This is a genomic window from Actinomadura sp. NBRC 104412 (assembly GCF_030269515.1).
Taxonomy (GTDB): domain Bacteria; phylum Actinomycetota; class Actinomycetes; order Streptosporangiales; family Streptosporangiaceae; genus Spirillospora.
Genome location: NZ_BSTM01000014.1, coordinates 31007 through 73639, shown reverse-complemented (window position 1 = coordinate 73639; position 42633 = coordinate 31007). Strand labels below are relative to the sequence as shown.

36 protein-coding genes, 1 pseudogene and 1 riboswitch are annotated in these 42633 nt (G+C 71.4%); of the genes and pseudogenes, 9 read left to right on the top strand and 28 right to left on the bottom strand.

The window, feature by feature from the left end; genetic code table 11:
• Positions 1-104: 104 nt before the first annotated feature.
• The 7 genes from proC to QSK21_RS19075 all read right to left on the bottom strand — a co-directional run bounded on the left by proC (position 105) and on the right by QSK21_RS19075 (position 6457).
• Positions 105-899 (bottom strand): pyrroline-5-carboxylate reductase, encoded by a 795-nt coding sequence (gene proC, locus QSK21_RS19105; RefSeq protein WP_285697520.1) that lies wholly within the window; start codon positions 897-899, stop codon positions 105-107.
• A gap of 90 nt (positions 900-989) precedes the next feature.
• The gene (locus QSK21_RS19100; protein WP_285697519.1) at positions 990-1910 is read right to left on the bottom strand and encodes a proline dehydrogenase family protein; all 921 of its coding nucleotides are present in this window, start codon (positions 1908-1910) and stop codon (positions 990-992) included.
• An 87-nt stretch (positions 1911-1997) separates the two neighbouring features.
• Entirely contained in the window at positions 1998-3194 is a 1197-nt protein-coding gene (locus QSK21_RS19095; protein WP_285697518.1) for an LCP family protein, read from the bottom strand.
• An 87-nt stretch (positions 3195-3281) separates the two neighbouring features.
• On the bottom strand, positions 3282-4016 hold the full coding sequence (locus tag QSK21_RS19090) for an ABC transporter permease (RefSeq protein ID WP_285697517.1): 735 nt from the start codon (positions 4014-4016) through the stop codon (positions 3282-3284).
• Complete coding sequence (locus QSK21_RS19085; protein WP_285697515.1) at positions 4013-4762, bottom strand: ABC transporter ATP-binding protein; 750 nt, start codon at positions 4760-4762, stop codon at positions 4013-4015. Before QSK21_RS19085 ends, QSK21_RS19090 begins: the two co-directional genes overlap by 4 nt.
• Positions 4763-4867: 105 nt before the next feature.
• Complete coding sequence (locus tag QSK21_RS19080; RefSeq protein WP_285697514.1) at positions 4868-5554, bottom strand: TetR/AcrR family transcriptional regulator; 687 nt, start codon at positions 5552-5554, stop codon at positions 4868-4870.
• 18 nt (positions 5555-5572) lie between these two features.
• The gene (locus QSK21_RS19075) at positions 5573-6457 is read right to left on the bottom strand and encodes a sugar phosphate isomerase/epimerase family protein (protein WP_285697687.1); all 885 of its coding nucleotides are present in this window, start codon (positions 6455-6457) and stop codon (positions 5573-5575) included.
• 180 nt (positions 6458-6637) lie between these two features.
• Here QSK21_RS19075 and QSK21_RS19070 point away from each other — a divergent pair, with 180 nt between their 5' ends.
• The 4 genes from QSK21_RS19070 to QSK21_RS19055 all read left to right on the top strand — a co-directional run bounded on the left by QSK21_RS19070 (position 6638) and on the right by QSK21_RS19055 (position 11143).
• Entirely contained in the window at positions 6638-7336 is a 699-nt protein-coding gene (locus QSK21_RS19070; RefSeq protein ID WP_285697513.1) for a class I SAM-dependent methyltransferase, read from the top strand.
• A gap of 85 nt (positions 7337-7421) precedes the next feature.
• On the top strand, positions 7422-8852 hold the full coding sequence (gene radA, locus QSK21_RS19065) for a DNA repair protein RadA (protein WP_285697510.1): 1431 nt from the start codon (positions 7422-7424) through the stop codon (positions 8850-8852).
• Between the two features lie 115 nt (positions 8853-8967).
• Positions 8968-10050 (top strand): DNA integrity scanning diadenylate cyclase DisA, encoded by a 1083-nt coding sequence (gene disA, locus QSK21_RS19060; protein ID WP_285697508.1) that lies wholly within the window; start codon positions 8968-8970, stop codon positions 10048-10050.
• Between the two features lie 199 nt (positions 10051-10249).
• Complete coding sequence (locus QSK21_RS19055) at positions 10250-11143, top strand: HhH-GPD family protein (RefSeq protein ID WP_285697505.1); 894 nt, start codon at positions 10250-10252, stop codon at positions 11141-11143.
• A 111-nt stretch (positions 11144-11254) separates the two neighbouring features.
• On the opposite strand, the gene QSK21_RS19050 is transcribed toward QSK21_RS19055, so the two are convergent.
• The 5 genes from QSK21_RS19050 to QSK21_RS19030 all read right to left on the bottom strand — a co-directional run bounded on the left by QSK21_RS19050 (position 11255) and on the right by QSK21_RS19030 (position 17162).
• Positions 11255-13771: an ATP-dependent Clp protease ATP-binding subunit gene (locus QSK21_RS19050; protein WP_285697503.1), complete on the bottom strand. Its 2517-nt coding sequence runs from the start codon at positions 13769-13771 to the stop codon at positions 11255-11257.
• 413 nt (positions 13772-14184) lie between these two features.
• Positions 14185-14508, bottom strand: coding sequence for a histone-like nucleoid-structuring protein Lsr2 (locus tag QSK21_RS19045; protein WP_285697502.1), 324 nt, complete (start codon positions 14506-14508; stop codon positions 14185-14187).
• 731 nt (positions 14509-15239) lie between these two features.
• On the bottom strand, positions 15240-15791 hold the full coding sequence (locus QSK21_RS19040) for an RDD family protein (RefSeq protein WP_285697500.1): 552 nt from the start codon (positions 15789-15791) through the stop codon (positions 15240-15242).
• Between the two features lie 9 nt (positions 15792-15800).
• Positions 15801-16604: an RDD family protein gene (locus QSK21_RS19035; RefSeq protein ID WP_285697499.1), complete on the bottom strand. Its 804-nt coding sequence runs from the start codon at positions 16602-16604 to the stop codon at positions 15801-15803.
• 3 nt (positions 16605-16607) lie between these two features.
• Positions 16608-17162 carry an amino-acid N-acetyltransferase gene (locus tag QSK21_RS19030; RefSeq protein ID WP_285697498.1) on the bottom strand — a complete coding sequence of 185 codons (555 nt, stop codon included), beginning with the start codon at positions 17160-17162 and terminating at the stop codon, positions 16608-16610.
• A 272-nt stretch (positions 17163-17434) separates the two neighbouring features.
• Positions 17435-17562: riboswitch (cyclic di-AMP (ydaO/yuaA leader) on the top strand.
• A 3-nt stretch (positions 17563-17565) separates the two neighbouring features.
• Between QSK21_RS19030 and QSK21_RS19025 the strand changes: the two genes are divergently transcribed.
• Positions 17566-18591: an NlpC/P60 family protein gene (locus QSK21_RS19025; RefSeq protein WP_285697496.1), complete on the top strand. Its 1026-nt coding sequence runs from the start codon at positions 17566-17568 to the stop codon at positions 18589-18591.
• A 329-nt stretch (positions 18592-18920) separates the two neighbouring features.
• On the opposite strand, the gene QSK21_RS19020 is transcribed toward QSK21_RS19025, so the two are convergent.
• Entirely contained in the window at positions 18921-19148 is a 228-nt protein-coding gene (locus QSK21_RS19020) for a LuxR family transcriptional regulator (RefSeq protein ID WP_285697494.1), read from the bottom strand.
• A 568-nt stretch (positions 19149-19716) separates the two neighbouring features.
• Here QSK21_RS19020 and QSK21_RS19015 point away from each other — a divergent pair.
• Together QSK21_RS19015 and QSK21_RS19010 are read left to right on the top strand one after the other, a co-directional pair.
• Positions 19717-20742, top strand: coding sequence for a LacI family DNA-binding transcriptional regulator (locus tag QSK21_RS19015; RefSeq protein ID WP_285697492.1), 1026 nt, complete (start codon positions 19717-19719; stop codon positions 20740-20742).
• Between the two features lie 73 nt (positions 20743-20815).
• Entirely contained in the window at positions 20816-22057 is a 1242-nt protein-coding gene (locus QSK21_RS19010; protein WP_285697491.1) for a cytochrome P450, read from the top strand.
• A 30-nt stretch (positions 22058-22087) separates the two neighbouring features.
• On the opposite strand, the gene lysX is transcribed toward QSK21_RS19010, so the two are convergent.
• The 11 genes and pseudogenes from lysX to QSK21_RS18950 form a co-directional block, all read right to left on the bottom strand.
• A complete protein-coding gene (lysX, locus tag QSK21_RS19005; RefSeq protein ID WP_285697490.1) occupies positions 22088-23608 on the bottom strand; it encodes a bifunctional lysylphosphatidylglycerol synthetase/lysine--tRNA ligase LysX in 1521 nt (506 codons plus the stop codon).
• Between the two features lie 68 nt (positions 23609-23676).
• Entirely contained in the window at positions 23677-24459 is a 783-nt protein-coding gene (locus tag QSK21_RS19000; protein ID WP_285697489.1) for a type III pantothenate kinase, read from the bottom strand.
• Between the two features lie 14 nt (positions 24460-24473).
• Positions 24474-26941: pseudogene (locus QSK21_RS18990) on the bottom strand (L-aspartate oxidase).
• A 73-nt stretch (positions 26942-27014) separates the two neighbouring features.
• Complete coding sequence (panD, locus tag QSK21_RS18985) at positions 27015-27431, bottom strand: aspartate 1-decarboxylase (RefSeq protein ID WP_285697483.1); 417 nt, start codon at positions 27429-27431, stop codon at positions 27015-27017.
• Between the two features lie 10 nt (positions 27432-27441).
• Positions 27442-28335, bottom strand: coding sequence for a pantoate--beta-alanine ligase (panC, locus tag QSK21_RS18980; protein WP_285697482.1), 894 nt, complete (start codon positions 28333-28335; stop codon positions 27442-27444).
• 60 nt (positions 28336-28395) lie between these two features.
• Positions 28396-29322, bottom strand: a complete 927-nt coding sequence (locus QSK21_RS18975) for a Rossmann-like and DUF2520 domain-containing protein (RefSeq protein ID WP_285697479.1) — start codon at positions 29320-29322, stop codon at positions 28396-28398.
• Between the two features lie 465 nt (positions 29323-29787).
• On the bottom strand, positions 29788-32295 hold the full coding sequence (locus QSK21_RS18970) for an ABC transporter permease (RefSeq protein ID WP_285697477.1): 2508 nt from the start codon (positions 32293-32295) through the stop codon (positions 29788-29790).
• Between the two features lie 3 nt (positions 32296-32298).
• The gene (locus tag QSK21_RS18965) at positions 32299-33075 is read right to left on the bottom strand and encodes an ABC transporter ATP-binding protein (RefSeq protein ID WP_285697474.1); all 777 of its coding nucleotides are present in this window, start codon (positions 33073-33075) and stop codon (positions 32299-32301) included.
• A gap of 267 nt (positions 33076-33342) precedes the next feature.
• Positions 33343-33588 carry a chaplin family protein gene (locus QSK21_RS18960; RefSeq protein WP_285697473.1) on the bottom strand — a complete coding sequence of 82 codons (246 nt, stop codon included), beginning with the start codon at positions 33586-33588 and terminating at the stop codon, positions 33343-33345.
• 168 nt (positions 33589-33756) lie between these two features.
• On the bottom strand, positions 33757-34452 hold the full coding sequence (locus QSK21_RS18955) for a response regulator transcription factor (RefSeq protein WP_285697470.1): 696 nt from the start codon (positions 34450-34452) through the stop codon (positions 33757-33759).
• Positions 34449-35648 (bottom strand): sensor histidine kinase, encoded by a 1200-nt coding sequence (locus QSK21_RS18950; RefSeq protein ID WP_285697468.1) that lies wholly within the window; start codon positions 35646-35648, stop codon positions 34449-34451. The genes QSK21_RS18955 and QSK21_RS18950 overlap by 4 nt, the downstream gene beginning before the upstream one ends.
• Before the next feature lie 165 nt (positions 35649-35813).
• Here QSK21_RS18950 and QSK21_RS18945 point away from each other — a divergent pair, with 165 nt between their 5' ends.
• Positions 35814-36842, top strand: a complete 1029-nt coding sequence (locus QSK21_RS18945; protein ID WP_285697467.1) for an SAM-dependent methyltransferase — start codon at positions 35814-35816, stop codon at positions 36840-36842.
• Here QSK21_RS18945 and QSK21_RS18940 read toward each other — a convergent pair whose 3' ends face one another.
• From QSK21_RS18940 to QSK21_RS18930, 3 genes are all read right to left on the bottom strand, one after another.
• Positions 36843-38054, bottom strand: a complete 1212-nt coding sequence (locus QSK21_RS18940; RefSeq protein WP_285697466.1) for a cytochrome P450 — start codon at positions 38052-38054, stop codon at positions 36843-36845.
• A 60-nt stretch (positions 38055-38114) separates the two neighbouring features.
• A complete protein-coding gene (locus tag QSK21_RS18935) occupies positions 38115-39401 on the bottom strand; it encodes a PH domain-containing protein (protein ID WP_285697463.1) in 1287 nt (428 codons plus the stop codon).
• A 367-nt stretch (positions 39402-39768) separates the two neighbouring features.
• Positions 39769-40422, bottom strand: a complete 654-nt coding sequence (locus QSK21_RS18930) for a PH domain-containing protein (protein WP_285697461.1) — start codon at positions 40420-40422, stop codon at positions 39769-39771.
• A gap of 218 nt (positions 40423-40640) precedes the next feature.
• Between QSK21_RS18930 and QSK21_RS18925 the strand changes: the two genes are divergently transcribed.
• On the top strand, positions 40641-41789 hold the full coding sequence (locus QSK21_RS18925; protein ID WP_285697459.1) for an NADH-quinone oxidoreductase subunit D: 1149 nt from the start codon (positions 40641-40643) through the stop codon (positions 41787-41789).
• Between the two features lie 13 nt (positions 41790-41802).
• Here QSK21_RS18925 and QSK21_RS18920 read toward each other — a convergent pair whose 3' ends face one another.
• The gene (locus tag QSK21_RS18920) at positions 41803-42276 is read right to left on the bottom strand and encodes a DUF3180 domain-containing protein (protein ID WP_285697457.1); all 474 of its coding nucleotides are present in this window, start codon (positions 42274-42276) and stop codon (positions 41803-41805) included.
• Positions 42277-42633: the final 357 nt, after the last annotated feature.

Sequence of the window (42633 nt, the reverse complement as noted above, 5' to 3'; positions counted from 1 at the left end):
GCCCGTAGCCAGCCGTGGACCGGTGCCCTGGCCGGCCGTGGACCGGTGCCGTGGCCGGCCGTGACCGGTGCCGTGGCGGGGCGTGAGGGCGTGATCAGACGCGATCAGCCGCCGGCCAGTTCTCGGCCGCGGTTGCGGGCGGCCTCGATCGCCTCCAGGACGGCCGCGCGGACGCCGTGCCGCTCCAGCTCGCGGATCGCCGCGATCGTCGTGCCGCCCGGCGAGGTCACCGCCTCCCGCAGCATCACCGGGTGCTCACCGGAGTCGCGCAGCATCACCGCCGCGCCCACCGCCGACTGGATCACCATCTCCAGCGCCGCCGCCCGCGGCATCCCCAGCAGGATGCCCGCGTCCACCATCGCCTCGACCAGGTAGTAGAAGTACGCGGGTCCGCTGCCCGACAGGGCGGTCGCGCCGTCCTGAAGGCTTTCCGGCAGCCGCATCACCTTGCCGACCGGCGACAGCAGCTCCTCGGCCAGCTTGAGGTGCTCCTCGCCCGCGTGCGAACCGGCCGAGATCACGCTCATCGCCTCGTCCACGTGCACCGGCGTGTTGGACATCACCCGCACCACCGGCACGCCCTCCGGCAGCCGCTCCTCGATGAACCCGGTCGTGATGCCCGCCGCCATCGAGATCACCAGCCGGCCCGGCCGCACGATGGGGCCGACCTCGTCCAGGAGCACCCCCATGTCCTGCGGCTTGACCGCCAGCACCAGCACGTCGGCGGCGGACGCGGCCTCCACGTTACGGACGATCTCGATGCCGTACCGCTCGCGCAGCAGCGCGCCGCGCTCCTCCCTGCGGACCGTGGCCATCAGCTCCGACGGCCGGCGGCCCGCCCGGAGCACCCCGGACAGCAGCGCCTCGCCCATCTTGCCGGCACCCAGAATCGCGATCATCGACGCACCTTGACACGGGAATTCCATTGACCGTTCCCAGCCTAGCGACCCTACGGAGCGCCACCGGCCCGCAGCGTCCGGACCGCCCGGTCAGGACCGCGACATCAGGGAGCGGAGGAAGAAGCGCAGGTTCGCCGGGCGCTCGGCCAGGCGGCGCATGAAGTAGCCGTACCACTGGTCCCCGTACGCGACGTACACCCGCACCCGCGCGCCCTGGGACGCCAGCCGCCGCTGCTCCTGCGGGCGGATCCCGTAGAGCATCTGGTACTCGAAGGAGCTGGGGTCACGATCGAACAGGACGGCCAGCGCCCCCGCGATGTCCACCAGCCTCGGGTCGTGCGTGGCCAGCATCGGGTAGCCCTTGCCGCCCATCAGCACTTTCATGCACCGCACGTACGACTTGTCGACCTCGGCCCTGTCGGTGAACGCGACATCGTCAGGCGCCCCGTAGGCCCCCTTGCACAGCCGCACCCGCGAGCCCTCGTAGGCCAGCTCGGCGCAGTGCTCCTCCGCGCGCCGCAGGTACGCCTGGACGACCCCGCCCGTGTCCGGGAAGTCGCGCCGCAGCTCCATCAGGATCCGCAGGGTCGAGTCGACGTGCTCGTGGTCCTCCATGTCGAGCGTGACCGTGGTCCCCGCGGACCGGGCGGCGGTGCAGACGCGGCGGGCGTTCTCCAGCGTGAAGTCCTCGTCGAACGCCTGCCCGATCGCGGTCAGCTTGAGCGACACCTCGGCCTGCTGTGCCAGGCCCGTCGAGGCCAGCCGTTCCAGCAGCTCCACGTAGTGCTCGACCATCGCCTGGGCCTGCCCGGCGTCGGGGGTCAGCTCGCCCAGCACGTCCAGCGTGACCAGCAGGCCCTCGCGGGTCAGGTCTCCGGTGACGTCCAGGGCCTGGTCCATGGTCTCGCCCGGGATGAAACGGCGCACCGCGTCACGGGTCACCGGCGAGGTCTCCACGAGCTTGCGCACGCGGTCGCTGTGCGACGCGGCCAGCAGGACCTGACGAAGCACTGTCCATCCCTTCTCCGGACGGAACGGCGGCCGTCCCGCCATCTTCAGGTTAATAGCCCGGAGAAGGGGCCCGAATCGCGGAGAACCTCACGAGACGGTGCCGACGCGGTTCGCGCCGCCGTACCGCTGGACGTACTTGTCGACCTCCGCTTGGCGCACCGCCTGGAACAGTAGCTGCGACTTGGCCTTGTCCAGCAGCACCACGCTCTGGCTGCCGCGCCGGCCGGTGCCGGTGTAGGGCGCGGTGAGGAACGTGACATCGCCGGGACCCACGCCGCGCAGGCTGAGCGCCAGGGAGCGCAGCTTGCCCGCCGACACCGAGTCGTCCACGCTGATCGACTTGGTCATCGCGGACAGGAACCGGTCCAGCTTCAGCGGGTTGGTGATCGTGCCGCCCTCCGCGGCCTTGGACGCCAGCGCCCGCAGGAACGCCTGTTGCCGCTTGATCCGGTCGAAGTCGCCGTTGGGCAGGCCGTACCGCTGCCGGACGAACAGCAGCGCCTGCTCCCCGTCCAGCCGCTGCCTGCCCGCCTCCCAGCGCACCTTGTTGGCCGAGTCGTAGCTGCCGCGGTCGATGGTCACCTCGACGCCGCCGAGCGCGTCGGTCATCGCCTTGAACCCGCTGAAGTCGATCGCGCCGAAGTGGTCGATGCGGACCCCGGTCAGGTTCTCCACCGTCTCGATCAGCAGCGGCGGGCCGCCGAACGAGAACGCCGCGTTGATCTTCTGCGGGCCGTACCCGGGGATCTGCACCCAGGAGTCGCGCGGGAACGAGATCACGTACGCCTTTTTGCGGTCGGCCGGCAGGTGCAGCAGCATCAGCGTGTCCGACCGCTGGGCGCCCGGCCTCCAGAGCCGGCCGCCCTCGCCGGTGGTGCCCACCTCGGCGCGGGTGTCGGAGCCGACCAGCAGCCAGTTCTCGGTGCCGGTGACGTTCGGGCCCGGACGCTTCTTCCCGGTCGGCATCACGCCGGGGAGCCGGTCGATGTTGCCGTTGTAGGACGACTGGCGCTGCCAGATGAGGCCGCCGGTGCCAAGGGCGATCAGCAGGATGAACACCCCGACCGCGGCCAGCACCCGCGGCCAGCGGCGCTTGCGTGGCGTCCCTGGTAGACCGCCCTGCCCGGGACCACCTGGCCCGCCCGGCCCGCCCGGCCCGCCGGGGCGGTCGGGGCCGTCGGGCAGGATGGCACCGAGCCCCGACGGGGCCGGGCCACCGGGGCCGGGAACGGCGGGGCCCCCGGACGAACGCGGCCGGGAACCCGGGTGCTCAACGGGATTCATGAAGCGCGAGATTAGCAGCAGTTCCCAGGGTCATTTAGATCGTGAGGCGGCTGTGGAAAACTCCGCTCCGCTTCGGGGAAACTCCAGTCAATCCGTCCTTCTTCGCAGCGTCGCCGCACCCAAAAGCAGGGCCAGGAGCATGCAGGCGGTGATGATCAGCACGTCGCGGGTCAGTTCGGGCGAGATGTCGGGCTCCCGCGTCACCCGCTGCATCGCGTCCACCGCGTACGACAGGGGCAGCACGTTCGAGATCGCCTCAAGCCAGCCCGCCATCCGTTCGCGCGGGACGAGCAACCCGCACAGCAGCGCCTGTGGCAGCACGAACGCGGGCATGAACTGCACCGCCTGGAACTCGGTACGGGCGAACGCGCTGGCGAACAGGCCCAGCGCCATCCCCAGCAGGGCGCTCAGCACCGCCACCAGCACCAGCGACCACACCGCGCCGACCAGGTCGAGGCCCAGCCAGGTCAGCGAGATGCCCAGCACCACCCCGACCTGCACGAGCGTGATCAGGCCGAACGCCAGGGCGTAGCCGAGCAGCAGGTCGAGCTTGCCGGTCGGCATCGTCATCAGCCGTTCCAGCGTGCCGCCGGTGCGTTCGCGCAGCGTTCCCACGCTGGTCACGATGAACATGACCACGAACGGGAACAGCCCCAGCAGCATTGGCCCGATCCGGTCAAAGGCTCCGGGAGTGTCGAAGACATAGCGCAGCAGGATCATCAGCAGCGACGGGACGCCGATCATGAGGCCGATCGTCCGGTGGTCGTGGCGGAGCTGGCCCAGGATCCGGCGCATCGTGGCCAGGGTGATCGTGATGCTCATCGGTGGCTCCCCGCGTGCTCGGCGATCAGTTGCAGGAACGCGGCCTCCAGGTCGGCGGTGGAGGTGCGGGTGCGCAGCCCGTCGGGGGTGCCGTCGGCGAGGATGTGCCCCTCGCGCATGAGCAGCAGCCGGTCGGTGCGTCCCGCCTCGTCCATGACGTGGCTGGAGACGACCAGGGTCACGCCGCGGTCGGCCAGGCCGCGGAACAGCGTCCACAGCTCCTGGCGCAGCACCGGGTCGAGGCCCACGGTCGGCTCGTCGAGGACGAGCAGCTCGGGGCTGCCGAGCAGGGCGACCGCCAGGTTGGCGCGGCTGAGCTGGCCGCCCGACAGCGTCCCCGCGACCTGGTCGCGCTGGCCGCCGAGCCCGACCTCGTCGATGACGCGGTCGACGTCGGAGCGGGGGGCGCCCAGGACGGCGGCGAAGTAGCGCAGGTTCTCGCGTACGGACAGGTCCAGGTAGACGGCGGGGGTCTGGGTCGAGTACCCGACGCGGCGGCGCAGGCCCTTGGACCCGGCGGGCTCGCCGAGCACGGTCACCTCGCCGCCCTTGACGATCTGCACGCCCACGAGCGCCCGCATCAGCGTGGTCTTGCCGCAGCCGCTCGGGCCGAGCAGCCCCACGACCGAGCCGCGCGGCACGTCGAACGTGAGCCCGTGCAGGACTTCCTTGCCGCCCCGTGTCACCCGCAGATCGCGCACGATCACCGCGGGCCCGGCGGCGGCCTTCGGACTAAAACTCATCATGTGTTGAATTTATGCCCGCACCAAGGCCCGGTCAAGGGGCCACAGAACGCGAAAAGGCAGGCGACCGGCGGCAGGCCCGCGACCTGCCGCTCAAGGGGAAAGACGTCAGGGAGCCAGGTGGAGCTGGACCGCCGGGGCCAGCAGCTCGACCAGTTCGTCCTCGGTGGCCGAGGCGATCGGCTCCACCTTGATCACGTACCGCAGCAGCGCCACGCCGATCATCTGGCCCACCGCCGCGTTGATCCGCAGCAGCGGGATGCCGTGGATCTCGGCCGCCTTGGCGAACAGCGCCGAGCTGATGAACTGGCGCATCATCACCGCGATCTGATCGTTGGTCATCGCCGAACGCAGCATCGCGACGAGCGAGGCGCGCTTCTCCTCATCGCGCCACACCTCCAGGAACACCCTGACCATGGTCTCGCCAAGCCTGTCCCTGGTCGTCCCCAGAATCCTCGGCACAAGTCGGGACGGGTCGATCGGGAACCGCATGGCCGCCACGAACACGCCCTCCTTGTTGCCGTAGAAGTGGTGCACCAGCGCCGGATCCACACCGGCGGCACGGGCGATGGCGCGCAGCGACGCGCCGTCGTACCCCTTCTCGGCGAACAGGTCGCGGGCGGCCGCGATGATCGCATCGCGGGTCTCGGTCGGCCCCGGGCGGCGTCCCGGGCCGCGTCCTGAGCGGCGCCCCGCTTCAGGCCCCTGCCGTTCGGGTGCCCGCCGTTCGGGTGCCTGCCGTTCGGGCCCCTGCGGTCGCTCGCGCCGCCGCGGCGGCCGTGCCGGCTCAGGCACCGTGGCTGCCCCCGGTGGTCACCGCAGGCTCCGCTGGGTGATCTCACCGGCGGGCGTGACCTCCCAGGTGCGGTGGGCGGCGGCCAGGTGGAGCCGGGCGAACGCCAGCGCCTCGGCCAGGTCCTCCATACGCTGGGCGCGGCTTGCGGCGCGGCGCGTGTTGACCTCCAGGCAGATGTGGCCCCGGTAGCCGTCCTCGGCCAGCCGCTCCAGCATCGGGCCGCACGGCTGGTTGCCCCGTCCCGGCACCAGGTGCTCGTCCTTGTTGGTGATACCGACGCCGTCGGCGAGGTGGACGTGACGCAGGCGCCGCCCCAGCCCGTCCGCCATGGCGAGCGCGTCGGACCCCGACACCGCGGTGTGCGACAGGTCCAGCGTGACGTAGGGGTAGTCCTGGTCGACCGGGTTCCAGTCGGGCAGGTACATGCCGGCCTCGGCGCCGCGCGCCTTCAGCGGGAACATGTTCTCCACGGCGAACAGGACGTCGGTCTCCTCCTGCATGCGGGCGAGCCCGTCGACGAACTCGCGGGCGTACTCGCGCTGCCAGCGGAACGGCGGATGCACCACGACGACCTCGGCCCCCAGCGCCTCCGCGACCTCCTTGGAGCGCACTAACTTCCCCCAGGGCTCCCGTCCCCACACCCGCTGGGTCAGCAGCAGGCAGGGCGAGTGGATCGACTTGATCGGCACCTGGTGGTAGTCCGACAGCCGGCGCAGCACGTTGAGGTCCTGCGAGGAGGCGTCCGTCGAGACCATGACCTCGACGCCGTCGTAGCCCAGCAGCGCGGCGATCTCGAAGGCGCTCGGCACCTTCTCCGGATAGACCGACGCGGTCGAGAGCGTGATCGGCGCGTCCGGTACCCGGATCGCCGGCGTGGCGGCTCCATTGTGCTGCGGGGTCAAGGCTCCCTCGCCTGGCTGGTCGCTGAGCAGTTCCCTGATGCTGTGCCCGCCGGGCCCGTCGGCCCCCTGCCTCCCGGCGGTGCGCACGCACCGAAAGCCTATGCGCCCGCGTGGCCCTTCGGGCACCCGGCGGGCGGTGATCCTGATTTCTTAACGTCCGGAGTGACTACGGTGGTTTCCATGGCCGAGATCGCGCCGGGGGCCGTGCCGAGCCCGAACATCTGGAACTCGCCCCGAGTGTACGAAATCGGGAACCGCGCCGTGGACCCCGACGGGACGCTCGACTCGGCGATGCGCGCGATCCGCCCCTGGACCGGCGCCACGGTGCTGGACGTCGGCTGCGGAACCGGCTTCCACCTGCCCGTCTTCGCCCGCGAGGCGGCCAAGGTGATCGGGGTGGAGCCGCACGGCGGGCTTGCGGCGGCGGCCCGCCGCCGGGTGCGCGATGTGCCGAACGTCACCGTCCGGGTGGGGGCCGCGCAGGCGCTGCCGCTCCCGGACGCCTCCGTGGACGTCGTCCACGCCCGCTGGGCGTACTTCTTCGGTCCCGGCTGCGAGCCCGGCCTGGCCGAGCTCGACCGGGTGACACGGCGCGGCGGCGCGATCTTCATCATCGACACCGACGCCACCCGCTCGACCTACGGCCGCTGGTTCCTGCGCTGGCTGCCGTCCTACGACCCCCGCGCCGTCGAGCGCTTCTGGACGCGGCGCGGCTACCAGCGCTCGCCCCTGACCTTCCGCTGGGCCTTCGAGAGCCGTGCCGACCTTGAGGCCGTCCTGCGCATCGACTTCCCGCCGGAGGTCGCCGAGGCCGCCCTGCGCGAGCACGACGGCCACGAGGTGGACTACGCGGTCAACCTGTGGTGGCGCTACACCTGACCCCGACACGACGACCCCGACATGACGGCCCCGAAATGACGGAGCCGCGCTCTACGCTTCCGCGCATGGGGACGGAGCGAGCCGAATGAGCCGGGCGAAGACCGCGAAGGCGTCCTACCGCTGTACGGAGTGCGGATGGCAGACGTCCAAGTGGGTCGGGCGTTGCGGGGAGTGCCAGACGTGGGGGACGGTCGCCGAGGCCGGGACGGCGACGCCCGCGCGGGTCGTCACGGCGGGGCCGGTCAGCGCTCCGGCGCGGCCGATCGGCCAGGTGGACGTGCGGTCGGCGACCATGCGGGCCACCGGCCTGGACGAGCTGGACCGGGTCCTCGGCGGCGGCATGGTGCCCGGTGCCGTGCTGCTGCTGGCCGGGGAGCCGGGCATCGGGAAGTCCACCCTGCTCCTTGAGGTCGCGGCGCTGGCGTCCACCCCCGACGGGCGGGACGCCGCCGAGCGTTCACCCGTCCTGTACGTGACGGGCGAGGAGTCGGCGGAACAGGTCCGCCTGCGGGCCGACCGGGTAGGGGCGATCACCGACGACCTGTACCTGGCCGCGGAGACCGAGCTGTCGGCGGTCCTGGGGCACATCGACGCGGTGGAGCCCTCGCTGGTGGTCGTGGACTCGATCCAGACGATCGGCACGTCCGAGGTGGACGGCGCGCCGGGCGGGGTGACGCAGATCCGCGAGGTCGCCGCCAACCTCATCCGGGTGGCCAAGGAGCGCTGCGTCACGGTGGTGCTGGTCGGCCATGTGACCAAGGAGGGCGCGATCGCCGGGCCGCGCCTGCTGGAGCATCTGGTGGACGTCGTCCTGTACTTCGAGGGCGACCGGCACAGCAGGCTGCGGATGATCCGCGCGGTGAAGAACCGGTACGGCCCCACCGACGAGCTGGGCTGCTTCGACCTGTCGGAGGTGGGCATCGTCGGCCTGCCCGACCCCAGCGGGCTGTTCCTGACCCGTCGTGAGGAGCCCGTGCCGGGGACGTGCGTGACCGTGACCCTGGAGGGGCGGCGGCCGCTGGTCGCCGAGGTGCAGGCCCTCGTCGCCAAGTCGCACCTGCCCGCGCCGCGCCGCGCCTCGTCCGGCCTCGACACCTCGCGCGTGGCGATGGTGCTGGCCGTGCTGGCGCAGCGATGCAAGATCTCCATGCACGAGAAGGACGTGTACGTCTCGACGGTCGGCGGCGTGCGGCTCTCGGAGACCTCCGTCGACCTGGCGCTGGCGCTGGCGGTCGCCGGGTCGACGGTGGAGCAGTCGCTGTCGGGCAGCCTGATCGCGGTGGGCGAGGTCGGCCTGGCCGGGGAGGTCCGGGTCGTCCCCGGCGTGCAGCGGCGGCTGGGCGAGGCGGCACGGCTGGGGTTCAAGCACGCGGTCGTCCCGCGCGGATCGCTCGAACTGGGGGACGGGTCCCCCCTCAAGCGCGCGGACCCGCAACTGATGAGCTATGAAGGGATGAAAGTGATGGAAGTGGACAGCCTCACGCAGGCACTACAGGTCGCCTTTACAGCGCCCTAACAGGCGTCACGGCAGGCTACAGGCGCCACACCCTTCACGCTTAGGGCCAGGTGAGGACTCCCTGACGAGGTGTCCTCGATAAACTGACGCCGTCCAGCGACCTCCCGGGGGCCAGGTGCCAGTACCAGACAAGGGTCATGACGAACGACGCCGCGCCACACTCGCCGCGGTGGCGCCGGGCACGCCCATCCGCGACGGGCTGGAACGAATCCTGCGGGGCCACACCGGCGGGCTGATCGTGCTGGGGTACGACAAGCTCGTCGAGGATCTGTGCACCGGCGGCTTCGAGCTCGACGTGGAGTTCTCCGCGACACGGCTGCGCGAGCTGGCCAAGATGGACGGCGCGATCGTGCTCGACGACTCGCACTCGCGGATCGTGCGGGCCGCGGTGCACCTGGTGCCCGACTCGACGATTCCCACCGAGGAGTCCGGCACCCGGCACCGCACCGCCGAGCGGGTGGCCAGGCAGACCGGCTACCCGGTCATCTCGGTCAGCCAGTCGATGCACATCATCGCGCTCTACCTGGACGGCATCCGCTACGTCCTGGAGGACTCGGCGGCGATCCTGTCCAAGGCCAACCAGGCCCTGGCCACCCTCGAACGCTACAAGCTGCGGCTCGACGAGGTGTCCGGGACGCTCTCCGCCCTGGAGATCGAGGACCTGGTCACCGTGCGGGACGTCAGCGCCGTCGTGCAGCGCCTGGAGATGGTGCGCCGGATCGCCGACGAGATCGAGGGCTATGTGGTCGAGCTGGGCACCGACGGCCGGCTGCTGTCCCTGCAACTGGACGAGCTGGTGTCGGGCGTGGACGTGGACCGCGAGCTGATCGTCCGCGACTACCCGTCCCGGGAGGCCCGTGACCGCGGCTTCGACGCCATCCTGGACGACCTGGACGGGCTGTCGGCCAACGAGCTGCTGGACCTGTCCACGGTCGCCGAGGTGATGGGCTTCACCGGCCCGGACGCGCTCGACCTGCCGGTCAGCCCCAAGGGCTACCGGCTGCTGGCCAAGGTCCCGCGGCTGCCGGGCCTGGTGGTGGAACGGCTGGTGGAGCACTTCGGCGGGCTGCAGAAGCTGCTGGCCGCCAGCATCGACGACCTCCAGGCCGTCGGCGGGGTCGGCGAGGCGCGGGCCCGCAGCGTCCGCGAGGGACTGTCCCGGCTCGCGGAATCCTCCATCCTGGAGCGTTACGTCTAGGCGGTTCCCGCGCGATCGCCCGACGGGCGGGCCTTTAGTCGCGCGCCCAAATCACCGGTCCGGTACGGACCACCGCACCCCTCCGTCCCGCATCTCTCACGGTCAGGTCGTGACCTGTGTCACCTGACACAACTCCTTCGACGGGTGTGAACGGTGTGGCGCGGCTTCCCTCCGGGCCGTGCCAGAATGGCCGCGGATCATGAGCACTTCGTACACCGAGCCGGTCATCGAGCCGATCATCGACTGGTACGAGACGCACGCCCGGGACCTTCCCTGGCGGGCGGCGTCGGCCACCCCGTGGGGCGTCCTGGTCAGCGAGATCATGCTCCAGCAGACCCCCGTCGCCCGCGTACTGCCGGTCTGGGGCGAGTGGATGCGACGCTGGCCCACGCCCGCGGCGCTCGCCGCCGAGCCGTCCGGTGAGGCGGTACGGGCGTGGGGGCGGCTCGGCTACCCGCGCCGCGCGCTGCGCCTCCACGCCACCGCCACGGCGATCGTCGAACGGCACGGGGGCGAGGTCCCGTCCTCCCACGACGAGCTGCTGGCCCTGCCGGGCATCGGGGCGTACACCGCCGCCGCCGTCGCCAGCTTCGCCTACCGGCAGCGGCACGCCGTCCTGGACACCAACGTCCGGCGCGTCCTGGCCCGCCTGTGCTCGGGGACGGAGCACCCGCCCAAGACCCAGAGCAGGGACGAGGTCCGCCTTGCCGAGTCGCTGCTGCCCCTGGATCCGCCCACCGCCGCCCGATGGTCGGTCGCCGTCATGGAGCTGGGTGCCCTGGTCTGCACGGCCCGTTCCCCGCGCTGCGTCGACTGCCCGGTGATCGCCCGGTGCGCCTGGCAGGCGGCGGGACGTCCCGCGTACGACGGCCCGCCCCGCCGCGGCCAGACCTACGCGGGCACGGACCGCCAGTGCCGGGGCCGCCTCCTCGCCGTCCTCCGGGACGCGGAGGGCCCGGTCGAGAAGGCCGCGCTCGATGTCGTCTGGTCGGAGGCGGTCCAGCGGGAACGCGCCCTCGACGCCCTGATCGCCGACGGCCTGGTCGATCCCCTGGACGACGGCCGGTACGCCCTCCCGGGGCACACCGCCTAGAGCTCCGGCGTCGTAGGTGCGGCGCATCCACACCACGATCTGCTCGCCGGTGGGTCGGGGCCGGACGCGAAAGGGCCCGCCCCCGGGAGGGGACGGGCCCTGTTCAGCCGGTCAGTCCTTGTTGAAGTTGACCGCGCCCTCGATCGGGGGCGGGCTGTCGGGGACCGTGGACGGCTTCGGCACACCCTTGAAGGTGAACTTGGCGTCCTCGCCGGTGCCCTCGGTGCCGACGATCACGATCTGGCCGGACTTCACCTCGTTGTACAGGATCCGCTCCGACAACTGATCCTCGATCTCCCGCTGGATCGTACGGCGCAGCGGACGGGCGCCCAGCACCGGGTCATACCCCCGCTCGGCCAGCAGGTCCTTGGCCTCCTGACGCAGCTCGATACCCATGTCCCGGTCCTTGAGCCGCTCGTCCACCTTGGCGATCATCAGATCCACGATCTGGATGATCTCCTTCGGCGTCAGCTGGTGGAACACCACCGTGTCGTCGACGCGGTTCAGGAACTCCGGCCGGAAGTGCTGCTTGAGCTCCTCGCCGACCTTGGCCTTCATCCGCTCGTAGGACCCCTGCTCGTCGTTGGCACGGGAGAAGCCCAGCGACTGGCCCTTGGAGATGTCCCGGGTCCCCAGGTTGGTGGTCATGATGATCACGGTGTTCTTGAAGTCGACCACCCGGCCCTGGGCGTCGGTCAGCCGGCCGTCCTCCAGGATCTGCAGCAGGCTGTTGAAGATGTCCTGGTGGGCCTTCTCGATCTCGTCGAACAGCACCACCGAGAACGGCTTGCGCCGCACCTTCTCGGTGAGCTGGCCGCCCTCCTCGTACCCGACATAACCGGGCGGGGAACCGAACAGCCGCGAGACGGTGTGCTTCTCCATGAACTCCGACATGTCGAGCTGGATCAGCGCGTCCTCGTCCCCGAACAGGAACTCCGCCAGCGTCTTGGACAGCTCGGTCTTCCCCACACCCGACGGCCCGGCGAAGATGAACGAACCACCCGGACGCTTCGGGTCCTTCAGGCCCGCGCGGGTACGCCGGATCGACTGGGAGAGGGCCTTGATGGCGTCCTCCTGGCCGATCACGCGCTTGTGCAGCTCGTCCTCCATGCGCAGGAGGCGCGCGCTCTCCTCCTCGGTCAGCTTGAAGACCGGGATGCCGGTGGCGGTGGCCAGGACCTCGGCGATCAGCTCCTCGGTCACCTCAGCCACGACGTCCATGTCGCCGGCCTTCCACTCCTTCTCCCGCTGCGCCTTCTGGCCCAGTAGCTGCTTCTCCGAGTCGCGCAGCGCGGCGGCCTTCTCGAAGTCCTGCGCGTCGATCGCGGACTCCTTCTCGCGGCGCACGTCGGCGATCTTTTCGTCGTACTCGCGCAGGTCCGGCGGCGCGGTCATGCGGCGGATCCGCATCCGCGAACCGGCCTCGTCGATCAGGTCGATCGCCTTGTCCGGCAGGAACCGGTCGCTGATGTAACGGTCCGCCAGTTGGGCGGCCGCCACCAGGGCGCTGTCGGTGATGGACACGCGGTGGTGCGCCTCGTACCGGTCGCGCAGCCCCTTGAGGATCTCGATGGTGTGCGACAGCGACGGCTCGGCCACCTGGATCGGCTGGAACCGCCGCTCCAGTGCCGCGTCCTTCTCCAGGTGCTTGCGGTACTCGTCCAGGGTCGTCGCACCGATCGTCTGCAGCTCGCCACGTGCCAGCATCGGCTTGAGGATGGACGCGGCGTCGATGGCGCCCTCGGCCGCGCCCGCGCCGACCAGGGTGTGCAGCTCGTCGATGAACAGGATGATGTCCCCGCGGGTGCGGATCTCCTTGAGCACCTTCTTCAGGCGCTCCTCGAAGTCACCCCGGTACCGCGACCCGGCCACCAGCGCGCCCAGGTCGAGCGTGTAGAGCTGCTTGTCCTTGAGCGTCTCGGGCACCTCGCCCTTGACGATCTTCTGCGCCAGGCCCTCGACCACGGCGGTCTTGCCGACGCCGGGCTCGCCGACCAGCACCGGGTTGTTCTTGGTACGGCGGGACAGCACCTGCATGACCCGCTCGATCTCCTTGTCCCGGCCGATCACCGGGTCGAGCTTGCCCTCCCGGGCCGCCTGGGTGAGGTTCCGGCCGAACTGGTCGAGCACAAGGGACGTGGACGGCGTGGACTCCGCCGGGCCGCCGGACGCGGCCGGCTCCTTGCCGCCCTGGTAGCCGTGCAGGAGCTGGATCACCTGCTGGCGCACCCGGTTCAGGTCCGCCCCCAGCTTCACCAGGACCTGGGCCGCGACGCCCTCGCCCTCACGGATCAAGCCAAGGAGAATGTGCTCGGTACCGATGTAGTTGTGACCGAGCTGCAAGGCCTCCCGCAGCGACAGCTCCAGCACCTTCTTGGCACGCGGAGTGAACGGGATGTGCCCCGACGGGGCCTGCTGCCCCTGGCCGATGATCTCCTCGACCTGCTGGCGCACCGCCTCCAGGCTGATCCCAAGACTCTCCAGCGCCTTCGCGGCCACACCCTCGCCCTCGTGGATCAGGCCAAGGAGGATGTGCTCGGTGCCGATGTAGTTGTGGTTGAGCATCCTGGCCTCTTCCTGAGCCAGGACGACCACCCGCCGCGCGCGGTCGGTGAACCTCTCGAACATCTCGTCGCTCCTCATAGAGCGGTTGGGCAAAGTCCGGGATGTCCGAACCTGTCCTTCCGCAGGTGCTGGCACTTAACAAACTAGCCCGCCCCCGAGGAGGCCACCCGGTGCACTCCCACCAGGAGACGTTCCCCAGCAAAGCGCTGTTCAGTCTCATCCAACTACCGCACGGGTGCGCTATGTTCCCGCTACGCCCCAAGCGAACGGGAGCCCTTTCCGCAGGTCATGAGCAACACCGAGCCGAGTACCGAGGGGACGCCCCGAAGGGCGGCGGGCGCTTCCGGCGGGCGCCGACCGCAAGTGGATACCGCGCGCGGAGCGGCATCAACCCACCGATCTCTACGCCACAAGCGAACGGCCCGCCCCTCATGCGCGAGGAGGCGGGCCGCCCATAGGCGAGGCGTCGAGGCGTCTCAGTGCGCGGCCTCGTACTTCTCGATCACATTGGCCGGGATGCGGCCGCGCTCATTGACCTTGATGCCGTTTTCCTTGGCCCAGGCTCGGATCTCGGCGCTGCGCTCGCGGCTGGAGGCGCCGCGCTGACGCCTGCGGCGGCTCGTGGTCCCGGCCTTACGCGACTTCTCAACGAACGGCTGCAGGCAATCCCGCAGCTTCTTTGCGTTGGCGCTACTCAGGTCGATCTCGTACGAGGCGCCGTCGACCGAGAACGATACGGTCTCGTCCGCCTCGCCACCGTCGAGGTCGTCGACGAGAAGCACCTGAACCTTCTGTGCCATGGGGACAGACCTTTCAGCTGGAGCAAACTGCATTCGGTTGACAAAGATATACCGTGAAGCTCGCGGATGACAATTCAAGACGCGCGGGAACTCCCCGGAACTCTCCGGAAGTCGCCTTCCCGACCGGCAACACCGCGCAATCACCCGTCCGGCGAATCGATCCGGTGGGGTATACCTGGTGATACGCCACCGCCGGCGACCGGCGATCGACCCGGCGTGGCGGGCGAGGAATTGAGCCGGGCCCCCGCTGCCGGGCTTGGGGATCAAGTGATGTTGCTCACGAGGCGGCCCGCTGACCAGGGCCGCACATGGTGCATTGGATTGGTTTCCGGGGGTCTCCGGGCTTTCCCGGACGGTCCGCCCACCCGGAATAACCGGCCGCCACCGGATTGCCCGGTAGGGCATCACCCATCCCCCGAGCCTTCGATTAGCCCTGACGTAACGGGATCAACCGCCCGCGGTACGGCGAATGAGGGGCATGCCGAGGGCCCGCTCGGCAACCTGATCAGCGCGCCCGCCGTAGACGTACATCGATACCGGCGGGCGCGGTGTCGGCGAAATCCGTTGCCGTCGCGGGGTTGACGGGCCCGGGAAGTGCTCTCCGATGACCGGTACGGCGCGGGCAACTCTACTGCATACCGGATAACGGCGGATAAGCACCGGTCTGGCTCCGATCCGGTCGGGCTTGTTCCGGATTGTTCCGCTTGTCGTGAGCCGTTCCCGCCGTGCGGTCAGGCCGCTCCGCGCCTCACCACGACCGTGCCGCTAAGCCGGTCGTGCAACGCCTGACGCCATGTGCCCTCATACATCAGGGCCGCGTTCCCCACCCACAAGAGACCGGCGATCAGACCGAACACGGGAACCGGCCGGGCGGCAATAGGAAGCGCGTAGACGGCCGAGCGCAGCAGCGATCGCCCCACCCCCAGAGGGGCCGACGCGATGGCTTCTCCATCGCTCTCAGGGCCCTGCGATACGGCGTGCGGCGGCGACGGGACGACGTGTATGCCCGCGACGCGCTTGCCCAGCGTCCGTCCCCACAAGACCAACTGGACCCACTCGTAGAGCAGCAGGAGCCCCGCGACGGCCGGAGGAGCGGCGATCTCCACGTCCCCGGCGGGCACGACCTCACGGAGCACCATGATCACTGGCAGCCCCACTACCAGGGTGTCGACGATCCGGGCCAGCAATCGCTGCCCGGGCTCGGCCAGCCGTAGGCCCACCGGGTCTTCGCCGGGGATTTCCGGGAGCGGGTCGGCCTTGGGCGCCTGATCCGCTGCTGCCATCGCCCTGCCTTACTCCCCGTACCGGTACTCGGTGGTCTCGCCGTAGGCGCCCTGCCCGTACCCGCCCTCGTCGTAGCCCTCGCGCTCGTCGATGACCAGCGTTCCGGAGAAACGGTCGTGAAGGGACTGGCGCAGTGGCTGATCCCAGATCGCCCAGAGGTAGGCCATCAGGGTCCCGATCCAGACGAGCATCATTCCGTAGGCGAGGTAATCCCACACCATCACGGCGAGCGCCAGGAAGAAGAACACGCCGATCTGGTAGCCCACATGCACGATGCCGGCGCGCCAAACCGCCTGGGTCGTCGTAATGGCGTCGCCCGCGGGCCGTACCTGGACGACGCCCAGATGCATGACGCGCTTGCCGAGCGTCCGGCCCCAGAGGGAGAGCTGCACGGCCTCATAGATGAACGGCAGCACCGACAGGACGGCGAAGAGCGTGAACAGGATCGGCCAGTTCCAGATACCGCCCTCGGTCTCGGTCTTGCTTCCGGCCGAACCCAGGCCGATCGTCCCGATCACGACGGGCACGACGAGCGCGAATCCGAACGCCGACACAAGCCCGTTGTCGAGAACCCGCGCGGCGGCGCGCCGATGGATGGGCGCGAGGGGAAGGCTCGCCGCCTCGGAAACGTCGGGGGCGCCGTGGTAACCGTAGTCCTGCTGCCAGTTCTGCTGGGGAGGCGATTGCCATTGGCCTCCCGCCGGCCCCTGCTGCCACTGCGACCCCTGATAGGACGGCGGAGGGCCGTACCGGCCCTGAGGTGGCGGGCCCGGCTGAGGATAGTGCCTGCCGCGGCGGGGGGATCTACTCATCGGTCAGTCCTCCAGGCGAAGCAACATCCGGGTATTGCCCAACGTATTCGGCTTGACCCGGTCGAGGTCCAGGAACTCTGCCACGCCTTCGTCGTAGGAACGGAGGAGTTCTTCGTACACCTCGGGCGAAACCGGGGTGCCCAGGATCGGGCGGAACCCGTGACGCGCGAAGAAGTCCACTTCGAAGGTAAGACAGAACACGCGCCGCACGCCGAGTTCCCGGGCGACTTCCAGCAGCCGCGTCACGATCCGGTGACCGATGCCGCGCCCTCCGTACCCCCGGTCGACCGCCACCGAGCGGACCTCGGCCAGGTCCTCCCACATGACGTGGAGCGCGCCGCACCCGACCACCCGTCCGGGACGCCCCCCGGCGGCCTCCGCGGACTCGCCGCCCTCGGCGGGCTCCGCGATCTCGGCGACCCAGAACTCCTGGACGTCCTCGTACAGCTCCACCGTGTTCTTGCGCAGCATCCGGCGGCCCGGACCCGCGTACTGGCCGATGAGCCGGCTGATCTCCTGGACGTCCGCAGTACGGGCACGCCTGATCACCACATCCACAACCAGCCGACGCTATCGGACCAGGTGGCGCGGCTTCGCCCCGGCGCGGCCGGCCACCCGGTCAGGCGGTGCGAAGTGGCCCATAACACATCACTGCTCCCCCAACAGCCCCAACTGCATCTGAATCGCCCGGTTTCACCGGGGATTTCCGGTGTTCCGGTTGGCAGCACCCGCCCGCTCCGTTAGTCTCCTGCGCTGACATCCGGCCGCCGTCGCATGCGGCCGTACCGCCGAATCCGCGGGGCGCCGCCAGCGTTCCGGGAACCGGGGACCCACCACTCCGGCCGCTCCGGGAGGACACCGGGCCGGAGCCGGGGGGTTAATCCGCGCGACCCGCGGACGGGCCGCTCCTTGCCCGAACCCGTCAGCTAACCCGGTAGGCGGTGGAAGGAGAGGAGATTTGGTGGAGTCGTCGCGCTCTGGTCGCTTTTCGCGCGGTTCTGGATCCCTTCCCCGCCCGGAATCCGTTTCCCGCCGGAAGGCCGCGGCCGGGCTCCGGATCACCGTCGCGGGCGCCCTGATCGCCACCACGGCGGTGTTCCAGCCGGTCGCCGCGCACGCCGACCCGGAGCCGTCCACCAAGGACCTCAGGGCCCAGGCGTACAAGCTCGCCGACCAGCTCGAACAGCTCACCGAGCAGTACAACGGGCTGCGCGTCAAGCTCCAGCAGTCGCAGCGGGCCGCCAAGGTCGCCGCCGACAACGCCCGCCGCCAGGAGGAGGCGCTCACCGGGCTCCGCGAGAAGGTCGGGACCCTGGCCGCCACCAGCTACATGAAGGGCGGCGCCGACCCCACCGCCCAGTTCCTCTCCGCGCGGGACCCGCAGGCCGTCCTCGACCAGGCCGCCACGCTGCACTTCTTCGCCGCCCAGGACGGCACCCGGGTCGCGGGCATGCTGCAGGCGATGCAGGCCGCCCAGCGCGCCCGCAAGGCCGCCGAGAACCGCGCCGACCAGGTCGAGAAGCTGCGCGCCGACCTCGACGCGCAGCGCAAGAAGGTCACCGCCCTGTACGAGAAGGTCCGCGGGACGCTCGTCAAGCGCGACCCCACGGAACTGGCCCGGCTCCCCGTCCTGGGCAACGGCAAGGCCGCGCAGGCGCTCAGGCTGGCCATGGGCAAGATCGGGCGCCCGTACGTCTGGGGCGCCTCGGGCCCGAACGCCTTCGACTGCTCCGGCCTGATCATGTGGGCGTACCGGCAGGTCGGCATCAGCCTCCCGCACTACACCGGCAGCCAGTGGAACGCGGGCACGCACATCTCCCGCAGCCAGCTCCAGCCGGGCGACCTGGTGTTCTTCTACTCCGACCTGCACCACGTGGGCATGTACGTGGGCGGCGGGAAGATGCTGCACGCCCCGCAGACCGGGGACGTCGTCAAGATCTCCCCGATGGCCGGCAGGCCGTTCGCGGGCGCCGTCCGTGTCGCCTGAGGTCGCTTTGGACGCGACCTGATACAGCGTGAACGCAGCCTGACACCGGTTGGACGGCCGCCTGGGATCGGGAGCGGTGGAACGGTCTTCGCCGACGGCCCCGGAGGGGCTGGAGGAATGCGGCGGGGGGCCTTAGCCAGAATGATCGCGGAACCACGTCCGCGGCGACGCATCGGCAGGGACCTACCTGCGAGGGGGCGGCGTCGCCGCAACGGGGGGGACGGAGTTCGCCTACTTGTGTTGCCGGTCGTTCTGTCTTGCCGTGTTCGCTCTTCCTGCGCCCGTATCCTCCCGGCGGGCGGGGCGTGAACCCTGGCTGGGTTCGTGCCCTAGATGAGCTGCCTGCGGGCCGCCCACACAACGGCCTCGATCGGCGTGTTCACTTCGAGCCGGTCGCAGATGGTCCGCAGCCTCCGCCGCAGGGTCCGTGCGCTCAGCTCGAGCTTGCGTGCCGCCACATCGGCTGTGACACCGCTGGCGATCTGCGCGAGCAGTCGGATCTCCTCCTCGTTCAGTCGCAGATCGTCGGTGCGACGTGCGAGTGTGGCCTGTTCCACTCCGTCCTCCCTCGTCCGTGGTGATGACCGCGGGGATGCAGCCGTCCGCTACACAGGCACGGGTAGGCCTCGATTTGGTCGCGTTGGTTGCCGGGTCCGGCTCTCCGGACTGAGATCATCGATTCCCTTTGCCGAAGCGCACGCTTGGCCGGAGGTGGCCGATGGCCCGATTGGGGGGCGCATGGGGGAACTCCGGGTGACGATGCAGACGTTGCCCAACCGAACGCGAACGCGCCCGCGGGTGCGAAGGACGCGCCCACGGCGGAGTGGGCGGCGCCCCCGCTGGGGAGGAGAGCGCCTTGCCGGGACGGGTCTTGACCGCCAGCCATCTCCACCCGCCCCTCCGTCAGATCGTCCGATTCTCTTCGTTCCGGCCGCGAACGAAGATCGTGAATCGTTTCAAGCTACGCTTCGGCTCGGAACGCTAGGCGGCCGAATCCGGCCCGTCAAGCGGCCGTTGGAGACCATGTGCACACGTATAATCACCCATCGTGACGTCTCGCTCGGGGGCCAGTGGCGGGAAGCTCGATAACCTGCGGAAACAGACCCCGGGTCGGCGAGGAGAGAGTTGGCGCAGAGCAGCATCCGTGAAGTCGCGAGGCGCGCCGGAGTTTCAGTTGGGACGGTTTCGAATGTCCTAAACCGGCCAGACCTCGTGGCCGAAGCTACCCGTGACCGTGTTCGCGCGGCGATCCAGGAGCTCGGTTTCGTCCGGAACGAGTCGGCCCGCAGGCTCCGTCAGGGCCGCAGACGCTCCTCCGACCGGCGCGCGGCACCGCGCCCGCGCGCGTTCGGCATCGTGGTCGGGGACCTCACCAACCCATACGCGACGGACGTGGCGCGCGGCGCCGAGCTGGCGCTGTACGACGCCGGCCATGACGCGCTGTGGCTCAGCAGCGACCATTCGCCCGAGAAGGAGCGGCGCAGCCTCGACATGCTGGCCGAGCACGACGCGGCCGGGGTGCTGATCACCCCGGTGGCGCTGGGCGCGGCGGGCATCGAACGGCTGCGCGCCTCGTCCGGCATGGTGGTGGTGCTGATCGACCAGTCCTCGCCGGACGTGTGCTCGGTCCAGGTCGACCATGTCGCGGGCGGCGACATCGCGGCGGCGCACCTGATGGCGCTCGGCCATGAGCGCATCGCGTTCGTCACCGGCGCTCCCGCGCCCGCGGCGTGCGTCGAGCGCGGCGAGGGCGCCGCGCGCACCCTCGCCAAGGCGGGGATCGGCGAGCTGATGACGCTGATGCAGGACGGGCTGTCGCCCACCGCGGGCCAGGCCGCCGCGCAGCGCCTGCTGGAGATGAGGCCGCGGCCGACCGGCGCGTTCTGCGCCAACGACCTGCTGGCCATCGGGCTGGTCAACGAGCTGGTCCGGCTCGGCGTGCGGGTTCCCGACGACCTGGCGGTGGTCGGCTATGACGACATCGAGCTGGCCTCCAGTTCGGCGGTGCCGCTGACCACCGTCCGGCAGCCCCGGCTCGCGGTCGGCGAGGAGGCCGCCGAGCTGGCGCTGGCCGAGTTCGCCGAGGGCGAGTCGCACCTGCACCGGCAGGTGATCCTCACGCCCGAGCTGATCGTCCGGGAGTCCGCCTAGCGCGGGCCCGCCTGGCGGCGGCCGGGGGCGGCGCGGCTGTTGACAGACCGTTCAATACCGGGATGCTTGGGGCATGACTGAGGTCATCGGGCCGGCGGAGATCCTCGGCTTCGACCCGTTCGCCCCGTCCTTCCGCGCCGACCCGTACCCCCGCTACCGCGAGCTGGACGCCGCCCGCTCGCTCGCCCGCACTCCCGCGGGGCTCTGGGTGACCACCGGGCACGAGCTGTGCGAGCGGGTCCTGCGCGATCCCGGTTTCGGCCATCGCCCCGCCGAGGGCGTCGTCTGGCGGGACGCCCCCGCGCGCCGGCGCTCGTTCCTGACCATGGACCCGCCCGACCACACGCGGCTGCGCCGCCTGGTCGGCAAGGCGTTCACCGCCCGGCTGGTCGAACGGCTGCGCCCGCGCGTCGAGGAACTGGTCGCCGACCTGCTGGACGCCCTGCCGGAGGGCGAGCCCGTCGACCTGCTCGCCGCGCTGGCCTACCCGCTGCCCGTAATCATGATCAGCGAGCTGCTGGGCGTGCCGCCCGAGGACCGCGACCTGTTCAAGGGCTGGTCGGACGCCCTCGCCCGCGGCCTGGACCCCGACTTCCTGCTGCCGGCCGGCGACCTGGCGAAGCGGGAGGAGGCACGCACCGAGTTCGCCGGCTACTTCGCCGAGCTGGCCGCGCGGCGCCGTGCCGAGCCGCGGGACGACCTGCTCAGCGCGCTGGTGGCGGTGTCGGACGGCGGCGAGGTGCTCTCCGAGGCCGATCTGCTCGCCACCTGCGTCCTGCTGCTGGTCGCGGGGCACGAGACCACCGTCAACCTGATCGGGAACGGGGCGCTGGCCCTGCTGCGGCACCCGGACCAGCTCGCCTGGTTCCGCGCGCATCCGGACGAGTCGGCCGCCGCCGTCGAGGAGCTGCTGCGGTACGACCCGCCGGTGCAGCTCACGCTGCGCTCCGCGCTGGAGGACCGGGTCGTCGGCGGCACCCCCGTCCCGAAGGGCGGGATGGTGCTGCTGATCCTCGGGGCCGCCAACCGCGACCCCGCCGTGTTCCGTGACCCCGACCGGCTGGACCTCACCCGGTACGCCGGTGCCGGCACGGGACGCGCGGAGGCTCCCCGGCATCTGGCGTTCGGGCACGGGATCCACTTCTGCCTCGGCGCCCCGCTGGCCCGCCTGGAGGGGCGGATCGCGCTGAGACGCCTTTTCGAGCGCGAAGTGGCCCTGGCCGACGTTCCTCTCACCTACCGCGACAATCTCGTCCTACGGGGACTCTCCGCCCTTCCCGCGACCATCGGGAGCGGCCGCCCGGCCCTCGGGTGAGGAGGCCGGTGCGAAGGGCAGGGGCGCCCGCTACTCCGCGCGGTCCGGCCTGACGAGCGGGAACAGGATCGTCTCGCGGATGTTCTTGCCGGTGAACGCCATGATCATCCGGTCGATCCCGGCGCCCATCCCACCGGTCGGCGGCATCGCGTACTCCAAAGCCCGCAGGAAGTCCTCGTCGAGCTGCATCGCCTCGGGATCGCCCCCGGCGGCCAGCAGCGACTGCTCGGTCAGCCTCCGGCGCTGCTCGACCGGGTCGACCAGCTCCGAGTACGCGGTGCCCAGCTCGGTGCCGAACCCGATCAGGTCCCACTTCTCGGTCAGCAGCGGCTCCTCCCGGTGCTGCCGGGTCAGCGGCGAGGTCTCCAGCGGGTAGTCCATGACGAACGTGGGCTGCACCAGCGTGTGCTCGACCAGCTCCTCGAACAGCTCCTGGACGAGCTTGCCCTGCCCCCACTTGGGGTCCCACTGGATCTCCCTGGAGTCGGCGAGCTTGCGCACGTCCTCCAGCGGGGTGTGCGGGGTGACCTCCTCGCCGAGCGCGTCCGACACGGCGCCGTACAGCGTGATCCGCGGCCACCGCGCGAGCCCGAGATCGTACTCCTCGCCGTCGTGGACGACGACCGTGGTGCCCAGCGCGGCGACCACCGCGCGCTGATACATCCGCTGGGTCAGGTCGGCCATGTCATTGTAGTCGAGGTAGGTGCCGTACGCCTCGACCATCGTGAACTCCGGGTTGTGCGTGGAGTCCGCGCCCTCGTTCCGGAAGTTCCGGTTGATCTCGAAGACCTTGTCGATGCCGCCCACCACCAGCCGCTTGAGGTACAGCTCGATGGCGATCCGCAGGTACAGGTCCATGTCGTAGGCGTTGATGTGCGTCACGAAGGGACGCGCCGCCGCCCCGCCGTGGATCGGCTGCAGCATCGGGGTCTCGACCTCGAGGTACCCCTCCTCGTGCCAGAAGTCGCGGACCGCCCGCACGGTGGCGCTGCGGAGCCGGGCCATCTCGCGGGCCTCGTCGTTGACGATCAGGTCCACGTACCGCTGCCGGACCCGCGCCTCCGGGTCGGTCAGCCCCGCGTGCTTCTCCGGCAGCGGGCGCAGGCACTTGGACGTGATCGCGAACCGGTCGGCCAGCACCGACAGCTCGCCCCGCCGGGAGGTGATGACCTCGCCCTCGACGCCGACGTGGTCGCCGAGGTCGACCTCGCGCTTCCACAGGTCGAGCTGGTCCTGCCCGACGTTGGCCAGCGACAGCATCACCTGCAGCTCGCCCGTGCCGTCGCGGAGGGTGGCGAAGCACAGCTTGCCGGTGTTGCGGATGAGCATGACGCGACCGGCCACACCCACCTTGTCGCCCGTCTCGGTGCCCGGCTCAAGGTCGGGATATTTCTCCCGCACCTCGGCGAGGGTCGCCGTGCGGGGAAAGTTCACCGGGTACGGGTCGATGCCGCTCTCGCGGAGACGGTCGAGCTTCTCCCGGCGCACGCGCATCTGCTCCGGCAGGTTCTCGTAGGCGGGATCGGCGGTGGAATCGGTCTCGTCACTCACGGCTCAAGGCTATCGACGTGCCGGGACGCCCCGCGAACGACTTCCCGAGGGCGCCCCGCGGGGCCGGCTCAGGGCGTGTTGCGCTGGTAGATCAGGCGCAGCCCGACCAGCGTCAGCCACGGCTCGAAGGCGTCGATGCGGCGCGACTCCTCCAGCACCAGCGACGCCAGCCCACCCGTCGCGATCACGGTGACCTCGTCGGGATCGGCGGACAGCTCCAGCGACATCCGCTCCACGATCCCGTCCACCTGGCCGGCGAAGCCGAAGATGATCCCCGACTGGAGCGCCTCCACCGTGTTCTTGGCGATCACGTTCCGCGGCCTGACCAGCTCGATCTTGTGCAACTGGGCGCCGCGCCTCGACAGCGCGTCGATGGAGATCTCGATGCCGGGCGCGATCGCGCCGCCCACGTACTCGCCCTTGGCCGACACCGCGTCGAAGGTGGTGGCGGTGCCGAAGTCCACCACGATCGCCGGGCCGCCGTGCAGGTGGACGGCGGCCAGCGCGTTCACGATCCGGTCCGCGCCGACCTCCTTGGGATTGTCCATCCGGACCGGGACGCCGGTCTTCACCCCCGGCTCCACGATCACCGCGGTCACGTCGCCGTAGTAGCGACGGCACATCTCCCGCATCTCGTGCAGGACGGACGGGACGGTGGAGCACAGCGCGATGCCGCTGATGTCGGTGTCGGCCAGCAGCGGGCTCTGCTGGACCAGGCCCTGGAGGACCACCGCGATCTCGTCGGCGGTGCGCCGCGGATCGGTGTTGATCCTCCAGTGCTCGATCACCTCCTCGCCCTCGAACAGGCCGAGGACGGTGTGGGTGTTACCGACGTCGATGGTGAGCAGCATCAGGTCCCCGCTGGTCAGCTGAAGTCAAGGCCGATGTCGAACGCGCGCGCCGAGTGCGTGAGCGCACCCACCGCAAGGTAGTCGACACCGGTCACGGCCGCGTCTCGAGCGCGGTCGAGCGTCAGCCCGCCGCTCGCCTCCAGCTCGGCGCGGCCATCGACGCGCCGCACCGCCTCGGCCATCTCCTCGTCGCTCATGTTGTCCAGCAGCAGGGACGTGGCACCCGCCGCGATCGCCTCGTCCACCTGGTCCAGCGTGTCGCACTCGACCTGGACGTGCAGCGCCGGATAGATCGCGCGGATCGCATCGTACGCGCGGGTGACCGAGCCGGCCGCGGCCACGTGGTTGTCCTTGACAAGCGCCGCGTCGTGCAGGCCCATCCGGTGGTTGACGCCGCCGCCGCAGCGCACCGCGTACTTCTGCAAGGCGCGCAGGCCGGGCAGCGTCTTGCGGGTGTCGCGGATTTTGGCCTTGGTGCCCGCGACGGCGTCCACCCAGAGGCGAGTCTCGGTCGCGATCCCGGACAGGTGGGTGAGCAGGTTGAGGGCCGTCCGCTCGGCGCGCAGCACGGACCGGGTGGGCCCGTCCACCGACAGCAGCACCTGGCCCGCCGTCACCCGGTCGCCGTCGGCCGCCTTGGCGGCGTACCCGACGCCCAGCAGGTCGAACACCACCGCGGCCACCGGGATCCCGGCGACCACGCCGTCCTGGCGCGCGGTGAGGTCGCCGCTCGCGGTGTCGTCCGGAGCGACGATCGGCTCGCTGGTCACATCGGCCTCGCCGTCCTCCGCCAGCGCCTCGCGGACCAGGTTCTCCACAGCCTGTGGATCGAGTCCCGCCGCCCGCAGCCCGGTCTTCAGTTCGTCCCTCATGAGCCTTCCTTCGTGGTGGTCAGTTCCCCCTCCGGCGTCACCGTGGTGATCAGGTGGGTCGACCAGGTGGTGTCATCCCGGTCGGGATGATCTTCGCGCCAATGGCTTCCCCGTGTCTCCTCGCGGCGGCGCGCGGCGGTCACGATCGCGGTGGCGACCGCGTGCAGGTTGGTGGCCTCCCACGACTCGACGCCCGGTGCGCCCTCGCGGGCGGTCAGGGCGTGCAGCTCCCGTTCGGCGGCGGCGAGCCCCTCGGCGTCGCGCAGGACGCCCGCGTGCGCGGTCATGATCCGCTGGATCTCGGGACGGGTGTCCGGGGCGAGCAGTCCCCGGCCCGGGACGGGCTCCGCGGGCTCGCCCGGCGTGGCCAGGTCACCGGGCAGGGCCTTGGCGATGCGTTCGGCGAAGACCAGGCCCTCCAGCAGCGAGTTGGACGCGAGCCGGTTGGCCCCGTGGACGCCGGTGCAGGCGACCTCGCCGCACGCGTACAGGCCGGGGACGGACGTGCGCCCGTACAGGTCGGTCCGGACGCCTCCGCTCGCGTAGTGAGCGGCCGGAACCACCGGGATCGGCTCGCGCACGGGATCGATCCCGTGATGGCGGCACGCGGCCAGGATGGTCGGGAAGCGCCGCTCCCAGGTGAACGCGCCGAGGTGCCGCCCGTCCAGGAACATGTGCGAGGCCCCCGTCTCCCGCATCCTGTTCATGATCCCCTTGGTGACCACGTCGCGCGGCGCCAGCTCGGCCAGCTCGTGCCCGCCCAGCATGAACCGTTCCCCGGCGTGATCGACGAGATGGGCGCCCTCGCCCCGTACCGCCTCGGAGATCAGCGGCTGCCGTCCCCGCGCCCCCTCGCCGAGCCACAGCACGGTCGGGTGGAACTGGACGAACTCCAGGTCGGTCACCGCGGCACCGGCGCGCAGCGCCAGCGCCACGCCGTCACCGGTCGACACCTCGGGATTGGTCGTGGCCGAGAACACCTGCCCGAGGCCGCCCGTGGCCAGCACCACGGCTCGCGCGCGCACCGCGCCGACGCCGTGCGGCTGGCCCTCGCCCATCACGTGCAGGGTGACGCCGGCGGCGCGGCCGTCCCCGTCCTTGAGCAGGTCGAGGACGACCGCGTGCTCGATCACCTCGACGCGCGCCTCCTTGAGCGCGGCCAGCAGGGCGCGGCTGATCTCGGCGCCGGTGGCGTCACCGCCCGCGTGCGCGATCCGCCTCCGGTGATGGCCGCCCTCACGGGCCAGCGCGATGCCGCCGTCGTGCTCCCGGTCGAACTCGGTTCCCAGCTCGATCAGCCGCCGCACCGCGTCCGGGCCCTCGGTGACCAGGACGCGGACGGCGGCCTCGTCGCACAGCCCGACCCCGGCCGTCAAGGTGTCGGCCAGATGCTCGTCCGGGCTGTCGTCCGGGGCGAGGGCGGCGGCGATCCCGCCCTGCGCCCAGCGTGTGGACCCCTCGTCCAGCAGCGCCTTGGTGACCAGGAGCACCCGCCCGTGCTGGCGGCACCGCAGCGCCGCCACCAGACCGGCGATGCCGGAACCGATCACGACGATGTCGGCGGGCCGCGTCCAGCCGGGCTCGGGGGCGGTCAAACGACGAGGGATCATGACGCACCGTCCAGGGCTCGATTTTCGTCATTGTGACATTAACCCCTGGAGCGGCTCGTCACCGGGGTGCCGGTCAGGTGACCGCCCGATCGCCGCGCACCTGGCCGGAGCCCGGGACCGGCTCGGCGGGGTCGTCGCCGAGCGCGATGATCGAGTTCGTCCGGTCGACATGGACGACCTTCGGCACGAACGCGCGGGCCTCCGCGTCGCTCATCACCGCGTAGCTGATGATGATCACCAGGTCGCCCGGCTGGACGAGCCGGGCCGCGGCGCCGTTGACGCCGATCACGCCGGAGCCGCGCTCCCCCTCGATCAGGTACGTCTCCAGCCGGGCGCCGTTGTCGATGTCGACCACCTGCACCTGCTCGCCGGGCAGCAGGTCCGCGGCGTCCAGCAGATCCCGGTCGACCGTCAGCGACCCCACGTAGTGCAGGTCGGCCTGGGTGACGGTGGCACGGTGGATCTTCGACTTGAACATCGTCCGGAACATCGGACCCTCCTCAGGCGGCCGAAGGGCCGAATCGCAGCGGCACGTTGTCGATCAGATGGGTGGTGCCGACCCGTCCCGCGACGGCGAGCACCGCCGGCCCCGAGTAGGAGCCGCCGACCTCGGTGAACGTGGCGGGATCCACCAGCACCAGATAGTCCAGGCGCAGCGGCGGATCGGCGGCCGCCGCCTCGTCCAGGACGGCCCTGGCGGCGCGTACCACCGCGTCCGGCCCGGCCCCGGCGGCCTCCTCGCCCACCCGCAGCGCCCGCGACAGCGCCAGCGCCGTCGTCCGCTCCTCGGGCGACAGGTAGCGGTTGCGGCTGGAGAGCGCCAGGCCGTCCGGCTCCCGTACCGTCGGGACGCCCTCCACCCGCACCGGCACGTCCAGATCCGCGACCATCCGGCGGATCATGGCGAGCTGCTGGGCGTCCTTCTGCCCGAAGAACGCCACGTCGGGGCGCACGAGCTGGAACAGCTTCATCACCACGGTCAGCATCCCGTCGAAGTGCCCCGGCCGCGCCGCGCCCTCGACCACCTCGCCCATCGGCCCCGACCTGATCGTCACCTGCGGCTCCTGCGGGTACATCACCTCGCGGGACGGCGCGAACACCAGATCCACGCCCTCCGCCGTGCACACCGCCAGGTCGTCGTCGAACGTGCGCGGGTAGCGGTCGAAGTCCTCGTCCGGGCCGAACTGCAACGGATTCACGAAGATGCTCACCACCACCGTGTCGCCGTTCTCCCGCGCGTGCCGCATCAACGACCGGTGGCCCTCGTGCAAGGCGCCCATGGTCGGCACCAGCGCCAGAGTGCCCTTGACCTCCGAACGCGCGGCGGCCAGCTCCGCCCGCGTCCGCACGACGACCGGCGCCTCGCCGGTCCCCCTGGACGACACCGTGTCCACTGAACCTCCTCGATCGATCCGGCCTCTCCACGAGTGCCGGTCACACTTCGGGTCCCCGGATCAGTCCGCCAGGGCCTCCAGCAGCCGCTCGGCGTCCTCGGGCTTGAGCACGCCGGCCGCCAGGGCCCGGTCCGCGGTGAGCCGGGCCAGGGCGACGTACGCGGCCCGGCTCTCCGGCGACACCTGCGCCAGCTCGGCGACATGATCCGCGACGGTGCCCGCGTCGCCGCGCGCGACAGGGCCGGTGAGCCCGTCGATGCCGAGCCGCAGCGCGTTGTCCAGCGCCGCGCCCAGCAGCGGGCCGAGCATCCGGCCGGGCTCGGCGACACCCGCCCTGGTCAGCAGGTCCATCGCCGCCACCACCAGCGTGACCAGGTGGTTGGAGCCGGTGGCGAGCGCCGCGTGGTAGAGCGGCCGGCGGTCCTCCGCGATCCAGGCCGGCTCTCCGCCCATCTCCAGCACCAGCGCCTCGGCGACCGGCCGCAGCGGATCGGGCGCGGTCACACCGAACGCGATGCCGGTCAGCCGGTTCACGTCATCGGGACGGCCGGTGAACGTCATCACCGGATGCAGGGCCAGCGGCAACCCGCCCGCCCTCGTGATCGGCTCCAGGACCCCGACGCCGTACCGGCCGCTGGTGTGCGCGACGAGCTTCCCCTCCACCGGCACCCCGGTGGCCACCAGACCCGCGGCCAGATCCGCCAGCGCGTCATCGGGCACCGTGAGCAACACCAGGTCGGCGGCCCGGACGACCTCCTGCGGCGTGCCCAGCGCCGCGCCCGGCAGCCGCGCCTCGGCCTGCCGCAGCGACCGGTCGGAGACCGCGGCGGCGGCCACCACCCGATGACCCGCGCGATTGAGCGCGACCCCCAGCGCCGTGCCGACACGTCCCGCGCCGACGATCCCGACCGCCAGCCGCGCGGGACGATCCTCGGGACGGCCCCCGTTCCCAGGCGTGCCGGAGGGCGGCGTGGGCTCTCGATCCATGACCTCGTAGCTTATGCAAGCGCGAGCTGCGCTCCTCGCCTGGGGCTCGTCGCTTGTCGCGCTTGCGTGCGATCGCTGCATCGCTTCGACTCGCCTTGGCGGCTCGCTTCGCGATCAGGATCTCGCTTCGCTCGCCCCTGCCTTCGGTCGCGATCGCGACGCTTGGGCGACCGTTCGGGGTTGGGGTTCGCAGCTGGGGTTGTTGCTGACCATTCGGCAAGGGTCCAGCTACCGGACGTTACAGAACCCTTGGCGGCGACGCCATATTTCTCGGTGGCTTGCCACGAAGTCTTGCCCTTTCCTACCTGCGAAAGATAACTCTGAGTAGCGTCGGTCACGCGGAGTGAGGACCCCCTCGCTCCGCCAACGGCTCAGCCCCACCGCCCACCCGTACGGGCGGTGGGGCTGAGTTCGTCCCGCCTAGCCGTAGGTAGTCCCGCCTACAGTAGCCGTAGGTAGTCCCGCCTAGTCGTAGGAAAGGGACTGCACGATCGAGGCCCGGGCGGCCCGGCGGGCCGGGAGGACGGCGGCCAGGACGCCCGCCACTCCCGCCAGCGCCGTGAAGCCGGCGATCTGCGAAAAGGGGAGGGCGAAGACCGCGGACTCGGCCATGGCCCGGGTCGCGGCCCAGCCGAACGCCACGCCCAGCACCACCCCGGTCAGCGCTCCGATCACGGCCATGACCACCGCCTCCACGGACAGCATCCGGCGCAGTTGGCGGCGGGTCAGGCCCAGTGCCCTCAGAAGCGCCGACTCGCGGGTGCGCTCCACGACCGACAGCGTCAGCGTGTTGGCGATGCCGAACAGCGCGATCACGATCGCCAGCCCCAGCAGGCCACCGAAGATCATCAGGATGTTGTCGACGGCGCCGATGAACTCCTCCCTGAGCTCCGCCTGCGAGATGACCCTGGCGGTCGGGTACGGGCGGGCCGCGTCGTCCACGGCGATCCGGGCGCGGTCGGCGGGTATGGACGGATCCGCCTTGACGAAGATCCGGGACGGGTCTGCGACCTCGAAGGTCCGGTCGAAGTCGGCGCCGGTCAGGACCAGGCCGCCGAACGGCGTGCCGGATTCGTAGATCCCGGCCACCGTGAACCGGGCGCCCGGCCCCCTCCTCGGAGTGATCGTCACGGTGCCGCCGGTGCGCAGCCCGCGCGCCTTGGCGGTGCCGGCGTCCACCAGGGCGGTACCGGAACGCAGGGCGCGCACCGAGCCGCTCTCGAACACCGGCTTGATCACTCCGCCGAGCGCCCCCTCGGTGAACGTGATGACGCGCGCTTCCCTGTCGCCGACGCGGGCGTTGATCCCCCGCTGCTCGATCACCGCCGAGAGCTCGGGACGGGTGCGGAGCGCCTCGGCCAGGGCGTGCGGCATCCGGCTCCCGGTGGAGAGCTGGGGCTGGATCTGGAAGTCCACCGGGAACTGCTCGGCCAGTTGCTGGTCGGCCTGCGCCTTGCCGCTGGCCGCGATCACCGCGAACAGGGATATCAGCCCGACGCCGATGGTGAGGGCGATGGTGGTGGTCGCGGTCCGCTTCGGTGAGCGGCGGGCGTTCTCCACGGCCAGCCGGCCCGGCACGCCGGTCGCCCACGCGGGCGGCGCGCCGACCAGCCGGCCCAGGGGACGGATCAGTGCCGGCATCAGCGCGACCACGGCGATGAAGACCAGGCCGCCGGAGAGGGCGACCAGGTACATCGCGGAGGCGCCCTTGTCCATGCTCAGCGCGCCGTACAGGGCTCCCGCCGCGCCGATCCCGCCCGGCGGCAGGGCCACGACCAGCCGCGGCCACCCGAGCCGGAACCTGGCGCTGCCCGGTTCCGGCTCGGAGCGCAGCGCCGCGACCGGCGCGACCCGTGTGGCGGCGCGGGCCGGGAGAAGCGCCGACAGGACGGTGACGATCACGCCCACCGCCAGCCCCACCACCACGGCGAGCGGCGTCAGCGTGACGTCGCCCACGGGGATGCCGGGGCCGATCGACTCGAAGGAGTTCAGCAGGAGCAGCGTTCCCGCGCCCAGGCCGAGGCCCGCCGCCAGGCCGAGCAGGGAGCCGACCAGGCCCACGACGAACGCTTCGAGGACCACGCCGCCGAAGATCTGGCGTCGGGTGGCGCCGACACAGCGCAGCAGCGTCATCTCCCGCGTCCGCTGCGCGACGAGGATGGCGAAGGTGTTGTAGATCACCACGGCCGACACCAGCATCGCGACCAGCGCGAACAGCAGCAGGCCCGCGCGGATGACCGTGGTGTCGGCGCCTGCGGTCTTCGCCAGCCGGTCCGCCAGCGCCGAGCCGGAGAGGACCTCGCCCGCCGGTCCCACGGCCCGCTTGACCGCGGCCGGGGTCGCGCCCACCACGTCGATCTCCCGGTACGTGGTCTCACCCGTCATCCGGGCGGCCGTCGCGGGATCGAAGCCGACCACGCCGCGGTTGCTCGCGTCGGCGTCCAACCCAAGGTCGATGAGGCCGACAAGGGCGAACCGGCGCGGTCGCTCCCCGGGGTCCAGCACGGTGATCGTGTCGCCGACGGCGAACCCCTCGCGCTTGGCGAGGCGGGCGTCGATGACGGCCTCGCCCGGCCCCGACGGTACGCGGCCCCGGTCCAGCTCGTGGCGTTGCAGCCGGCCGCCCGTGACCGACTCCCCGAGGGTCGGGACGTCGCCCACGACCTTGCCGTCCCGGCCGACCAGCGGGGCGTTCCCGCGCAGGATGCCCTGGGCGTCGGTCACGCTCGGCACGGCGCGGACGCTCGCGAGCAGGCTCGCGGGCAGGCCCTCTTCGGAGTTCTCGTCGGGGGGGAGCACCGCGGCGTCCACCTTGCCCGCCGACTGGGCGAAGTCCCGCTGGATGCCCCGGTCGAGCGTGTCGGTCAGGACGAAGGTGCCCGCGATGAACCCCACGCCGAGGGTGATGGCCACCGCCGTCAGCAGCAGCCGCAGTTTGTGGGCCCGCAGGCCCGCCAGCGTGGTGCGCAGCATCGCTCAGCCGCCCAGGTGCTTGAGGCGGTCGAGGACGGTCGCCGCGGTGGGCTCGGTCAGCTCGCCGACGACCAGGCCGTCCCGCAGGAACACCACCCGGTCCGCGTAGGAGGCGGCGACCGGGTCGTGCGTCACCATCACGATGGTCTGCCCCATCTCCCGGACGGACGTGCGCAGGAAGCCCAGCACCTCGGCGCCGGAGGAGGAGTCCAGATTGCCGGTCGGCTCGTCCGCGAAGATCACGTCGGGGCGGGAGACCAGCGCCCGCGCGCACGCGACCCGCTGCTGCTGGCCGCCCGACAGCTCGCTGGGCCTGTGGTGCAGCCGGTCGCGCAACCCGACCACGTCCACGACCTGGTCGAACCACGCACGCTCCGGCTTGCGCCCGGCCATCCTCAGCGGCAGCAGGATGTTCTCCTCGGCGGTCAGCGTGGGCAGCAGGTTGAACGCCTGGAACACGAATCCGACGCGCTCGCGGCGCAACAGGGTGAGCCGCCGGTCGCCCAGCCGGGTGAGGTCGGCGTCGCCCAGCAGCACCCGGCCGCCGCTGACGGTGTCGAGCCCGGCCAGGCAGTGCATCAGCGTGGACTTCCCGGACCCGGACGGTCCCATGATCGCGGTGAAGGCGCCGCCGGCGAAGCCGACGGTCACCCCGCGCAGGGCGTGGACGGCCGCGTCGCCCGTCCCGTACACCTTGGCGACGTCGATGGCCGACACCGCCGCGGGGGCCGCCCCGGCGCTCGGCGCCTCCCCGGGCGGGCCGGTGAACGTACTGGTCATGGTGGTTGGCTCCTCGTTGCGAGCCCCCGCCGCGCGGGGGCCTGACGACCGCTCCCACGCTAGGAACCGCGGCCCGCCGTGCCATCGCCCCCGCGGCTGCGATCGGCGTCGCCGCCAAGACGGACGACGGCCCCCGTGTACGACTTGAGTCGTACGACGCCGTCCGCAGGCAGGATGATCAAGCGAGGTCGGCCGGGAAAGGCGAGGGCGCCGGAGACCCCCCGTGCGAGTCTCCGGCGCCCCGGTCAGGGCCGAGGGGCCGACCGATCAGTGGTGGTAGTGCCCCTTGACCTCGTCGCCGCAGGTGCCCACCGCGCCGGAGAGCAGCGCGACGGCGTTGACCGCGTTACCGCAGACGGTGGTCACCACCGTGACCGGCGCGATCACCTGGTTGCCCGACAGGACGTTGACGCCGTTGTCGGTGGTCTCGGCGCCGGCGGGCGCCGCGGCGGCCATGGCCGCGCCGGTGACGGCGAAGGCGAGAACGCCTGTGGCAGTGAGCTTCTTGAGCACGTGCAACCCTCCCGTACGTGCGGAGCCCCGGCTGGGTTCCGCGGAATTGACATCGTGCGCGCCCCCGTGCGGGTGGCGCTACGTACGGTAGTTATCCAACTACTGATTGGTAACGCCAAGCCCTTCTCATGACCGAAGGCGAATGGTCATCGGAAAGTAATTCGCACGTTACCCAACGTCACCGGTTTGCCCGCTCTTGACCAGACCCGTCTCATACGCGAAGACCACCGCCTGGACCCGGTCGCGCAGGCCCAGCTTCATCAGGATCCGTCCCATATGCGTCTTGACCGTGGCCTCGGAGACGTACAGCCGTTCGGCGATCTCCGCGTTGGACAGCCCGCGGGCCACCAGCCGCAGCACCTCGCCCTCGCGGGCGGTCAGCGACTCCAGGGCGCCGCTCGCGCGGGCCTCGGTGTCCGGCAGGTGGACGGCGAACCGGTCGAGCAGCCGCCGGGTGGTGCTGGGCGCGACCACCGCGTCCCCCGAGTGCACCGACCTGATCGCCTCCACCAGTTGCCTCGGCCCCGCGTCCTTGAGCAGGAAACCGGCCGCGCCCGCCTTGATCGCGGCGAACGCGTACTCGTCCAGGTCGAAGGTGGTCAAAATGATCACCTTCGGTCCGTCGCCGGCGGTGATGCGGCGGGTGGCCTCGATGCCGTCCATCCGCGGCATCCGCACGTCCATCAGCACCACGTCGGCGGGGACGGTGCGCAGCCTGTCCAGCGCCTGCGCGCCGTCCGACGCCTCGCCCACCACCTCGATGTCGGGCTGGGCGTCCAGGACCATCGAGAAGCCCGTCCTGACCAGCTCCTGGTCGTCCACCAGCAGCACCCGGACCGGGCCCGGCTCGTCCGGGTCGCTCACCGCCGTACCTCCTCGCGCCGTGCGCGCTCGCGCGCCGCCTCCTCCTGGACGGGGATCCGCGCGATCACCTCGAAGCCCCCGCCGACGCGCGGCCTGGCCCGGACCTCGCCGCCGTAGACCGCCGCGCGCTCCCGCATCCCCAGCAGCCCGTGGCCGCTGCCGTCGTCCGGCGCCGCCGCTCCCCGGCCGTCGTCGGTGACACGGACCTCGATCGCGTCGTCACCGTAGTGCAGCAGCACCCGCGCCGTCGCGCGGGGACCGGCGTGCTTGAGCGTGTTGGTCAGCGCCTCCTGCACGATCCGGAAGATCGTCAACTGCCGGCCCTGGGACATCTCCAGCGGCACGCCCTCCACCGCGAACTCCAGCGGCAGCCCCGAGGCGCGGATCTGCTCCACCAGGTCGGTGAGCTGCGCCACTCCGGGCTGCGGCGTGTACGAGCCCGCGTCGTCGCTCTCCCGCAGGACGCCCAGCATCCGGCGCATCTCGGCCAACGCCTGCCGCCCGGTCGCCGAGATCGCCTCCAGCGCCGCCCTGGCCCGCGCGGTGTCGGTGTCGATGGCGTACGAGGCGCCGTCCGCCTGCACCACGATCACGCTGACGTTGTGCGCCACGACGTCGTGCAGCTCGCGGGCGATCCGCGCGCGCTCGGCGGCCATCGCGATCTGCACCTCGGTGTCGCGCTCACGTTCCAGCCGCGCCGCCCGTTCCTCCACCGAACGCAGGTACGCCCGCCGCGTCCGCATGTGCAGCCCGAGCAGCCAGACCCCGGCCACGATCGCCGAGATGGCGATGAGGTTGCTGAGCCGATCCCGTTCGCCGCTGACGAAGCGGAAGGTGGCCAGGACGGCGCCGAGCTGGCCCACCGTCAGGGCGGCCAGCCCCCAGCGGAACGACGGGCCCGCGGCGACCGTGTAGAGGCCCATGAGTACGGCCACGTTCGCCACCACCGGCACGGACACCAGCAGGACCTGGACGAACGACACCAGGCTGACCACCGCGAACACCGTCCGGGGATAGGTGCGGCGGAACACCAGCGGCAGCAGCAGGGCGGCGGTGATGAGCACGAAGGCGCTCATCCTGAGGCCGAAGGCGGGCCCGGTGAAGTAGCCCAGTGACAGCAGGAACAGCGGGGAGGCCAGGAACAGGTCGACCAGCGGCGTGATCCCGCGGCACCAGTTCCAGATCCTCCCAGCCATGGATGGAAGGGTACGTTCGCGTGGCTCGTCCCGGATCAGTCTCAGGGCTGACCCATGTGCGACCTGGAGACGGCCTAGGGACGGCCTGGGGACGGCCTGGGGCGCGGCCCCGCCGTGCACGACCGGCGCGCCCAGAGCGGTACCGTCGCAGTTGTGGCGGCGTGGGTGACGTGGCGAACCGCGATGGAGCGGGCACTGTACGGGCCGGGCGGCTTCTACCGGCGCGGGGAATCCCCCGCCGAGCACTTCCGCACCTCCGTCCACGCCTCCGGCCGGTTCGCCGGGGCGCTCGCGCGGCTGCTGACCGAGGTGGACGAGGCGCTGGGCCGTCCCGCGCGGGTCGACCTGGTGGACGTCGGCGCGGGCAGCGGCCGGCTCCTGGCGGGCATCGCCGGATGCGTCCCGGCCGACCTTGACCGGCGGCTCGTCCTCACCGCGGTCGAGCTCGCGCCGCGCCCGCCGGGGATCCCCGCACGGATCCGGTGGCGGGACGACCTGCCCGCCGAGATCACCGGCATGGTCATCGCCAACGAGTGGCTGGACAACGTGCCGCTCGACGTGGTCGAACGGACCCCCGACGGGCCGCGGACCGTGCTGGTCGACCCGGCGACCGGCGCGGAACGTCCAGGCCCCCTTCCCGGCCCCGACGACGCCGACTGGCTGGACCGCTGGTGGCCCCTGCGGGAGCCGGGGGACCGCGCCGAGATCGGCAGGACCCGCTGCGCCGCGTGGGCGGCCGTCGTGGAGCGCCTGCGCCGCGGTCTCGCGGTGGCGATGGACTACTTCCACACCCGCGCCGCCCGTCCCCCGTACGGAACGCTGACCGGCTACCGCGACGGAGCCACCGTCCCCGCGGTCCCCGACGGGTCCTGCGACGTGACCGCGCACGTCGCCCTGGACGCCTGCGTGGTGGCGGGCGAGGGCGCGGGGGCGACCGAGACCGTGCTCACCACCCAGCGGGAGGCGCTGCGCGCGCTCGGCATCACCGGCGGGCGGCCCCCGCTCGACCTGGCCCGGACCGACCCGCCCGCCTACCTCGCCGCCCTGACCCACGCGGGCGAGGAGGCCGAGCTGATCGACCCCGGCGGGCTCGGCGGCTTCGGCTGGCTCGTGCAGAGCACGGGAATCCCCGTCCCGGACGTCCTGTCGCGCCTGTCCGAACCGTCGGGCACCGGCACGCGGACCGCCCGCTGATCAGATCTCGACCTGGAGCTCCCGCAGACCGCGCAGGACGAAGCCGGGCTTCCAGCGCGGCTCGGCGACCAGGCGCATCCCGGGCGCCAGCCGCAGCAGCGCCCGGTACGACTCGGCCAGCTCGATCCGGGCCAGCGGCGCGCCCAGGCAGTAGTGGACGCCCAGCCCGAACGTGATGTGCGGGTTCGGGTCGCGGGCGAGGTCCAGCCGGTCCGGGTCGGCGAAGACCTCCGGATCCCGGTTGGCGGACGCGAACTGCAACGCCACCTCCTGGCCGCGCGGAATCGTCACCCCGCCGACCTCGATGTCCTCCAGCACCCACCGCTCGAACATCGGCGCCGGGGTGTCGAACCGCATCAGCTCCTCCACCGCCGACGGGACGAGCGCCGGGTCGTCCCGCAGGCGCGCCAGCGCGCCGGGCTCGCGGAACAGCGCCCACCAGCCGTTGCCGGTGGCGTTCACGGTCGCCTCGTGCCCGGCGTTCAGCAGCAGGACGCACGTGCCGATCAGCTCGTCCTCGGTCAGCCGGTCGCCCTCCTCGTCCACCACCTGGGCCAGCGCGCTGATCAGGTCGTCGCGGGGCGCCGCGCGCCGCTCCCCGGCCAGGCCGCGCAGGTAGCCGGAGAACTCGACCGCCGCGCGCACCGCGGCCCGCTGCGCCTCCGGCGACGGGTTCAGCTCGTACATCCCGCAGATAGCGGCCGACCAGGGACGCAGCAGCGGCCGGTCCTCCTCGGGGACGCCCAGCATCTCGGCGATCACGTTCACCGGGAGCGGCTCGGCCACCTCCGCCAGCAGATCGCCGCCGCCCTTGGCCGCCAGCGCCCCGGCCAGCTCCTCCGCCAGCCCGCGGATCATCGGCCGCAGCCCCTCCACCATCCGCGCGGTGAACGCCTTGGACACCAGCCGCCGCAACCGGGTGTGGACAGGCGGCTCCACGTCCAGCATCCCCGCCCGGATCAGATCCCAGAAAGGCTTGAGGAACTCCGGCTCGGGCTCCCTGCCGAACTCCTCGTGGCCCGCCACATGCAGGTACGAGCGGCCCAGCCGGCGGTCGCGCAGCAGGGCGTCCACATCCGCGTACCGGGAGATCACCCACTGGCCGGTGGGCTCGTGGAAGAACACCGGCCGCTCGGCGCGCAGCGCCGCGAACACCGGGTACGGGTTCGCCACGAAATCCGGTGACCAGGGGTCATAGGCCGCTTCACTCATAACGGGCACGATAGCCGCGCCCCCCGACCCCGTCGGCACCGCGTGGCGGGTGGCCCGGTCCTAGCGGGCGGCCCAGCGGCCGGGGTCGCCCGACGTACGGCGCGCCGCCAGCGCACGACCTGCGGTGGACTCCACGATCGCACGCGCCTCGCCCAGGTCACGGCCCGCCGCGGACACCTGGACGGGGCCGGGCGGCGCGTCCACATGGACGGTGGCCCGCCTGAGAAGCCGCTGCAACGGGTTCATCGTGAGCCGCACGCTCTGCGCCCTGGCATGCGCGATCACGTCCGTGCGGCGGCAGAACAGGCCCCGCCGCACCACGAAGATCACGTCATCGGTGCCGGCGCCGTCCCCCCTCGCCGCCGACGCGGCACGGGACGAGGCCGGCAGCAGCGGCACCGCGTCCACATTGGCACCCGGGAAGATCTGCGAGGTCAGGTACACGGCCACATGGCGGGGCGCCAACGGCAGCAGCACCGACGACAACGCCTGCCGCTCCCCCGCGTACCCGGCCACGGTCACGTCCATCCTCACCCAGCCGAACGCCCGCCACAACATCGGCTGCACCAGACCGACCGCCTGCACCCGTCCAGGCGGCAGCGTCTGCATCCGCGTCTCCAGCAGCCCGTACCGCAGCCGGACGCCGTCGGGCGACATCGCCACCGTGAAGTTGGCGTACATCACCAGCGGAGCGATCACGCCCCTGATCAGCCCCAGCAGCGTCAGGACCAGCACCACCAGCATCCCGCCCTCCAGGAAGGAGAACAGGAAGATCAGCGAGAACACGAACAGCAACCCGGTGCCCAGCACGGGCAGCTTGAGGATCAGCGAACCCAGCAGCGCCCCGAACGGCACCCGCCAGATCGGCCGCTCCGGGGCCTCGGGAGTGTGCCCCGGCAGCCCGGCGGCACGGGCCAGCAGCTCGGCCCGCAACTGCTGGGCCGCGTGCCGCCCCAGGTAGCGCAGCGAGATCTCGCTCTGCGCGCCGCCCGCCAGCTCCACCCGCACCTCGGCCAGCGCGAACATCCGCGTCATCAGCGGACGGACCACGTCGATCGCCTGCACCCGGGACAGCGGAATCCGCCGCTTGCGCTTGCGCAACAGGCCGGTCTCCACCACCAGGTCGTCCTCGTCCCCGTCCACGTGGAACCGCAGCGCCAGCCATCCCCACAGGCCCGCCACCACCGCCAGGACGAAGAACGGCACCGACACGATCAGGAACCGCGCGACCACCTCAGGGGAGAGGATCAGCGCGATGCCTTCCTCGGTCTGCGTCAGGAGCAGCGGAAAGCCCAGCAGGACGAAGTAGACGACCAGGATGGTGAACGCCCGGAGGATCGCGGTCACCGGGTGCAGCCGGTGCGTCCCCTCCGAGAAACGCACCGGGGGCGGTGCGGGACGGTAACCGTAAGGCGGCCCACCGTACGGCGGCCGGCCATAAGGCGGACCCGGCGGGCCATACGGACCCGGACCATAGGGCGGCCTCCCCGGATAGGGCGGTCCGGGCGGACGCGGCCCGTAGGGACCGTACGGCGGACGCGGCCCATAAGGCCCGTAGGGCCCATAAGGCGGCTGCCCACCAGACGACCCGTAGTAAGGCCCCGTCATGTGTTCCCCCTGGGGGAGATCCCCCAGACCCCCCGAACGGCTCCGCCGCCCTTCTGGCCCCTCCTGGGGGCGGTCCCCCAGACCCCCCGAACGGCTCCGCCGCCTTTCATAGGCCCATGCTCCGCTCTTCCCCCTTCTGCGCCAGCCGGTCGCGTAGCTGGGCGGCCTCGGCCGCGGGCAGTCCGGGGATCTCGGCGTCGGTCGCCGCCGCCGCGGTGTGCATGCGGACGGTCGCGATGCCCATCCAGCGCTCCAGCAGCCCCGCGGTCACGTCCACGAACTGCATGCGCCCGTACGGGACGACGATCAGCCGCTTGACGAACACGCCCTGCGTCACGATCAGGTCGTCGGTGCGCTCGGCGTACCCGTACGAGCGGTACGCCAGCTCGGCCACGATCCAGGCGACGACGACCCCCAGCAGCACCGTCGCCCCCCAGAGGACCATCCCGATCGTCCCGCCGCCGCGGAACACCACGAACGCCCCGATCAGCCCCACCGGAACGGCGGTCAGCGTCGCCACCAGGCCACGGTGCCAGGTGAAACGCTTGGAGATATGCGACCAGGGCAACCCCCCGCCGGGCGCGAACGCCTGGTCGGCCGGGTAGGGGGACGCCTGCATGGGGGCGGCGTGGGCGCCGGGGACCGGATCGGCCGGTGGCGCCAGATGCGGCTGCATGCCCGGCTGCGGGGGCCGCGCGCCATGGTGCGGCCCCGGGTACGGTCCGGGCTGGGGTGGCTGCTGCTCGTGGCCCGCGTTCATGACGCTCCGGCGACGGGCACTCGTCTTGGGTTCATGGATGCTCTGTCGCTTACGGATGGCTGCTCGTACAAGGGTGGTGAGACAAGGCTGGTCGGGATGAGCCCGGGTGCTACAGGGACCAGTCAACAGGAAACGCCCGGACTACCGCGAGCCTCCGAGCATGGCACGATGTGAGGCGTGACAGGGACGGCAGCGACCAATCCGGTTGGGAGCCCGCCATGACCACCGAGCGGATCGTCGGCGTGGGCGCCGGAGCGAGCGAGCTTGCCACCGAGGACATGGTCCTCAACATCGGCCCGCAGCACCCGTCCACGCACGGCGTCCTGCGGCTGCGCCTGAAGCTGGACGGCGAGCGCATCACCGAGGCCGAGCCGATCGTCGGCTACATGCATCGCGGCGCGGAAAAGCTGTTCGAGGTCCGCGACTTCCGCCAGATCACCGTGCTGGCCAACAGGCACGACTGGCTGTCGGCGTTCTCCAGCGAACTCGGCGTGGTCATGGCCGCGGAACGGATGCTGGGCATGGAGGTCCCTTCCCGCGCCGTGTGGGCGCGGACGCTGCTGGCCGAGCTCAACAGGGTGCTCAACCATCTGATGTTCCTGGGCTCCTACCCATTGGAAATGGGCGCGATCACGCCGGTCTTCTACGCCTTCCGCGAGCGGGAGGCGCTGCAGCGGGTGATGGAGGAGGTCTCCGGCGGCCGCATGCACTACATGTTCAACCGGGTGGGCGGGCTGAAGGAGGAGCTGCCCGCCGGCTGGACGGGACGCGCCCGCGGCGTCGTCGCCTCGGTCCGCGCGGGCATGGACGACATCGCGAACATCATCATGGGGAACGAGATCTTCCGCGCCCGCACCCGGGGCGTGGGCGTCCTGACCCGCGAGCAGATCCTTCAGTACGGGGTGTCCGGGCCGATCGCGCGGGCGTCCGGCGTCGACTTCGACCTGCGGCGGGACGAGCCGTACCTGGCGTACGGCGAGCTGCCCGTCAAGGTCGTCACACGCACGGAGGGCGACTGCCTGGCCAGGTTCGAGTGCCTGCTCGACCAGGTGCACGTCTCGCTCGACCTGGCCGACGCCTGCCTCGACCGCCTCGCCGACCTGCCGCCCGGCCCCATCAACCAGCGGCTGCCCAAGGTCCTGAAGGTCCCCGAGGGGCACACCTACGCCTGGACCGAGAACCCGCTCGGCATCAACGGCTACTACCTGGTCTCGCGCGGCGAGAAGACCCCGTGGCGGCTGAAGCTGCGCTCCGCCTCGTACAACAACGTCCAGGCGCTGACGGAGCTGCTGCCCGGCAACCTGGTCGCCGACATGATCGCCATCCTGGGCTCGATGTTCTTCGTGGTCGGCGACATCGACAAGTAGGCGGGCGGGGACCTCAGGCCCGGGACGCGCCTCGGCCCTGGTGCTCGTCCTCAGGCCCCTTGGGGACGCGGCACGCGTACTCCAGAAAGAACGCCGCGCCCACCAGCACCAGCGCGGACAGCGCCGTACCCCCGCTGACGAAGAAGTCGTGGCGGGGCGTCGTCTTGTCCAGCAGATCCGACACTCCCAACGCGAACCCGCCGAACACCCCGGCCAGCACCGCCGCCGCATGAGCGCTCGCCTTGGCCAACGCCGCCAGCCGCGCCACCACCATCGGCTCCATCGGCTGCGTGCCCGGCTTGCGCCGAATCCGACGCAGCACATGCCACCCGGTGAACGCCTCCCCGAGCGCGAGCAGCAACAACGTCGGCACCGCCGTCCACGGCAAGGGCGGCAACGAGACATAAGCCGCCTCCAGCACCGCCCACGTAATCACAGCGGCCAAAACCACCAAAGCCGCAAGAAACGCCGGACGACTAGGTCTCATGCAGTGTCTCCCGCTCACACAGCAGCCCCCGCGAACCCGCAGGACGTCGCCAGACGACACCACACCCCTTCGGCTCGCTCATACTGTGTTGGCCCGCGAGCCTACGGGGCGCTCTCTGGCACCGCCTTCCCTCGTCGCTCCGGTCGCTCGTCCCTCGCTCCCTACACTCCTCAGTCCAGACGGCGCCGCGCCCCTCCGGCCCGCTCATACTCTGCTCACCCGCGAACCTACGGGGCGCTCTCTGGCACCGCCTTCCCTCGTCGCTCCGGTCGCTCGTCCCTCGCTCCCTACACTCCTCAGTCCAGACGGCGCCGCGCCCCTCCGGCCCGCTCATACTCTGCTCACCCGCGAACCTAC

Excerpts from the sequence above, each read along its gene's own strand:
- proC (WP_285697520.1), bottom strand. The coding sequence starts at position 899 with ATGATCGCGATTCTGGGTGCCGGCAAGATGGGCGAGGCGCTGCTGTCC.
- QSK21_RS19095 (WP_285697518.1), bottom strand. The coding sequence starts at position 3,194 with ATGAATCCCGTTGAGCACCCGGGTTCCCGGCCGCGTTCGTCCGGGGGC.
- QSK21_RS19090 (WP_285697517.1), bottom strand. The coding sequence starts at position 4,016 with ATGAGCATCACGATCACCCTGGCCACGATGCGCCGGATCCTGGGCCAG.
- QSK21_RS19085 (WP_285697515.1), bottom strand. The coding sequence starts at position 4,762 with ATGATGAGTTTTAGTCCGAAGGCCGCCGCCGGGCCCGCGGTGATCGTG.
- QSK21_RS19070 (WP_285697513.1), top strand. The coding sequence starts at position 6,638 with ATGGCCGAGATCGCGCCGGGGGCCGTGCCGAGCCCGAACATCTGGAAC.
- radA (WP_285697510.1), top strand. The coding sequence starts at position 7,422 with ATGAGCCGGGCGAAGACCGCGAAGGCGTCCTACCGCTGTACGGAGTGC.
- QSK21_RS19055 (WP_285697505.1), top strand. The coding sequence starts at position 10,250 with ATGAGCACTTCGTACACCGAGCCGGTCATCGAGCCGATCATCGACTGG.
- QSK21_RS19050 (WP_285697503.1), bottom strand. The coding sequence starts at position 13,771 with ATGTTCGAGAGGTTCACCGACCGCGCGCGGCGGGTGGTCGTCCTGGCT.
- QSK21_RS19045 (WP_285697502.1), bottom strand. The coding sequence starts at position 14,508 with ATGGCACAGAAGGTTCAGGTGCTTCTCGTCGACGACCTCGACGGTGGC.
- QSK21_RS19040 (WP_285697500.1), bottom strand. The coding sequence starts at position 15,791 with ATGGCAGCAGCGGATCAGGCGCCCAAGGCCGACCCGCTCCCGGAAATC.
- QSK21_RS19035 (WP_285697499.1), bottom strand. The coding sequence starts at position 16,604 with ATGAGTAGATCCCCCCGCCGCGGCAGGCACTATCCTCAGCCGGGCCCG.
- QSK21_RS19010 (WP_285697491.1), top strand. The coding sequence starts at position 20,816 with ATGACTGAGGTCATCGGGCCGGCGGAGATCCTCGGCTTCGACCCGTTC.
- QSK21_RS19000 (WP_285697489.1), bottom strand. The coding sequence starts at position 24,459 with ATGCTGCTCACCATCGACGTCGGTAACACCCACACCGTCCTCGGCCTG.
- panD (WP_285697483.1), bottom strand. The coding sequence starts at position 27,431 with ATGTTCCGGACGATGTTCAAGTCGAAGATCCACCGTGCCACCGTCACC.
- QSK21_RS18975 (WP_285697479.1), bottom strand. The coding sequence starts at position 29,322 with ATGGATCGAGAGCCCACGCCGCCCTCCGGCACGCCTGGGAACGGGGGC.
- QSK21_RS18970 (WP_285697477.1), bottom strand. The coding sequence starts at position 32,295 with ATGCTGCGCACCACGCTGGCGGGCCTGCGGGCCCACAAACTGCGGCTG.
- QSK21_RS18965 (WP_285697474.1), bottom strand. The coding sequence starts at position 33,075 with ATGACCAGTACGTTCACCGGCCCGCCCGGGGAGGCGCCGAGCGCCGGG.
- QSK21_RS18950 (WP_285697468.1), bottom strand. The coding sequence starts at position 35,648 with ATGGCTGGGAGGATCTGGAACTGGTGCCGCGGGATCACGCCGCTGGTC.
- QSK21_RS18940 (WP_285697466.1), bottom strand. The coding sequence starts at position 38,054 with ATGAGTGAAGCGGCCTATGACCCCTGGTCACCGGATTTCGTGGCGAAC.
- QSK21_RS18930 (WP_285697461.1), bottom strand. The coding sequence starts at position 40,422 with ATGAACGCGGGCCACGAGCAGCAGCCACCCCAGCCCGGACCGTACCCG.
- QSK21_RS18925 (WP_285697459.1), top strand. The coding sequence starts at position 40,641 with ATGACCACCGAGCGGATCGTCGGCGTGGGCGCCGGAGCGAGCGAGCTT.
- QSK21_RS18920 (WP_285697457.1), bottom strand. The coding sequence starts at position 42,276 with ATGAGACCTAGTCGTCCGGCGTTTCTTGCGGCTTTGGTGGTTTTGGCC.